52 protein-coding genes, 2 tRNA genes and 2 pseudogenes are annotated in these 53785 nt (G+C 73.5%); 31 read left to right on the top strand and 25 right to left on the bottom strand.

Features of this window, described 5'->3' with window-relative positions; genetic code table 11:
- The 3 genes from CR162_RS16605 to CR162_RS16615 all read right to left on the bottom strand — a co-directional run.
- A partial coding sequence (locus CR162_RS16605; RefSeq protein ID WP_141563192.1) for an elongation factor Tu occupies positions 1-720 on the bottom strand: 720 nt, incomplete at its 3' end.
- Between the two features lie 87 nt (positions 721-807).
- A tRNA-Gly gene (locus tag CR162_RS16610) sits at positions 808-881 on the bottom strand.
- 135 nt (positions 882-1016) lie between these two features.
- Positions 1017-1099: transfer RNA gene (locus CR162_RS16615), tRNA-Tyr, on the bottom strand.
- 558 nt (positions 1100-1657) lie between these two features.
- On the opposite strand from CR162_RS16615, the gene rlmB reads away from it, so the two are divergent.
- Positions 1658-2341, top strand: a complete 684-nt coding sequence (gene rlmB / locus CR162_RS16620; protein ID WP_408887458.1) for a 23S rRNA (guanosine(2251)-2'-O)-methyltransferase RlmB — start codon at positions 1658-1660, stop codon at positions 2339-2341.
- Between the two features lie 133 nt (positions 2342-2474).
- Entirely contained in the window at positions 2475-2732 is a 258-nt protein-coding gene (locus CR162_RS16625) for a hypothetical protein (protein WP_245870442.1), read from the top strand.
- A 55-nt stretch (positions 2733-2787) separates the two neighbouring features.
- Here CR162_RS16625 and CR162_RS16630 read toward each other — a convergent pair whose 3' ends face one another.
- Positions 2788-3819, bottom strand: a complete 1032-nt coding sequence (locus CR162_RS16630) for a Bug family tripartite tricarboxylate transporter substrate binding protein (RefSeq protein WP_099096661.1) — start codon at positions 3817-3819, stop codon at positions 2788-2790.
- Between the two features lie 167 nt (positions 3820-3986).
- Here CR162_RS16630 and CR162_RS22460 point away from each other — a divergent pair, with 167 nt between their 5' ends.
- From CR162_RS22460 to CR162_RS23140, 6 genes are all read left to right on the top strand, one after another.
- Positions 3987-4151, top strand: coding sequence for a hypothetical protein (locus tag CR162_RS22460; RefSeq protein ID WP_176559891.1), 165 nt, complete (start codon positions 3987-3989; stop codon positions 4149-4151).
- Positions 4152-4301: 150 nt separating this feature from the next.
- The gene (gabT, locus tag CR162_RS16635) at positions 4302-5618 is read left to right on the top strand and encodes a 4-aminobutyrate--2-oxoglutarate transaminase (protein WP_099096662.1); all 1317 of its coding nucleotides are present in this window, start codon (positions 4302-4304) and stop codon (positions 5616-5618) included.
- A 32-nt stretch (positions 5619-5650) separates the two neighbouring features.
- Positions 5651-6286 (top strand): hypothetical protein, encoded by a 636-nt coding sequence (locus CR162_RS16640; RefSeq protein ID WP_099096663.1) that lies wholly within the window; start codon positions 5651-5653, stop codon positions 6284-6286.
- 60 nt (positions 6287-6346) lie between these two features.
- Complete coding sequence (fdhD, locus tag CR162_RS16645; protein WP_099096664.1) at positions 6347-7237, top strand: formate dehydrogenase accessory sulfurtransferase FdhD; 891 nt, start codon at positions 6347-6349, stop codon at positions 7235-7237.
- Positions 7227-7883, top strand: a complete 657-nt coding sequence (gene mobA, locus CR162_RS16650; protein ID WP_099096665.1) for a molybdenum cofactor guanylyltransferase MobA — start codon at positions 7227-7229, stop codon at positions 7881-7883. Before fdhD ends, mobA begins: the two co-directional genes overlap by 11 nt.
- Positions 7884-7917: 34 nt before the next feature.
- The gene (locus CR162_RS23140) at positions 7918-8043 is read left to right on the top strand and encodes a hypothetical protein (RefSeq protein ID WP_281255003.1); all 126 of its coding nucleotides are present in this window, start codon (positions 7918-7920) and stop codon (positions 8041-8043) included.
- Between the two features lie 64 nt (positions 8044-8107).
- Here CR162_RS23140 and CR162_RS16655 read toward each other — a convergent pair whose 3' ends face one another.
- Both CR162_RS16655 and CR162_RS16660 read right to left on the bottom strand, forming a co-directional pair.
- A complete protein-coding gene (locus CR162_RS16655) occupies positions 8108-8905 on the bottom strand; it encodes a molybdate ABC transporter substrate-binding protein (RefSeq protein ID WP_245870444.1) in 798 nt (265 codons plus the stop codon).
- 76 nt (positions 8906-8981) lie between these two features.
- On the bottom strand, positions 8982-9818 hold the full coding sequence (locus CR162_RS16660) for an extracellular solute-binding protein (RefSeq protein ID WP_099096667.1): 837 nt from the start codon (positions 9816-9818) through the stop codon (positions 8982-8984).
- Positions 9819-9935: 117 nt separating this feature from the next.
- On the opposite strand from CR162_RS16660, the gene CR162_RS16665 reads away from it, so the two are divergent.
- The gene (locus CR162_RS16665; RefSeq protein ID WP_099096668.1) at positions 9936-10811 is read left to right on the top strand and encodes a helix-turn-helix transcriptional regulator; all 876 of its coding nucleotides are present in this window, start codon (positions 9936-9938) and stop codon (positions 10809-10811) included.
- Between the two features lie 30 nt (positions 10812-10841).
- On the opposite strand, the gene CR162_RS16670 is transcribed toward CR162_RS16665, so the two are convergent.
- Complete coding sequence (locus tag CR162_RS16670) at positions 10842-11951, bottom strand: trypsin-like peptidase domain-containing protein (RefSeq protein ID WP_099096669.1); 1110 nt, start codon at positions 11949-11951, stop codon at positions 10842-10844.
- 194 nt (positions 11952-12145) lie between these two features.
- Here CR162_RS16670 and CR162_RS16675 point away from each other — a divergent pair, with 194 nt between their 5' ends.
- From CR162_RS16675 to CR162_RS16690, 4 genes are all read left to right on the top strand, one after another.
- Positions 12146-14515, top strand: a complete 2370-nt coding sequence (locus CR162_RS16675; RefSeq protein WP_408887459.1) for a heavy metal translocating P-type ATPase — start codon at positions 12146-12148, stop codon at positions 14513-14515.
- The gene (gene cueR / locus CR162_RS16680) at positions 14512-14901 is read left to right on the top strand and encodes a Cu(I)-responsive transcriptional regulator (protein WP_099096671.1); all 390 of its coding nucleotides are present in this window, start codon (positions 14512-14514) and stop codon (positions 14899-14901) included. The genes CR162_RS16675 and cueR overlap by 4 nt, the downstream gene beginning before the upstream one ends.
- Entirely contained in the window at positions 14898-15101 is a 204-nt protein-coding gene (locus CR162_RS16685; protein ID WP_099096672.1) for a heavy-metal-associated domain-containing protein, read from the top strand. Before cueR ends, CR162_RS16685 begins: the two co-directional genes overlap by 4 nt.
- Before the next feature lie 74 nt (positions 15102-15175).
- Positions 15176-15724 (top strand): hypothetical protein, encoded by a 549-nt coding sequence (locus tag CR162_RS16690; RefSeq protein WP_099096673.1) that lies wholly within the window; start codon positions 15176-15178, stop codon positions 15722-15724.
- Between the two features lie 9 nt (positions 15725-15733).
- On the opposite strand, the gene CR162_RS16695 is transcribed toward CR162_RS16690, so the two are convergent.
- A complete protein-coding gene (locus CR162_RS16695; RefSeq protein ID WP_099096674.1) occupies positions 15734-16216 on the bottom strand; it encodes a GNAT family N-acetyltransferase in 483 nt (160 codons plus the stop codon).
- Positions 16217-16379: 163 nt separating this feature from the next.
- Here CR162_RS16695 and CR162_RS16700 point away from each other — a divergent pair, with 163 nt between their 5' ends.
- Together CR162_RS16700 and CR162_RS16705 are read left to right on the top strand one after the other, a co-directional pair.
- The gene (locus tag CR162_RS16700) at positions 16380-17552 is read left to right on the top strand and encodes a CaiB/BaiF CoA transferase family protein (RefSeq protein WP_099096675.1); all 1173 of its coding nucleotides are present in this window, start codon (positions 16380-16382) and stop codon (positions 17550-17552) included.
- 16 nt (positions 17553-17568) lie between these two features.
- Entirely contained in the window at positions 17569-18765 is a 1197-nt protein-coding gene (locus CR162_RS16705; protein WP_099096676.1) for an enolase C-terminal domain-like protein, read from the top strand.
- Between the two features lie 49 nt (positions 18766-18814).
- On the opposite strand, the gene CR162_RS16710 is transcribed toward CR162_RS16705, so the two are convergent.
- Positions 18815-20161 carry a glycosyltransferase family 4 protein gene (locus CR162_RS16710; RefSeq protein WP_099096677.1) on the bottom strand — a complete coding sequence of 449 codons (1347 nt, stop codon included), beginning with the start codon at positions 20159-20161 and terminating at the stop codon, positions 18815-18817.
- Between the two features lie 184 nt (positions 20162-20345).
- Between CR162_RS16710 and CR162_RS16715 the strand changes: the two genes are divergently transcribed.
- The 3 genes and pseudogenes from CR162_RS16715 to bluB all read left to right on the top strand — a co-directional run bounded on the left by CR162_RS16715 (position 20346) and on the right by bluB (position 23138).
- A complete protein-coding gene (locus CR162_RS16715; RefSeq protein WP_099096678.1) occupies positions 20346-22517 on the top strand; it encodes a glycosyltransferase family 4 protein in 2172 nt (723 codons plus the stop codon).
- A 101-nt stretch (positions 22518-22618) separates the two neighbouring features.
- Positions 22619-22678 (top strand): annotated as a pseudogene (locus CR162_RS23250) (hypothetical protein); the annotation flags it as partial.
- Between the two features lie 70 nt (positions 22679-22748).
- Positions 22749-23138: a 5,6-dimethylbenzimidazole synthase gene (gene bluB / locus CR162_RS23255; RefSeq protein WP_367604141.1), complete on the top strand. Its 390-nt coding sequence runs from the start codon at positions 22749-22751 to the stop codon at positions 23136-23138.
- Positions 23139-23186: 48 nt separating this feature from the next.
- On the opposite strand, the gene CR162_RS16725 is transcribed toward bluB, so the two are convergent.
- Genes CR162_RS16725 through CR162_RS16745 form a run of 5 tightly spaced genes read right to left on the bottom strand, consistent with a single transcriptional unit; the run spans position 23187 to position 27866 of the window.
- Positions 23187-24923, bottom strand: a complete 1737-nt coding sequence (locus tag CR162_RS16725; protein ID WP_099096679.1) for a polysaccharide biosynthesis/export family protein — start codon at positions 24921-24923, stop codon at positions 23187-23189.
- A complete protein-coding gene (locus tag CR162_RS16730; RefSeq protein WP_099096680.1) occupies positions 24913-26058 on the bottom strand; it encodes a capsule biosynthesis protein in 1146 nt (381 codons plus the stop codon). The genes CR162_RS16725 and CR162_RS16730 overlap by 11 nt, the downstream gene beginning before the upstream one ends.
- Positions 26059-26065: 7 nt before the next feature.
- Positions 26066-26713 (bottom strand): ABC transporter ATP-binding protein, encoded by a 648-nt coding sequence (locus CR162_RS16735; RefSeq protein ID WP_099096681.1) that lies wholly within the window; start codon positions 26711-26713, stop codon positions 26066-26068.
- A 5-nt stretch (positions 26714-26718) separates the two neighbouring features.
- Positions 26719-27519, bottom strand: coding sequence for an ABC transporter permease (locus tag CR162_RS16740; protein ID WP_099096682.1), 801 nt, complete (start codon positions 27517-27519; stop codon positions 26719-26721).
- Positions 27516-27866: a DVU3141 family protein gene (locus CR162_RS16745; protein ID WP_176559892.1), complete on the bottom strand. Its 351-nt coding sequence runs from the start codon at positions 27864-27866 to the stop codon at positions 27516-27518. The genes CR162_RS16740 and CR162_RS16745 overlap by 4 nt, the downstream gene beginning before the upstream one ends.
- A gap of 182 nt (positions 27867-28048) precedes the next feature.
- Between CR162_RS16745 and CR162_RS16750 the strand changes: the two genes are divergently transcribed.
- Both CR162_RS16750 and CR162_RS16755 read left to right on the top strand, forming a co-directional pair.
- A complete protein-coding gene (locus tag CR162_RS16750; RefSeq protein ID WP_099096684.1) occupies positions 28049-29980 on the top strand; it encodes a capsular polysaccharide export protein, LipB/KpsS family in 1932 nt (643 codons plus the stop codon).
- The gene (locus CR162_RS16755) at positions 29977-30753 is read left to right on the top strand and encodes an SDR family NAD(P)-dependent oxidoreductase (protein WP_099096685.1); all 777 of its coding nucleotides are present in this window, start codon (positions 29977-29979) and stop codon (positions 30751-30753) included. Before CR162_RS16750 ends, CR162_RS16755 begins: the two co-directional genes overlap by 4 nt.
- Here CR162_RS16755 and rsmD read toward each other — a convergent pair whose 3' ends face one another.
- The 3 genes and pseudogenes from rsmD to CR162_RS16770 all read right to left on the bottom strand — a co-directional run bounded on the left by rsmD (position 30754) and on the right by CR162_RS16770 (position 33231).
- Entirely contained in the window at positions 30754-31335 is a 582-nt protein-coding gene (rsmD, locus tag CR162_RS16760; protein WP_099096716.1) for a 16S rRNA (guanine(966)-N(2))-methyltransferase RsmD, read from the bottom strand.
- A gap of 403 nt (positions 31336-31738) precedes the next feature.
- Positions 31739-32482, bottom strand: a pseudogene (locus CR162_RS16765) (pseudouridine synthase); the annotation flags it as partial.
- Between the two features lie 23 nt (positions 32483-32505).
- Complete coding sequence (locus CR162_RS16770; protein ID WP_099096686.1) at positions 32506-33231, bottom strand: gamma-glutamyl-gamma-aminobutyrate hydrolase family protein; 726 nt, start codon at positions 33229-33231, stop codon at positions 32506-32508.
- A gap of 157 nt (positions 33232-33388) precedes the next feature.
- Here CR162_RS16770 and CR162_RS16775 point away from each other — a divergent pair, with 157 nt between their 5' ends.
- The 3 genes from CR162_RS16775 to CR162_RS16785 all read left to right on the top strand — a co-directional run bounded on the left by CR162_RS16775 (position 33389) and on the right by CR162_RS16785 (position 35980).
- Positions 33389-34156: an SDR family NAD(P)-dependent oxidoreductase gene (locus CR162_RS16775; RefSeq protein WP_367604140.1), complete on the top strand. Its 768-nt coding sequence runs from the start codon at positions 33389-33391 to the stop codon at positions 34154-34156.
- Between the two features lie 24 nt (positions 34157-34180).
- Positions 34181-34705 (top strand): nucleoside deaminase, encoded by a 525-nt coding sequence (locus CR162_RS16780; RefSeq protein ID WP_099096687.1) that lies wholly within the window; start codon positions 34181-34183, stop codon positions 34703-34705.
- Positions 34706-34789: 84 nt separating this feature from the next.
- Entirely contained in the window at positions 34790-35980 is a 1191-nt protein-coding gene (locus CR162_RS16785; protein WP_099096688.1) for an MFS transporter, read from the top strand.
- A gap of 66 nt (positions 35981-36046) precedes the next feature.
- Here the strand turns inward: CR162_RS16785 and CR162_RS23325 are convergent, their stop codons facing one another.
- A complete protein-coding gene (locus CR162_RS23325; RefSeq protein ID WP_408887460.1) occupies positions 36047-36340 on the bottom strand; it encodes a succinate dehydrogenase assembly factor 4 in 294 nt (97 codons plus the stop codon).
- 42 nt (positions 36341-36382) lie between these two features.
- On the opposite strand from CR162_RS23325, the gene htpX reads away from it, so the two are divergent.
- Entirely contained in the window at positions 36383-37444 is a 1062-nt protein-coding gene (gene htpX / locus CR162_RS16795; protein ID WP_099096689.1) for a zinc metalloprotease HtpX, read from the top strand.
- A 135-nt stretch (positions 37445-37579) separates the two neighbouring features.
- On the opposite strand, the gene CR162_RS16800 is transcribed toward htpX, so the two are convergent.
- Together CR162_RS16800 and CR162_RS16805 are read right to left on the bottom strand one after the other, a co-directional pair.
- On the bottom strand, positions 37580-38056 hold the full coding sequence (locus tag CR162_RS16800) for a hypothetical protein (protein WP_099096690.1): 477 nt from the start codon (positions 38054-38056) through the stop codon (positions 37580-37582).
- Positions 38057-38222: 166 nt separating this feature from the next.
- Positions 38223-39458 carry an argininosuccinate synthase gene (locus CR162_RS16805; protein ID WP_099096691.1) on the bottom strand — a complete coding sequence of 412 codons (1236 nt, stop codon included), beginning with the start codon at positions 39456-39458 and terminating at the stop codon, positions 38223-38225.
- A 254-nt stretch (positions 39459-39712) separates the two neighbouring features.
- On the opposite strand from CR162_RS16805, the gene CR162_RS16810 reads away from it, so the two are divergent.
- Positions 39713-40708 (top strand): glycosyltransferase family protein, encoded by a 996-nt coding sequence (locus CR162_RS16810; RefSeq protein WP_099096692.1) that lies wholly within the window; start codon positions 39713-39715, stop codon positions 40706-40708.
- Between the two features lie 322 nt (positions 40709-41030).
- Here the strand turns inward: CR162_RS16810 and CR162_RS16815 are convergent, their stop codons facing one another.
- The 3 genes from CR162_RS16815 to CR162_RS16825 all read right to left on the bottom strand — a co-directional run bounded on the left by CR162_RS16815 (position 41031) and on the right by CR162_RS16825 (position 43755).
- Positions 41031-42320 carry a PQQ-dependent sugar dehydrogenase gene (locus CR162_RS16815; RefSeq protein ID WP_099096693.1) on the bottom strand — a complete coding sequence of 430 codons (1290 nt, stop codon included), beginning with the start codon at positions 42318-42320 and terminating at the stop codon, positions 41031-41033.
- The gene (locus CR162_RS16820; RefSeq protein ID WP_099096694.1) at positions 42320-42751 is read right to left on the bottom strand and encodes a DUF2231 domain-containing protein; all 432 of its coding nucleotides are present in this window, start codon (positions 42749-42751) and stop codon (positions 42320-42322) included. The genes CR162_RS16815 and CR162_RS16820 overlap by 1 nt, the downstream gene beginning before the upstream one ends.
- A 287-nt stretch (positions 42752-43038) precedes the next feature.
- Positions 43039-43755: a response regulator transcription factor gene (locus CR162_RS16825; RefSeq protein ID WP_099096695.1), complete on the bottom strand. Its 717-nt coding sequence runs from the start codon at positions 43753-43755 to the stop codon at positions 43039-43041.
- A 340-nt stretch (positions 43756-44095) separates the two neighbouring features.
- Between CR162_RS16825 and CR162_RS16830 the strand changes: the two genes are divergently transcribed.
- From CR162_RS16830 to CR162_RS16845, 4 genes are all read left to right on the top strand, one after another.
- Positions 44096-45355, top strand: a complete 1260-nt coding sequence (locus CR162_RS16830; RefSeq protein WP_245870445.1) for a GTP cyclohydrolase II — start codon at positions 44096-44098, stop codon at positions 45353-45355.
- An 83-nt stretch (positions 45356-45438) separates the two neighbouring features.
- Positions 45439-45951, top strand: a complete 513-nt coding sequence (locus CR162_RS16835; RefSeq protein ID WP_099096696.1) for a L,D-transpeptidase family protein — start codon at positions 45439-45441, stop codon at positions 45949-45951.
- Between the two features lie 9 nt (positions 45952-45960).
- Positions 45961-46803 (top strand): bifunctional DNA-formamidopyrimidine glycosylase/DNA-(apurinic or apyrimidinic site) lyase, encoded by an 843-nt coding sequence (gene mutM, locus CR162_RS16840; RefSeq protein WP_099096697.1) that lies wholly within the window; start codon positions 45961-45963, stop codon positions 46801-46803.
- Between the two features lie 15 nt (positions 46804-46818).
- On the top strand, positions 46819-47595 hold the full coding sequence (locus CR162_RS16845; RefSeq protein ID WP_099096698.1) for an enoyl-CoA hydratase: 777 nt from the start codon (positions 46819-46821) through the stop codon (positions 47593-47595).
- A gap of 258 nt (positions 47596-47853) precedes the next feature.
- Here CR162_RS16845 and CR162_RS16850 read toward each other — a convergent pair whose 3' ends face one another.
- Complete coding sequence (locus CR162_RS16850; RefSeq protein ID WP_245870447.1) at positions 47854-49611, bottom strand: methyl-accepting chemotaxis protein; 1758 nt, start codon at positions 49609-49611, stop codon at positions 47854-47856.
- Between the two features lie 831 nt (positions 49612-50442).
- Here CR162_RS16850 and rpsT point away from each other — a divergent pair.
- Both rpsT and dnaA read left to right on the top strand, forming a co-directional pair.
- Positions 50443-50718 carry a 30S ribosomal protein S20 gene (gene rpsT / locus CR162_RS16855; protein ID WP_099096700.1) on the top strand — a complete coding sequence of 92 codons (276 nt, stop codon included), beginning with the start codon at positions 50443-50445 and terminating at the stop codon, positions 50716-50718.
- Between the two features lie 371 nt (positions 50719-51089).
- The gene (gene dnaA, locus CR162_RS16860; RefSeq protein WP_099096701.1) at positions 51090-52601 is read left to right on the top strand and encodes a chromosomal replication initiator protein DnaA; all 1512 of its coding nucleotides are present in this window, start codon (positions 51090-51092) and stop codon (positions 52599-52601) included.
- 103 nt (positions 52602-52704) lie between these two features.
- On the opposite strand, the gene CR162_RS16865 is transcribed toward dnaA, so the two are convergent.
- Positions 52705-53736 (bottom strand): MBL fold metallo-hydrolase, encoded by a 1032-nt coding sequence (locus tag CR162_RS16865; protein WP_099096702.1) that lies wholly within the window; start codon positions 53734-53736, stop codon positions 52705-52707.
- Positions 53737-53785 lie beyond the last annotated feature (49 nt).

A 53785-nucleotide genomic window follows, 5' to 3' on the forward strand; every position in this document is an offset into this window, starting at 1 on the left:
GACCTTGATCACGCCGCGCTCGATGCGCCCCGTCACCACCGTGCCGCGGCCCGAGATCGAGAACACGTCCTCGATCGGCATCAGGAACGGACGGTCCTTCGGGCGCTCCGGCTGCGGAATGTAGGCGTCCACCGCCTCCATCAGCTTCAGGATCGCCTGCTCGCCCAGCTCCGGCGACTTGTCCTCCAGCGCCATCAGCGCCGAGCCCTTGATCACGGGAATGTCGTCGCCCGGGAACTGGTAGCTCGACAGCAGCTCACGCACCTCCATCTCGACCAGCTCCAGCAGGTCGGGGTCGGCCATGTCGCACTTGTTCAGGAACACCACCAGCGCCGGCACGCCCACCTGACGCGCCAGCAGGATGTGCTCGCGCGTCTGCGGCATCGGGCCGTCGGCCGCCGACACCACCAGGATCGCGCCGTCCATCTGCGCGGCGCCCGTGATCATGTTCTTCACGTAGTCGGCGTGGCCCGGGCAGTCCACATGCGCGTAGTGGCGGTTCGCCGTCTCGTACTCGACATGCGCCGTCGAGATCGTGATGCCGCGCGCACGCTCCTCCGGCGCCTTGTCGATCTGGTCATACGCCGTGAACGACGCACCGCCCGACTTCGCCAGAACCTTGGTGATCGCCGCCGTCAGCGACGTCTTGCCATGGTCCACGTGCCCGATCGTACCAATGTTGCAGTGCGGCTTGTTCCGCTCAAACTTAGCTTTCGCCATCTATCGGTCACCCTGTTGGTCCAGCGCCGACATCGGCGCACCATCCGGCCCATGACCCACCGCCCGCTCCTCCTCCGCATGGGGGAATGGAGCGGGTGACGGGAATCGAACCCGCACAACCAGCTTGGAAGGCTGGGGCTCTACCATTGAGCTACACCCGCACCGCGCAGCGATGCCGCGCCCCTGAACCGGGGCACGGACCACAGCGCCGTGGCGCCTCCAACCGGGAAAACCTGGGCCGAAACCTGGCCTGACCGGGCCCGCAGCCTCCGGGGGAGGCTGCGGGCAGGCCGGTATGGAGGGGGTTGGATTCGAACCAACGTAGGCGTGCGCCAACGGATTTACAGTCCGTCCCCTTTAGCCACTCGGGCACCCCTCCGCGCTGTTCCCGGCCGGCGGGAGCGCTGCGGACTATCTGGTTTCCGGGCGGCCTGTCAACGTGCCTGCGCGCGGTTTCGCGAAGAAAGAGTCGGGAAATCGCGCCATGCCGCTTGCGCCGCCGCCGCCGATCCGCAGGATGCCGCCCATGTCCCGCCCTCCCCGCCGGCCCGAGGGGCCGCGCCCCCCCTTCCGTTCCCCTTCCCGCTCCGACGAATCGGGTAGGCCCCACGGCCGCCCCGCCAGAGGTTATTCACCCGGGGGTCATTCACCCGGGGGTCATTCGCCCGGCGGTCAGTCATCCGAGGGCTCCTCCTCCGAGGGCCGTTCCTTCCGGGGCCCGTCGCCCCGGGGCCGCTCCCAGGGCCATGCGCAGGAGGCCCCGGCCGAGGCTCCGCGCGCCGGCGCGCAGCCGGGTGGCCGCCCGAGCCGCGCCACCCGCTTCGCCGGGCGCGCCGCCGAGACCGAGGCGCCCCTTCCGCAGCGGCGCGAAAGGCAGGCTCCCCTCCCGCGCGAGAAGCCGGAGCCCAACACGCTGTGGCTCTACGGCCTACACACCGTGGCCGCGGCGCTGGCCAACCCGAAGCGCCGGCACCGCCGCCTGCTGCTGACCGCCGAGGCGGAGGCCAGCCTCGCCGCCCGCCTCCCCCGCCCCTGGCCGGTGCAGGCGGAGCGGGTGGAGCGCGCCCGCTTCCAGACCTTCCTGACCGAGGACGCGGTGCATCAGGGCATCGCGCTGCTGAGCGAGCCGCTGCCGCCGGTGCCGCTGGAAGACGCGCTGGAGCGCTCGCGCGGGCCGGTGCTGCTGCTGGACCAGGTGACGGACCCGCGCAATGTCGGCGCCATCCTGCGCTCGGCGGCGGCCTTCGGCGCCGCGGCGGTGGTGATGCAGGACCGCAACGCGCCGCCCGAGACGGGCGCCATGGCGCGCGCCGCCGTGGGCGCGCTGGACAGCGTGCCCGTGGCGCGGGAGGTGAACCTGGCGCGCGCCATCCAGACGCTGCAGCGCGCCGGCTACTGGGTGATGGGCCTGGCGGGCGACGCCAACAACACCCTGGCCGAGGCCAAGCCGAAGGACCGCCCCGTGGCCCTGGTGCTGGGCGCCGAGGACACCGGCCTGCGCCGCCTGCAGCGCGAGACCTGCGACGAGCTGGTGCGGCTGCCGATCACCGGGGCGGTGGAAAGCCTGAACGTCTCGGTGGCCGCCTCGGTGGCGCTCTACGAGCTGGCGCGGGGAGACTGAGGAAAAGGCGGGGCGAAAAGGCACGGGCGAAAAGGCGGGGCGGGCATCCATCCCGCCCCGTGCCTTCATGAAGCCTTAAGCCCCGCCCGCCATCCTGCCCCTGCCGTCACCGGACGGAGCTTCCAACGCCAAGATGGCCGCATCCTGGGACACCACCATGCCCACCCGGCCCGCCACCTGGCACGACTTTTCCGAACAGCAACAGCTCGCCCTCTCGCGGGAGGCGCTGCGGCGCGCCGCCGAGACCCTGGCCGGCCATGCCGAGCTGCTGGCGCGCGAGATGGAGGGCGGCTCCCTGCTGGACCAGGGCGGCCCGGATGCGCTGCGCCTCTTCGCCTCCGTGGTGCGCGCCACCAGCACGGACGCCTTCGGCGCCGTGCTGCGCGCCTGAACCGCGCGCCCGGCGCGGCAGGGCCGGGCGGCGGGAACCGGAGCGCGGGCCCGCCTCAGTCCGGGCGGATGCCGGCCCGCTTCACCACCGCCGCCCAGCGCTCCGCATCCGCCAGCAGCCGGCGGCGGAGCGCGGCGGGCGGCTCGTCGAGCACCTCCACCCCGAGCCCGGCCAGCCGCCCGGCCACCTCCGGCCGGCGCAGGGCCGCCTGCCCCGCCGCGGCGAGGCGCGCGGCGATGGCGGGCTCCAGCCCGGCCGGCGCCACCATCCCGTGCCAGCCCGTGGCGGCGAGGTTGCGGAAGCCCGCCTCCTCCAGCGCCGGAACCTCCGGCAGGGCGCTGGCGCGGCGCGGTGACGACACGGCGAGCCCGCGCAGCCGCCCGTCCCGGACATGGTCGGTGACGGCGCCGATGTTGATCCACACCCCGTCCAGATGCCCGGCCAGCAGGTCGTTGATGGCCAGCGCGCCGCCCCGGTAGGGCACATGGGTCCAGCGGATCTCGGCGGATTGCTGCATCAGCTCGCCCACCAGGTGGGACAGGCTGCCATTGCCGGGCGTGCCCACCGCCAGCACGCCGCCGCGCGCCGCCTCGACGAAACCGGCGAGATCCCGCTGCGGCGCCCCATCCCGCACCACCAGGATCTGCGGCACGGCGACGCCGGACAGGATCGGCTCGAAGGCGCGCAGCGGGTCGTAGCCCAGGCGGGGAAACAGGGCGGCGTTGATCGACAGGCTGTCGGAGCCGGCCAGCAGGGTGTGCCCGTCCGGCCGGGCGCGGGATGCGGCCTCGTAGCCGATGTTGCTGCCGGCGCCGGGCAGGTTCTCCACCTGCACGGCCTGGCCCAGCTCCTCGGCCATGCCGCGCGCCAGCAGGCGCGCCACGAGGTCCTGGCTGCCGCCCGGCGCCACCGGCACGATCAGGCGCAGTGGCCGCTCCGGAAAGCTGGCCCCCTCCTCCGGCCGGGCGGCCCGGGCCGTCCCCAGGAGCGGCGCGGCCAAGGGGAGGGCCAGCGGCAGGGCCAAGGGGAGGGCCAGCGCCCTGGCGAGGCCGAGCACCGCGCGGCGGGAAGCGTTGTTCTGCTGCATCGGATCGTGGTTCCCGGAAAGGCCCGGAGCCTCCCCGCTTTCGGGCAGGGCGGGGGCTGGGTGGCGGGGCAGGAGCGGCGGCCGGAAAAGGGCCGCAACGATCTTCTTGATAGCGTTCGTGGAAAAAATTATCCAACATTCATTGATCGTGTTTTATGGGATTCACCATGGACAGCATGCAAGACCTGCCGCCCGCGCCGCAGAACCTGCCCGCCTGCGCCTTTGCCGCGCCCCTGGCGGCGGAGCCTGACATGCCGGTGCTGCTCAGCCTCGCCGCCGGCCTTCTCGCCACCCTGCTCATGGGTGCTGGGGGCAGCCTGGCAGGCGGCTGAGAAGCCGCTCCATCCCTTTGATCGCATTGCGATAGCCGGAAGCGCAAAGCCTCCGCCCGGAGCCGATTTCCCGGTTCTCCGCCCTTGCGCGCGGGCATGATGCGGGCGCATCGTCCGGCCTCCACATTGGCAGCATCAGGAGTACGGGCCATGGGCGTGACGGCAGCCGACAGCAACGCGGCTCTGCAGGCGAGGCGCGAGGCGGCGGTGCCGCGTGGCCTCGGCATCCAGCTTCCGGTGTTCGCGGCTAAGGCCGAGAACGCCGAGATCACCGACATCGAGGGCAAGCGCTACATCGATTTCGGCTCGGGCATCGCGGTGCTGAACACCGGCCACCTGCACCCCAAGGTGAAGGCCGCCGTGCAGGCGCAGCTCGAGAACTTCAGCCACACCTGCATCCAGGTGATGCCCTATGAGGGCTATATCCGCCTGGCCGAGCGGCTGAACGCGGCGGTGCCGACGCGCGGCCCCCGCAAGACGGTGTTCTTCACCACCGGCGCCGAGGCGATCGAGAACGCGGTGAAGATCGCCCGCCACCACACGGGGCGCAACGGCGTCATCGCCTTCTCCGGCGCCTTCCACGGCCGCACCCTGCTCGGCATGGCGCTGACCGGCAAGGTGGTGCCCTACAAGGCGGGCTTCGGCACCATGCCGGGCGAGATCTTCCACCTGCCCTTCCCCGTGGCCTACCACGGCAAGGAGGTCGAGCAGACGCTGGAGGCGCTGGAGGTGATGTTCCGCGCCGATGTCGATCCCAAGCGCATCGCCGCCATGATCATCGAGCCGGTGCAGGGCGAGGGCGGCTTCTACATCGCCCAGGCCGAGCTGCTCACCGGCATCCGCCGCATCTGCGACGAGCACGGCATCGTCATGATCGTGGACGAGGTGCAGACCGGCTTCGCCCGCACCGGCAAGATGTTCGCCATCGAGCATTCCGGCGTGCAGCCCGACCTCGTCACCATGGCCAAGTCGCTGGCCGGCGGCTTCCCGCTCTCGGCCGTCACCGGCAAGGCCGAGATCATGGACAGCCCGCAGGCCGGCGGCCTCGGCGGCACCTATGGCGGCAACCCGCTGGCCTGCGCCGCCGGCAACGCCGTGCTGGACATCATCGAGGAGGAGGGCCTCTGCGCCCGCGCCGACCAGATCGGCGAGATCATCGTCTCCAGCCTGCGCGAGATGCAGAACAGCAACAGCCTGAAGGGCGTCATCGGCGACATCCGCGGGCTCGGCGCCATGGTGGCGATGGAGCTGGTGGCCGAGGGCAACGCCGACAAGCCGGACCCGGACCTGACCAAGGCGCTGGTGGCGCGCGCGGCGCAGAAGGGGCTGGTGCTGCTGTCCTGCGGCGTGCGCGGCAACGTCATCCGCTTCCTGGTGCCGCTCACCGCGTCGGATGCGCTGGTGAAGGAGGGCATGGGCATCCTGGGCGAGGCGCTGCGCGAATGCGTGGCCGAGCGCGCGGCCTGAGGCCAGGGCCGAGGTAGCGGGGCCAGGGCGGCATGGTGGGCACCACGCTGTGGGGCGCGCTGGCCGCCCTGGCCTTTTTCGTCGTGGCGCGGGTCATGGCGGGAAACGGGGGCACCACCCCCCTCCCCCTTGAGCGGGCGCTGGCAGGGCTCGCGCCGGAGCGTTTGGGCCTGGTCGCCCTGCTCGGCGCCGCCGCCGGGCTGGCGCTGCGGCTGCTGCGCCGGCTCCTGCCGCCCGGGCCGCGCCGCGCCCTGGGCGGCGGGCTGGTGGCGGGGGCGCTGGCCGTCGTGGTCTTCCACCAGTCCAGCCTGTTCGTGCTGCACCAGGCCTTCCGTCTGGTGCCGGAGCGCGGCTTCCTGTTCGCCCCGCTGCCGGGCATCGAGATCCCGGCGCTCTACGCGCTGATGGTCGCGGGCGCGCTGGGCGGCGCCTTTCTTTCCCAGATGCTGCGCTGGGTGCACGCCCTGCCCGACCTCCTTTGCGGCGCGCTGCTCGGCGCCTTCGGGCTCAGCCTGCTCGGCCAGTTGCCCGGCGTGCCCGGCTTCGGGGCGCCCTGGTGGCAATGGGCGCTCATCAATGGCGGCTGGGGCTGGGGCACCGCCTTCCTGCTGCGGCCCCTCGCCCTGCGCGGCGGGGAAGGGCGGCACGGGGCCCGCGCCGCCGGCTAGGCGGCATCATCTTCTCGGCCACCCCTTCTCTTTCCGCGCGCGGGTGGCATTTTCAGGGGCATGACCGATGCGCTGCGCGTCCGCCCCGACCCGTCCGACCCTCGCCTCACCCGCCGGGTGACCGGGCTGGACCAGCATGGCCAGCCCATCGAGGTCAGCGTCACCGTCGAGCGGCCGCTGACGCTCTACCTGAACGGGCAGGAGATCGTCACCATGATGACGATCGGCGACCATCCGGAGGACCTCGCCCTCGGCTACCTGCTGAACCAGGGCATGCTGCGGCCGGATGACGACATCACCGCCATCGACCATGACGAGGATCTCGGCGTCGTCGTCGTCCGCACCGGGCGCGTGACCGACCACGAGGAGAAGCTGCGCAAGAAGACCCTCACCTCGGGCTGCGCCCAGGGCACCGCCTTCGGCGACCTGATGGAGGGCTTTTCCCAGGTCCGGCTGCCGCAGGACGCGGTGCTGCGCACCTCCTGGCTCTACGGGCTGCTGCGCGGCATCAACACCCTGCCCACGCTCTACCTGGAGGCCGGCGCCATCCACGGCTGCGCGCTCTGCAAGGCGGACCAGCCCATCGTCTACATGGAGGATGTCGGCCGCCACAACGCGGTGGACAAGATCGCCGGCTGGATGTTCCGCGAGCGGGAGGCGGGCGCCGACAAGATCTTCTACACCACCGGCCGCCTGACCTCCGAGATGGTGATCAAGACGGTGCGGATGGGCATCCCCATCCTCATCTCGCGCTCCGGCTTCACCGCCTGGGGGGTCGAGCTGGCGCGCGAGGCGGGCCTCACCCTGATCGGCCGCTGCAAGGGCAGCCGCTTCATCGCGCTCGCCGGCGAGGGCCGCATCGTCTTCGACGCCGACCCGAGGCGCGATGGCGAGGAAAGCCCCCGCCACTGGCGCAAGAACAGCCGGGAGGCGGAAAGCCATGCGGGCTGAGGCGCCGCATGCGGAAACGCTGGGCCTGACGCTGGGCCTGGTGCTGGCGGGGGGCCTCGCGCGCCGCATGGGCGGCGGCGACAAGCCGCTGCGCCCGCTGGCCGGCCGGCCGATGCTGGCGCATGTGCTGGAGCGGCTGCGCCCGCAGGCCGCCGGCCTGCTGCTGAACGCCAATGGCGACCCGGCCCGCTTCGCCGCCTGGGCGCTGCCGGTGGTGGCCGATGGCCTGCCGGACCATCCCGGGCCGCTGGCCGGCATCCTGGCGGGGCTGGACTGGGCCGCCGCCCACCGGCCGGACCTGCCCTGGGTGGTGTCCGTGCCCGGCGATTCGCCCTTCATCCCGGCCGATCTCGTGGCGCGGCTGCACGCGGCGCGCCAGGCGGCGGGCACGCCGCTGGCCTGTGCCCGCTCGGGCGGCTGGTCCCACCCGCCGGTCGGCCTCTGGCCGGTGGCGCTGCGCGGGGCGCTGCGCGCCGCGCTGGAGGCCGGGGAGCGCAAGATCGACCGGTGGACGGCGCAATTCGGCTGCGCCGCCGCCGAATGGCCTGCGGGGCCGCCGGACCCTTTCTTCAACGCCAACTCGCCCGCGGAGCTAGCCGAGGCCGAGGCCCTCTTGCGGGCGGCGCCCTGCCCGCCCATAGCTTGAGGCACGCCATTCCGCGCAGAGGGAGCGCCCATCCATGAAGGCTTTCATCACCGCCGTCGCGGCCGCCCTGCTGCTCGCCACCGCCGCCTCCCTGGTGCTGGACGCCACCGCGCAGCGCGAGGCGGACGCCGCCTACCAGACCCAGGGCGTGCGCCTGTAGGGTCTTCCCCGCGCCGGCGCGCCGGCAGGCCGCTCCCCTGGGCGGAGGAGCGGGGCTCCGCCCCTCACCCGCCCGGCAGGAGCGGCGCCCCGAAGCCGTGCCGCGCCAGGATGGCCTGCCCCTCGGGCGAGAGGATGAACAGCGCCAGCCGCGCCGCCTCCGGCCGGTCGCTCAGCACCGCCAGCCCGTAATCCGCCCCCACCGCCAGCGCCTCCGGCAGCGCGACGACGCGCGCGCCCGGCAGGGCCGCGGCGGCCGGCCCGGCATTGCTGCAATAGGTGAGGAAGATCTGCGCCCGCCCCTCCGCCAGATGCCAGGCATAGGCGGACTGCCCCGCCGGCGGCGGCGCGCTGCCCGGCCCGCCGGTGAGGGCCAGCGCCTTGGCTTCCAGCGCCGCGCGGGCGCCGGGCCGCAGCGCCTCGGCCCGCGCGAAGGCGGCGAAGGCGTAATCCCCCGAAGGGTCGGCGCCCGGGGTGGAGGTGCCGAGCCGCACCGCCGGGTCGAGCATCCGCTCCAGCAGCGTCTCCGTGGTGGCGGGCTCGCCGGGGGCGGCCAGGGCGCAAAGCCGGTTGCGGGCGAACAGCACCACGCTGCGCCCGCCCGCTCCCGCGAGATCGCGCGGATGCGCCATGTTGGCCGAGGCGAACACGTCCGCCGCCTCGCCCGCCGCGATCCGCTCCCGCAGCAGGCCGGAAGGGCCGTAGCGCCCGGCCACGGGCAGGCCGGTGGCGGCGGTGAAGGCGGCGCCCACCTCCTCCAGCGCGGCGCGGAGGCTGCCCGCGGCGGCCAGCCGCACGGGCGGCCCGGCCGCATGGGCAGCGCCCGTTGGCAGGGCGAGCGGCAGGGCGAGCGCCAGCAGCACAGTCCGGAGCCCGCGCCGGAGGCATCCTCCGGGCATCTTCGCCCGTTCAGGCGATCCGCCCCGGGCGGGAGCCGCCCTAGCCGCGCGGATCATTGGCATTGGGGAAGAAGAGCTGCTCGCCGCCGATCTTGTAGCCGGCGATGGCCTCCTGCCCTTCCCGCGAGACCAGCCAGTCGATGAAGGCCTGGCCCTCCGCCTGCTTCACATGCGGGTGCCGGGCCGGGTTCACCAGCATCACGCCATACTGGTTGAACAGGCGCTGGTCGCCCTCGGTCAGCACCGCCAGCTCGCGGCGGTTGCGGAAGCTGATCCAGGTGCCGCGGTCGGCCAGCAGGTAGGCATCGGCCGCGGCGGCGGTGTTCAGCGCCGGGCCCATGCCCTGGCCGATCTCCTTGTACCAGCCGGCGCCGCTGGCGGCGGGGTCGATGCCCGCCTGCCGCCACAGCCGCAGCTCGGCCGCATGGGTGCCCGAGCGGTCGCCCCGGCTGATGAAGGCCGCCTTGCGCCCGGCGATGGCCTGCAGCGCGGCGGTGATGTCGGCCCCCGCCGCCTTGACGCCCGCCGGGTCCGCCTTCGGGCCGACCAGCACGAAGTCGTTGTACATCACCGGGTGGCGGCGCGTGGCGAAGCCCTCGGCCACGAACTTCTCCTCCGCCGCGCGGTCGTGCACGAACACCACGTCCGCGTCGCCGCGCCGGCCCACATCCAGCGCCTGCCCGGTGCCGAGCGCCACGACGCGCACGTTGATGCCGGTCTTCTGGGTGAACAGCGGCAGGATGTGGCCGAACAGGCCGGACTGCTCCGTGGAGGTGGTGGAGGAGACGGTGATGCCGCGGTCCTGCGCGGCCGACGGCCACGCCGCCAGCAGCCCCGCGAGAAGCGGCAGCAGGGAAAGGAAGGCACGACGGCGCATGGCTCTGGCTCCGGTCCGGCGTTATTCTTGTCTGGCCACAAACTGCCACGGCGGACGCCGCCCGGAACCTGCTCCCGGCCCCGGCGCGGCGCGCCATTTGCCGGAGCCTGCCGCGTCATGCCGGAATTCCTGACCCTGAAGGAGGCCGCTCAGCTTCTGCGCCTGTCCGAGCGCGCGCTCTACGACCTGGCGCGGCAGCAGCGGCTGCCGGCGGTGATCCTGGCCGGCAAGTGGATCTTCCCGCGCGACCTGCTGCTGCGCTGGATGGCCCGCGCCGCCGGGCCGGAGGCGGCGCGCCTCGCCCCCCCGCCCATCCTGGCCGGCAGCCACGACCCGCTGCTGGACTGGGCGGTGCGGCAATCCGGCTGCGGCCTGGCCATCGCCGCCGGCGGCAGCCTGATGGGGCTGGAGGCGCTGGCCGCCGGCCGCGCCCTGGCCGCCGCCACCCACCTGCCCGACCCCGATGGCGGCGCCTTCAACGAGGCCGCGGTGCGCGACATGCTGCCCGACGCGCAGGCCGTGGGCCTGGTCTGGGCCTGGCGCCAGCAGGGGCTGATCCTGCCGCCGGGCAACCCGCAGGCGGTGCGCGGCATCGCCGACCTGACGCGGCCGGGGCTGCGCGTGGCCGGCCGCCAGCCCCGCGCCGGCAGCCACCTGCTGCTGCTGCACCTGCTGGCCGAGGCGCAGATCCGGCTGGACGCCATCCGCTTCCTGCCGCAGCCCGCCATGGCGGAGGACGAGGTGGCCGCCGCCGTGGCCGAGGGCCGCGCCGAGGCCGGCTTCGGCATCCGCGCCGAGGCGGTGGCGCGCGGGCTGCACTTCCTGCCGCTGATCCGCGAGCGCTTCGACCTGGTGGCGCGGGCGCAGGACTGGTTCGGGCCGGAGCTCCAGGCGCTGCTGGCCTTCACCCGCACGCCGGACTTCGCGGCGCGGGCGGAGCGGCTGAGCGGGTACGACACCGCCGAGTGCGGCCAGGTGGCGTTCCGCGCGTGAGGGGCGGCCTTTCCCGCCCTTCCCCTGCCGCTACCGCTCGCAGCGCACGAACACGGTGCCGCGGTTGGCGATCTCCCCCACATCGGCCGCGCCCTGCTCGGCGCCGGTGCTGGGCGCGGCCTGCGGCGCGATGCGCGCGCGGCGCAGGAAGTCCTGCGCGGCCGTGCCCTTCACCGCGAAGTTGACGTTCTGCGGGATGTCGCCGGTGCGCTTGGCGATGTTCTGCGCGTGCAGCTTGCTCACCACCACGCCCACCACATGGCCGTGCAGGTCGAGCAGCGGACCGCCGGAATTGCCCGGCTGCACCTCGGCGCTGATCTGGTAGTGGTTCGGGTTGTTGCCGAGGCCGTTCAGCCCGTTCACCTCGCCCCGCGTCAGCTTCGGGTCGGAGGACAGCAGCCCGGCCAGGGGGAAGCCATAGGCGATCACCCCCTCGCCGCGCCGCACCTCGGGGCTGGCGCGGAAGGGCAGCACCTCGCCCGGGTCGCCCGGCACGGCCAGCAGGGCGAGGTCGAGCCCGGCATCCACCCGCGCGGGCGGCACGGCGGGCAGCACCCGCCCGTCGGCGGTGCGGACGAAGATGCGGTCGCACCCTTCCACCACATGCTGGTTGGTCAGCACCCGGTCGGTCGCCACCACGAAGCCGGTGCCGGAGGAGGCGCGGGCGTTCGGGTTGGGCTTGCCGGCGGCGGGCTGGCTCGGCGCGGCGCGCAGCGCGGCCGCCTCCACCACCACGCGCGGCTCGGCGCAGATATCGCGGTCCCGCAGCACCGCCACCCGCCCATCGGCGGCGGTCAGGCGGATGTCGAAGCGGCAGCCCGCCTCCTTGCGGGTGCGGAGCGTGAAGGACTTGTCCGTCGGCATCGGCCCCGGAAGGGTGTTGGTTCCCCAGCCGGCCCGGCCGCTGCGCACGGCCTGCAGGCTGGTCACGTCCTGGCCGGTGCGGTTGACGATCTGGATACGGTTGCCCTCCTCCGTCCCTCCGGGGCTGGCGGGAGCGGCCTGGCTTGGCGCGGCCTGGCTTGGCGCGGCCTGGCTTGGAGGGACCTGGCTTGGAGGGACCTGGGCATGGACCATCCGGACAGGCGCGGCGGCGGCGGGAAGGGCGAGGAGGGCGCAGAGCAGGGCGGTGCGGTGCATGGCGCGGTGGATGTTCCCCCTCGGGGGCCGCCGGTCAATGGGCGCCTTCCGCTTTCCGGCGGCCGCCGCTGCGCCACCCTTGACCTTCCCACTGTAGCAAGCCCCATCTCTGTGCCATGCCCGACAGCGCCCCTGCCTCCAACCCCGCTCCCCGCCCGGCTCCCGGCCCGGCTCCCGGCCCGGCTCCCGGTTCCGTGCTTGGCCGCCTTTCCCTGCCCGTCACCGGCATGACCTGCGCGAGTTGCGCGGGGCGCGTGGAGCGCGCGCTCCGGAGGGTGCCGGGCGTCGTGGAGGCGCGCGTCAACCTGGCCAGCGAGCGGGCGGAGGCCACGGGCACCGCCTCGCTGGAGGCGCTGCGCGAGGCCATCGCCCGCGCCGGCTATGGCGTGGCCGAGGCGGAGCGCGACCTGGCCATCGGCGGCATGACCTGCGCGAGCTGCGCGGGCCGGGTGGAGCGCGCCCTCCGGCGCGTGCCCGGCGTGCTGGACGTGTCGGTGAACCTGGCCTCGGAAACCGCGCATCTACGCCTGCTGGCGGGGACGGACACCGCGCCCCTGGCCGCCGCCGTGGCGCGCGCCGGCTACAGCCTGCGCGCCGAGGCCGGGCCGGACGAGGCGGAGGCGCAGCGCCGCCGGCTCCGGCGGGAGCGGATCGAGCTGGCGCTCGCCTTCGCCCTGGCCGCGCCCTTCCTGATCGGCATGGTGGGCATGGCCTTCGGCCGGCACTGGATGCCGCCGGGCTGGGCGCAGCTACTGCTGGCGGCGCCGCTGCAATTCGGGCTGGGCTTCCGCTTCTACCGCGCCGGCTGGTCGGCGCTGCGGGCGCGCGCCGGCAACATGGACCTGCTGGTGGCCATCGGCACCAGCGCCGCCTTCGGCCTGTCCCTGGTCCTGCTGCTGCGGGGCGAGCCGCATCTCTACTTCGAGGCCTCGGCGGTGGTGATCGCCTTCGTGCTGCTGGGCCGGCATCTCGAGCAGCGCGCCCGCCGCGCCACCGGCGCCGCCATCGCCGCGCTGCTGGCGCTGCGCCCGCGCACCGCGCGCCGCCTGGACGCGGCGGGCGCCGAGCAGGAGGTGCCGATCGCGGCGCTCCGCCCGGGCGACCGCGTGGTGGTCCGCCCCGGCGAGCGCCTGCCCGTGGACGGGGTGGTGGAGGAAGGCGCCTCCGGCGTGGACGAGAGCGCGCTGACCGGCGAAAGCCGGGCCGTGGAGAAGCACCCGGGCGATGCGGCCTCCACCGGCACGGTGGCGCTGGACGGTCGGCTGGTGCTGCGCGCCACGGCGGTGGGGGCCGAGACGCGGCTGGCCCAGGTGGCGCGGCTGGTGCAGGCGGCCCAGGCCAGCCGCGCGCCGGTGCAGAAGCTGGTGGACCGGGTCAGCGCCGTGTTCGTGCCGGTGGTGCTGGGGGTGGCGGCGCTCACCTTCCTGGGCTGGTGGCTCGCCGGCGGCGGCGTGGCGGCGGCCACCCTGCACGCGGTGGCGGTGCTGGTCATCGCCTGCCCCTGCGCGCTGGGCCTGGCGACGCCCGCCGCCATCATGGCCGGCACCGGCGCCGCCGCCCGCGCCGGCATCCTGATCCGCGACGCGGAGGCGCTGGAGCGGGCCGGCGCCATCACCCTCGTCGCCTTCGACAAGACCGGCACCTTGACCGAGGGCCGCCCCCGGCTGGAGGGGCTGCACCCCGCCCCGGGCGTGGAGCGCGCCACGGCCCTGGCCGCCGCCGCGCGCCTCCAGGCCGGCAGCGAGCATCCGCTGGCGCGCGCCGTGCTGGAAGCGGCGGAGGGCGGGGCGGAGGGCGGCGAGGCGCGCCCGGCCGAGGCCTTCCGCGCCCTGCCCGGCCGCGGCGTGGAGGGCGTGGTGGAGGGCGCGCGCCTGCTGCTCGGCAGCGGCCGCCTGCTCGCCGAGAGCGGCGCCGCCCCCGGCCCGCTGGCGGCGGCGGCGGATGAGGCTGCCGCGCGGGGCTGCACCCTGTCCTGGCTGATCCGTGCCGAGCCGCCCGCGGCACTGGCCCTGCTGGCCTTCGCCGACACGCCGCGCGAGGGTGCCGCCGGGGCCGTCGCCGCCCTGGCGGAGCGGGGCATCGCCACCGCCATGCTGAGCGGCGACGGCCCCGCCGCCGCCCATGCCGTGGCGGAGCGCCTCGGCATCGCCGAGGTGGCGGCCGAGGTGCTGCCCGAGCAGAAGGCCGCGCGCGTCGCCGCCTGGCAGCGCGAGGGCCGCCGCGTGGCCATGGTGGGCGACGGGGTGAACGACGCCGCGGCGCTCGCCACCGCCGATCTCGGCATCGCCATGGGCAGCGGCACGGACGCCGCCATCGCCGCCGCGCATGTGACGCTGCTGCGCCCCGACCCCACGCTGGTGCCCGCCACCCTGGCCATCACCCGCGCGACGCTGGCGAAGATCCGGCAGAACCTGGGCTGGGCCTTCGGCTTCAACACGCTGGGCATCCCGTTGGCCGCCTTCGGGCTGCTTTCCCCGGCGCTGGCGGGCGCGGCCATGGCCTTCTCCTCCGTGGCGGTGCTGTCCAACGCGCTGCTGCTCAGCCGCTGGAGGGCGCGCGCATGAACATCGGCGAGGCGGCGCGGCGCTCCGGCCTCAGCGCCAAGATGATCCGCCACTACGAGGCGGAAGGGCTGCTGTCGGCGCGCCGCCTGCCCAATGGCTACCGCGACTACGCGGAGGCCGACATCGCGGTGCTGCGCTTCATCCGCCACGCGCGGGCGCTGGCCTTTCCGCTGGAGGATGTGCGCCGCCTGCTGGCGCTCTGGCGGGACCGCCACCGCGCCAGCGCCGATGTGCGGCGCATCGCCCTCGACCATGTGGCGGCGCTGGAGGCCAAGGCGGAGGCGATGCAGGCCATGGCCCGCTCGCTGCGCCACCTGGCCGCCCATTGCCACGGCGATTCCCGCCCCGACTGTCCCATCCTGGACGAACTGGAGAAGATGCCATGACCGAAACTGTGACGCTGACCGTGCGGGGCATGAGCTGCGGCCATTGCGTGCGCGCGGTGACCGAGGCGATCCGCGCCGAGGACCCCGCGGCCGAGGTGGCGGTGGACCTCGCCGCCGGCACGGTGCGCGCCGCAACCGCCCTGCCCCGCGCGCGCGTGGCCGCGCTGGTGGCCGAGGAAGGCTACGCCGTGCAGGACTGAAGGGGCGCGCCTTCAGCCTTTCTTCACCCGCCCCGTGCCAGAAATCCCGCGGCATCTGCGGCGGGCGAACTGGCATGCGCGAACTCTGGAAGAACCCCACCCTGCCGGGCATGCCTGGCGCGGGCCCCGGCATCGTTCCCGGCGGGCGGCGCAGCCCCTCGCCGCTGGCCGACTACCAGCAGGCCCGCTTCACCGGCTATGGCGGCCGCGACGTGCACCAGGACGTGCCGCCGCCGCCGCCCGCCGCGCTCAACCCCATCCTCAACCGGCTGCGGGACGACCTGGCGCAGCTCGTCGAGTCGCACCGCGACTTCTTCGCCCGCAACGCCGAGATGGACAGCCGCGCCCTCACCCGCACCCGGCAGGGCTGGGCCGTCGCCTGGCGCCGCTGGGCGCTGGACGACCTCGGCGACCAAGTGGCGGAAACGCGCGGCGTCTTCGTCATCTACCGGGGCGACAGCTTCCACCACCGCCTCTTCCTCGACAGGAACGGCCAGCAGCTCCTGGCCGTGCAGCCGCGCGAGCCGCTCTCGCCGCTGCGCTACCGCAAGCTCGGCGGCACGGCCGAGCTGTGCGACCTCTACGGCCCCTTCGCCCGCCTCGCGGACACGCCTCTCGGCTGAGCCGCCGCGCTACAGCGCCCGGAACAGCACCAGCGCGTCCACATAGCCATGGGCGGGGTGGTGGAAGGCCAGCGGCAGCCGCGCCAGCACCGCGAAGCCCATCGCCTGCCACAGCCGCACCGCGCGCTCATTGGTGCTGACGACGAAGTTGAACTGCATCGCCCGGTAGCCGCGCGCCCGGGCGTGCTCCAGGGAATGGGCGCACATCGCCCGCGCCACGCCCCGCCCGCTCGCCGGGGCCGCGGTCATGTAGCCGCAATTGCACACATGCGCGCCGCCCCCCGCCTGGTTGGAGCGGATGTAGTAGGTGCCGAGGATCTCTCCCCCCATCTCCGCCACGAAGGTCTCGCGGTCCGCGCCCAGCCAGTAGGCCAGCGCGCTTTCCTCGTCCATGTCGCGCGGCAGGGCGTAGGTCTCGCCGGCGCGGATGGTGGGACCGATGATGGACCAGATGGCGGCCCGGTCCTCGGAGCGCGCGGGGCGGATCAGCATGCGAGGAAGCTCTCCCGGTGGAGCGGCCGGTTTACGCGGCGCGGCGGCGGGGTGCCAAGGTGCCGGGGGGGAGGTGCCGGGCGGGGGGCTTCCCGCCCCGGCCCCGCGCGCTACTCTGGCCGGGCGCCGCGCCCTGGCGCCACCGCCGGAGGAAACCAGGCCCATGCTGCCGCTCGCCCGCTTCACCGTGCTCGACCTCACCCGCGTCCGCTCCGGCCCCACCTGCGTGCGGCAGCTGGCCGACTGGGGCGCCAACGTCATCAAGATCGAGGCGCCGGAGGCGGTGGACACCGGCAAGGGCCTGGGCGGCGACACGCATGGCCCCGACTACCAGAACGTCCACCGCAACAAGCGTTCCATCACCCTGAACCTGAAGGCGCCGGACGGGCTGGCCGCCTTCCGCCGCATGGTGGCCCAGGCTGACGTGGTGGTGGAGAACTACCGCCCCGACGTGAAGGACCGCCTCGGCATCGGCTACGAGGCGCTGTCCGCCCTCAACCCGCGCATCGTGCTCGGCTCCATCTCCGGCTTCGGGCAGGACGGGCCCTATGCGCGGCGGCCGGGCTTCGACCAGATCGCCCAGGGCATGGGCGGGCTGATGAGCGTGACCGGCCTGCCCGGCCAGGGGCCGGTGCGTGCCGGCATTCCCGTGGCCGACCTCACCGCCGGGCTCTACTGCGCCATCGGCATCCTCGTCGCCCTGCTGGAGCGGGAGCAGACGGGGCGCGGCCGCTGGGTGCACACCTCGCTGCTCGAGGCCATGGTGGCGATGATGGACTTCCAGGCCACGCGCTGGACCATGAAGGGCGAGGTGCCGAAGCAGGCCGGCAACGACCACCCCACCACCATTCCCACCGGCCTGTTCCGCACCTCGGACGGCGTCATCAACATCGCCGGCGGCGGCGGCGAGATGTGGCGGCGCATCGTTTCCGTGCTCGGCATCGAGGCTGAGGCGGCCGATCCGGAGCTGGCCACCGACGCGCTGCGCTCGAAGAACCGCGCCAGGACCAACGCCGTGCTCCAGGCGAAGCTGGAAACCGCCACCGCCGCCCACTGGGTCGAGGCCTTCAACGCCGCCGGCGTGCCCTGCGGCCCGGTCTATTCCATGGACCAGGTGTTCGACGACGCGCAGGTGAGGCATCTGGGCCTCGCCTGGCCGGTGCGGCACCCCGCGCTCGGCGAGATCAACCTCGTCCGCCCGCCGATGCAGCTCGCCGGCGTCGAGCCGCCGCGCCAGCCGACGCCGGAGCGCGGCCAGCACACCACCTCCGTGCTGCGCGAATTCGGCTTCGCCCCCGAGGAGATCGACACGCTGCGCGCCCGCAAAGCCATCTGACGAGGCCACCCGAACCATGCGCATCACCGCCATCCGCGACGGCGTCGCCCCCATCGCGAGCGACATCGCCAACGCCTATATCGACTTCTCGAAGATGACGGCCAGCATCGTCGCCGTCACGGTGGAGGATGGCGCGGGCCGCTCCGCCACCGGCTTCGGCTTCAACTCCAACGGGCGCTACGCCCAGCCCGGCCTGCTGCGGGAGCGCTTCATCCCGCGCCTGCTGGAAACGCCGGAGGCCCTGCTCTCCACGCCTGAGGGCACGCTGAACCCGGCCGGCGCCTGGGCGGCGATGATGCGCAACGAGAAGCCCGGCGGCCATGGCGAGCGCTCCGTCGCGGTCGGCGTGCTGGACATGGCGCTGTGGGACGCGGCGGCGAAGCTGGAGGGCGTGCCGCTGTGGAAGCTGCTGGCCACCCGCTACCGCCAGGGCCCGGAAGGCAGCCAGGCCGATGAAAGCGCCTGGATCTACGCGGCCGGCGGCTACTACTACCCGGGCAAGGGCGTCGATCAGCTCGTCGAGGAGATGCGCCGCTATCTCGGCATGGGCTATTCGGTGGTGAAGATGAAGATCGGCGGCGCGCCCGGCACGCCGCTGCGCGACGCGCTGAAGGAGGACATCGCCCGCATCGAGGCGGTGCTGAAGCTGCTGGATGGCGACGGCTCGCGCCTGTGCGTGGACGTCAACGGCCGTTTCGGCCTGCACGCGGCGCTGAGCTACGGGGCGGCGCTCGCCCCCTATAGCCTGCGCTGGTACGAGGAGCCGCTGGACCCACTGGACTACAGCACCCATGCCGCGCTGGCCGAGCACTATCCCGGTCCCATCGCCACGGGCGAGAACCTGTTCTCCATGCAGGACGCGCGCAACCTGATCCGCCATGGCGGGCTGCGCCCCGACCGGGACATCCTGCAGTTCGATCCCGCGCTCTCCTATGGCCTCGTGGAATACCTCCGCACGCTGGAGATGCTCGGCCAGCATGGCTGGTCGCCCCGCCGCTGCGTGCCGCATGGCGGGCAACAGTTCGCGCTCAACATCGCCATCGGGCTCGGCCTCGGGGGCAATGAAAGCTATCCGGAGGTGTTCGCGCCCTTTGGCGGCTTCGCCGACGACACGCCGGTGCGGGACAGCCGCATCCGGCCGCACGAGACGCCGGGCATCGGCTTCGAGCGGAAATCGGCGTTGTATGCGGTGCTGAGGACGCTGCTCGGCTGAGGAAGGGAGGCCAGGGGAAGGAATTCCCCTGGGCCCCGTTTTTTTCCTGTCAGTTCGCGGCCGCCGCCTCGCCGAGGCTCACGCCCAGGCGGGCATAGACCTCCGCCAGCCTCTTCTCATAGGCGGCGTTGCTGAACAGCGCGGCGCGCCGCGGGCCAGCGGCGGCGAGCCAGGCGCGCAGCTCCGCATCGCCGTCCAGCGCGCGGATCGCCTCCACCATGGCCCGCACGTCATAGGGATCGACGGTGATGGCGGCATCCCCCACCACCTCGGGCAGGGAGGAGGTGTTGGAGGTCATCACCGGCGTGCCCAGCATCATCGCCTCCAGCGCCGGCAGGCCGAAGCCCTCATAGAGCGAGGGGAACAGCGCCGCCTTCGCGCCGCGCACCAGCGAGACCAGCAGCCGGAAGGGCACGTAGTCCAGCAGGACGATCTTGCGCCGGGTGCGCAGGATGGAACCCTCCTGCACCTGGTAGCGGATATGGTCGTCGAACAGGAGCTGCAGCTCCTGCTCGCTCTTCCAGGCCTGCTTGCCGACGATGACCAGCGGCAGCTCGGAGGCGGAGGACAGGTAAGCCTCGATCATGCGGCCCACGTTCTTCTTCGGCTCGATGGCGCCGAAGAACAGGAAGTAGCCCTTCCAGGGCAGGCCGAAGCTGCCCATCACCTCGTCCTGCGCCTCGCCCAGCGGCTTCTCGGCAAACTTCCGCGGCAGCTCGACGGCCTGGTAGGTGTTCGTCACCTTCTCCGGGTCGGCGCCGAGCAGGTTGATGATGTCCTGCCGCGAGGTCTCGCTCACCGTCACGATGTGGTCGGCCTGGCGCACCAGCAGGCGGGTCAGCCGGTGGTACTGGCGCTTGTTGTCGAGCGTGGTGTAGGGCAGGCGCAGCGGCACCAGGTCGTGCAGGCAATAGATGTTTTTGGCCCCCGCCAGCCGCATCGGGATCGGGTAGGTCCAGTGCATCACCTCGGGCGGGCGCGGCATGCGCACGGTCAGCCGCCGCTTGAAGTGCTTGAAGTAGTTGGTGGCCAGGGTGAAGCCGTTCTCGACGTTCCACAGATGGTCGAAATGCGGCAGCCGGCTCTCGAAGGCGCTGGCCACCACCTTGCCGGTGATCGGCACATGGGTGGCGTATTCGCCGAGCGGGCCCATCGCCACCCGCCGCACGGCGCGCAGCCAGCGCAGCCGCCTGGCCGTGTCGCCCAGGCGGTTGTCGAAGAAGGCGACCTCGCGGATCAGCTCGTTGCGGCTGGGGCTGGCCTCGGTGCCGTAGAGCACCCCCACCTCCGCCCCCATCGCCCCCAGCCGGAAGCTGAGGTTGCGGGCATAGGTGGCGACGCCCGTGCCCTGTTCGAGCGCGAGGTTGTAGCCGTCGAGATAGATTCGCGAGCGCATGGGGGAACCCTAGGCCGAGATCCGCCCCAGGGGTAGCCAGCTCGGTAGCCAGCTCGGTAGCCAGGTCGGTGGCCAGGTCGGTGGCCAGGTCGGTGGCCAGTTGGCGCGTCCGGCGCCGCGCCGCTCTTGACCACGCGGCCCCGGCAGGGGGATGGGAGGGGAGGCACCGCAGGCGGGAGGGCACATGCTGGACGACGCGGAAGCATTGCGGCGGGAAGCGGACGGGCTGCGCGACCGGCGGGAATGGCGCGCGGCGGCGGCGGCCTACGCGGCCTTCCTGCGCCTGCGCCCCGAGGATGCCGGCATGCAGGTGCAGCAGGGGCACTGCCTGAAGGAGGCCGGCGACATCGCCGGCGCGCTGGCGCTCTACCACGCCGCCGCCGGGGCCCGGCCGGGGGATGCCGACATCCCGCTGCAGATCGGCCATGCGGAGAAGCTGCGCGGCGCCCGCGGCGCGGCGCTGGAGGCCTATGGCCGGGCCGTGCTGCTGGACCCGCGCTCCGAGAGCGCCTGGCGGGAATGGCGCGCCTTGGCCGGCGAGCGCCCCGGGCGCCCCCCGGGCCGCCCGCTGCCCGCCGCCGCCGGCGTGGTGCTGGACCTCACCGACCTCGCCAACTGGATCGGCGGCGGCCGACGGGCGCCCAGCGGCATCCAGCGCGTGCAGCTCGACATCGCCCGCGCGGCGCTGGAGGAGCCCAGCCCGCCGCGGCTCTGCGCCATGCCGGCCTCCCCCGGCGGCCATGGTCCCGGCTGGCGCGAGCTGCCGGCGCCCCTCTTCCTGCGGCTCGACCGGCTGATGAGCGAGGGCGCCGACCCGGAGGAGGCCGACTGGAAGGACGCCGCCACGCTGCTGGAGGCGCTGCTCGCCGCTCCGCCGCCGCTGCGCTTCGCGCCCGGCGCCGTGCTGGTGACGCTGGGCGGGACATGGGGCATGCCGGACCACCTCGCCAGCCTGCGCGTTGCCCGCGAGCGGGACGGGCTGCGCCATGTGCCGCTGCTGCATGACTGCATCCCCCTGCTGCTGCCCGAGCATTGCGCGGAAGGGGTGACGCGCGCCTATGCCCGCTGGTTCGCCAACCTGGCGCTGCACGCCGATGGGGTGCTGGCCGTGTCCCGCTCCACGGCGGACGACATGCGCCGCCTGCACGGGGCCCTGCTGCCCGGCCTGCCGGTGCCGCCCGCCGCCGTGCTGCGGCTGGATGCCGCCCCCCGTGCCCTGACGCGCCCGGCGCCCGCCCCGCCGCCCGAGCACCCCCTGCTGCGCGACGGCACGCCCTTTGTGCTGTTCGTCTCCACCATCGAGGCGCGCAAGAACCACCTGATGGCGTTCGGCGCCTGGCTGGCGCTGCTGCGCCGGCTGGGGCCGGAGGCGGTGCCGGTGCTGGTCTGCGTCGGCCGGCCGGGATGGCTGGCGGAGGCGGCGCTGGCGCTGCGCGACTCGCTGCCGGAGCTGAGATCGCGCATCCGCATCCTGCACGACGTGCCGGACCCGCTGCTGGCGGCGCTGTACCGGAACTGCCTGTTCACCCTCTACAACAGCCACCACGAGGGCTGGGGCCTGCCGGTGACGGAAAGCCTGGCCGCCGGCAAGGTGCCGCTGGTGCCCGCGCATTCGGCGCTGCGCGAGGCGGGGGAAGGCGGCGCGCTGTTCTTCGCTCCCGGCAGCGAGCCCGACCTGCTGGAGAAGCTCGCCCGCCTGATCACCGACCCTGCCTTCCGGGCGGAGGCGGAGGCGCGCATCGCCGCCGCCCCGCCGCTGCGGAGCTGGAACGCGGTGGCGGCGCAGCTCATGGCCGAGGCGCGCGCCCTGGCGCTGGCCGCCCCGGCCGACCTGCTGGCGCGCCTGCCGGTGCCCTCCGGCCGGCGGCACCGGCTGCGGCGGATCGAGACGGGCCGTCCCTCGCCGGAGATGGCGATCGCCGAGGCGGTGCGGCGGGGCGAGGGCTGGCACGCGCTGGAGGCGGAGGAGGCCTGGACCCGGCCGGGCGAGGCGCTGCTGGCGATCCCGCTCGGCCCCGATCAGGCCGGGCCGCTGCGGCTGGAGCTGGCGCTGCGGGCGCCGGCCGGGGCGCCGCGCGCGGTGGAGGTGCTGGCGCAGCGCGAGGGGGCGGAGCCGGCCGCGCCGGCCGCGCTGCAACTCCGGGCGGGCGAGTCGCTGAGCCTGGCGCTGGAGGTGCCGGCAGGCGGGCCGCTGCTGCGGGTGGAGCTGCTGAGCCAGGTGCCGCCGGAGGATGGGGAGACGGCGCATCTGGGCATCGGCGTCGCGGGCTTCGGCGTGGCCCGCGCCGGGCGGCTGGAGGACCGGCTGGGCCTGCTGGAGGAGCGCCGCTTCCTCGCCGCGCGGCCGGTGATGTGAGGCAGCTCCCCTTCGACGCCGACTTCCAGGCGCGGCTGGAGCTGCTGTTCCGCTGGCGGCGCGATGTCCGCCACTTCCGCCCCGAGCCGGTGCCGGAGGCGGTGCTGGAGCGGCTGGTGGCGCTGGCCGGGCTGGCCCCCTCGGTGGGCCTGAGCCAGCCCTGGCGCTTCGTGCTGGTGGAGGAGCCGGCGCGCCGCGCCGCCTTGCGCGAGAACTTCCGCCGCTGCGGCGCTGGCGGCGCAGCCGGCGGAGCGCGCCGCCCATTATGCCCGGCTGAAGCTGTCGGGGCTGGACCAGGCGCCCTGCCAGCTCGCCCTCTTCACCCTTCCCGAGCCGGAGCAGGGCCATGGCCTCGGCCGCCGCACCATGCCGCAGGCGCTGGACTATTCGGCGGTGATGGCGGCGCACACGCTGTGGCTGGCCGCCCGCGCCATGGGGCTGGGGCTCGGCTGGGTGTCGATCCTGGAGCCGGAGGGGGTGGCGGCGGCGCTGGCGGTACCGGCCGAATGGCGCTTCATCGGCCTGTTCTGCCTGGGCTACCCGCGGGCGGAATCCGACGTGCCGGAATTGCAGGCCGAGGGGTGGGAGACGCGCCGCCCCGTGCCGTTGCTGCGGCGCTGACGGCGGCGGGCGGGCCGGGAGGGGACGCCCCTCCCGGCCCCGGCCCGGTCAGTCGAAGACGCGCACCGAGAGCGCCGACTGGTAGATCAGCTGCAGCAGGTCGCGGGCGATCTGGAAGCTCTTGGCCCCCAGCTGCGGCAGGATGATCAGCTCGTCGCCCGGGCGCGGCCCCTCGCGCGGGTCGAGGATGATCTGGCCGCTGGCGCGGCGGATCATCACCCCGCCATCGTCGCCGCGCTGGGTGTAGCCGCCGGCCGCCTTCACATAGTCCGGGATGGTCATGTTCGGGCGCCACAGGATGGCCTGCGGCGTCGTCACCTCGCCGGCCACCAGCACCGTGTCGGAGCGCTCGGGGATGACGATGGTGTCGCCATCCTCCAGCCGGACATTGGTGCAGCGCCCGGCATTGTCCACCACCACCAGCCGTCCCTCCGGCTGCAGCCGGCGGCCGCGCTGGATGTAGTTGGAGACGAGCTGCGCCTCGCTGGCGCGGATCTCGGCGACGCCCGTGGTGGCGGAGGTGGCGGTGAAGAGCTGCCGCTCCAGCCGGTCCAGCGCCTCGTTGATCGAGCGGCGCTGCTGCGCCGCGATGCGCTTGCGCAGCAGGTAGACCGAGCCGGTGTCCGCCAGATGCGGCTCCACCGCGATATGGTCCAGCAGTTGGCAGAGGTTCATGTCGCGGTCGGCCACCAGCACCGAGGGGCCGATGCGGCTGCCCTCGACGAAGACGCGCACCGTGGGCGCCGGCGCGTCGGTGATGAAGGTCACCACGTCCTGGTCCAGCAGCGACTGGCGGCGCAGCGCCGGGATGTCCAGGTAGCGCGACCAGGGCTGGCCGTTGCGCGTGCCGCGGATGACGGCGTTGGTGGCCGCCGGCAGCGGCCCCGCGAGCTCCATCAGCTCGCTGCCCGCCATGGCGCGGTCCTTCACCTCGAAGAGGTAGTTGTTGCGGATGGCGCCATCGACCGAGACGGTTGGGCCCTGGCTGCCGACCACGATGGTGTCGCCGTCCTGCAGCGTCAGGCCGGGCAGCTTGCCCTGCAGCAGGAAGGGGTAGAGGTCGATGCGGGTGACGGCCCGGCTGCCGCGGTTGACCACGATGTCGCGGTAGGAGCCGCGCACCGGATCGACGCCGCCGGCGCGCAGCAGGTAGTCCAGCACCGTGTCGGAGGCCGAGCCGCGGTGGCGCCCCGGCAGCTTGACGAAGCCGGTGACATAGACGCCGATCTGGCTGGCCGAGAGCAGCACGGCATAGACCTGCACCTGCTGGGTGTAGATCCGCCGCACCTCGGCCTCCACGGTGCGCTGCAGGTCGCCGGCGCGGGTGCCGGCCAGGCGCAGCGGCCCGATGTTGGGCAGGAACAGGTTGCCCTCCGGGTCGATGGCGCCCATCACCTCCGCATCCACCGGGCCCCAGACGCGCACGCTGACGCGGTCCCCGGGCCCGAGGCGGTAGTTGGGGTTGCTGGTCTCGGAGGGCGTCGGCGCCGAGCGGGCGAACAGCGCCGCGCCGAACACGGTGCGGCTCGGCCCGGCGGGGCGGAAGGGCTCGGCCAGCGGCCCCTCGGCGGTGGCGCCGGCCTCCGCCTCGGTGGTGCTGCCGGCGCGGTTGATGATGCTGGTCTCGGGCAGCAGCTCCGGCACGGTCTGCGGCAGGTCGTTGCCGCCGCCCTGCGCCATGCGCGCCGGCACCGGCGGGCTGAGCAGGGAACTCGGTTGCGCCACCGCCTGGCCGGCGGTCAGGACCGCCAGGAGGGCGGCGATCAGCGCGCGGTTAGAGAGCATGTTCACGAATCCCCGCAGCCAGCATCCAGCCAATTCCGTACAGCACCGAGAGCACGGCGAACATGCTGATCAAGATGATCCCCGCCTTCGGATAGAGCGGATACTCCGCGACGCTGGGCTGCACCACCCGGGCCAGGAAGAGCTGCTGGCGCTGCGCGTCGAGCCGCGCCGTTTCCAGCGAGATGGTGGCGGAGGCGAGCTGCTTGTCGGCGAACTCGCGCTCCAGCAGCAGCCGCTCATAGGTGGCGAGCTGGCCCGGCAGCGCCTGGCCGCCGAGCGTCAGCCGCTCGCGCTGGCGGCCGATCTCGGTCTGCAGCGAGGCGATGCGGTTGCGCAGCGTCGCGATCTGCGGGTTGTCCGGCCGCATGAAGGCGGATTTCTCCTGCAGCTCGGCCCGCGCCGTGGTCAGCTGCGCTTCCAGCGCGCCCAGGCTCTCCAGGCCGATCTGGGCGCTGCGCGACGGATCGACCGCCTGCTCGCGCTGGCGGAAGGCGGTGACGGCGGCCTGCGAGTCCAGCACCCGCTGCTCGGCGCGCGCCAGCTCCTCATGCGCCAGGCGCAGCGTTTCCTCGCGCGCCCGGCCCGAGAGGTGGTTGATGAAGTCCTCCGACAGGCGGAGCTGCTCCTCGGCGATGCGCTGCGCGTCCTCGGGCCGGAAGGCGCGCACCTGCAGGGTGGTGATGCCCGAGGTGGCGTCGTGCGAGATGGTGTTCATCCGCCGGTGGTAGAACTGCAGGAACTCGATGGGCGGGCTGGAGAACCACAGGCGGAGCAGCAGGTCCGCCTCCGGCCGGCGGTAGAGGCCGATCAGGTCCACGCTCCGGTCGAGCGCCCGCAGCGCGTCGTGGGACTGCAGGAAGTCGCGCACGGCCAGCGATTCCTCGCTCGACTGCTTGAAGCCCGCCGCGCCGATCATGTCGCTCAGCGTCGAGGCGACGCGCGTTTCCTGCCGGCCGCGCACCACGAAACGGGTTTCCGAGACATATTGCCCGGCGGCGATGCCGTAGAGGTAGATCCCCGCGAGCAGGGTGGGCAGCACGACGAGGAGCAGGTAGAAGCGCCGCCGCCACAGCATGCGCTTCAGCGGCGAGGCGGGACGGGACGCGGCGGGCCGGCTGGCGGCCGCGCCGGTCATGCCGGGGTCAGAGACCCTGGTAGGCGGCGATAGCTTCATCAACGTCCTCGTAGAATTCCAGCGTGCCGTTCCGCAGGATCGCGGCTGTCTTGCAGTATTTCTTCACGTGCCCGGCATTGTGCGACACCAGCAGCATCGCCGCGTTGGCCCGCCGGACCTCCAGCACCTCGCGGCACTTGTTGGCGAAGCGGGCGTCGCCGGTGGAGAGCGCCTCGTCCACCAGGTAGCAGTCGAAATCCACCGCGAAGGAGAGCGCCATCAGCAGGCGCGACATCATGCCGGAGGAATAGGTCTTCACCGGCTCGTGGAAATACGGGCCGAGTTCCGAGAAGTCGGCGACGAACTCCTCCGTCCGCTTCAGCGGCATGCCGTAGAGGCGGGCGATGAAGCGGGCATTGGCGATGCCCGTCAGGCTGCTCTGGATGCCGTAGCTGCCGCCGATCGGCCAGGAGATCGACATCTCGCGCCGGATCCGCCCGCGGGTCGGCGCCTCGACGCCGGCGAAGATGCGCAGCAGGGTGGACTTGCCCGCGCCGTTGCGGCCGAGGATGCCCACATGGTCGCCGCGCCGGATGCGGGCATGCACGCCGCGCAGGACGTAGCGGTGCCCCTGCCGCCCCTCGAAGCGCTTCCAGACGTTGTCGAGCTCGATCATGGCGCTCAGTCCGACATCGACAGGCGCGGCCGCGCCCCGCGCAGCCCGGCCATGCCGACGAGGTTGAGGCCGATGACCCAGATCATCACGTAGCCAAGGTCGAAATGCGGCACGACGCGGTCGCCGAACATGGCCCAGCGGTTCATCTCGTGGACATGCACGAGCGGGTTCCACAGCAGCATCTCCCGCGCTTCGGGCGGCATGTACTCCACCATGTAGAAGGTCGCGGAGATCGGCATCAGGATGTAGGTGAAGGGGTGCACCAGCCGCTCGGTGAACTCGAGGAACACCTGGACCGAGCCCAGCACCATGGCCAGCCCGTGGCCCAGCAGGGCGCTCAGCAGCAGGCCCAGGATCAGCAGCGCCGGGTCGCTCGGGACCTCGCCCACGGTCAGCATGCCGCCAAGGATGAACAGCAGGACGATGGCGGCGCACACCATCATCTCCATCAGGTTCCGCGCGATCATCAGGTCCAGCAGCGAGATGCTGCGGTGGAACAGCAGCGACATGTTGGAGGTGACGGCCGAGGCGCCACGGCTGGTGATGGAGCGGAACATCATGAACGGCACGTAGCCCATCCCGTAGAACAGGAAGGTGGGCAGGTCGTTGGGCAGGTGGCTGCCGCTCAGCCAGTGCACCGTCGAGATCATCACGGCCAGCATCATCGGCTCGCCGATCAGCCAGACATAGCCGAGGCGGCTGGTGCCGAAGCGCGTCAGCAGCTCCCGCATGAACAGCGCGCTGATGACCCGGACCTGCGCTTCCAGGGCGCTGCCCGGCGCGCGGCGGGGCACATCCGCGATCACGGCCGGGCCACCGCCCCGCCTCGCAGCAGCGGGCGCGCCGCGGCCCAGCCGCCCGGCTCCTCGCAATACAGCGCCGGGCGCGTCGTGCCCCCGCTGCCCACGGCCAGCTCCCGGCAGGGGCGCCCGCTGGCGGCGTGGTAGCTGCGCACCACCTGCACCCGGACCGGCGCCGCCCCCGGGGCGGGCGCGAGCACGCTCTGCTCGCCCTCCCGCGCGCGGGAGGCGAAGATCGCCAGCGGCTCCATGGGCCTTTGCGGCACGGCCGCCGAGGCGGCGGCGGCCTGGCTGCCCCCCGCGCCGGACAGGGCGCCGCAGCCCGGCAAGGCCAACGCCACCAGCAGCGGCACGGCCAGACATGTCAATCGGCGAAGGCGGGCAGGGCTGGTAACAGACCGCCCCATCACGCAGGCTTGCGGACGTTCTTGCATGAGCAAAACCTAACGCAACGTAAAGCGGCTGGCAAAACTCGCCTGCTTGCATGTGGTTAATATATTCATTACGCGCATTGCGCTTGTCTTTCTTCCCTTTTATGCGCCGGACACTTCCGCTGACCCAGCTTTCCAGGAGCATTGCCTTTCCCCGTGCCACGGCGGCGGATGCCGCGCATCTGGCGGCGTTCTGGCCGGAATACCGCCTGGCGCCGGCGGCGCGGGCGAGCCTGCTCGCCGTGGCGGAAGGCGACCCGCCCCCCCGCCTGCCACCCTCCGCCGGGCTGATCCGCTATGCCCCCGGCCTGCTGCGCGCCCCCCGCTTCGGGCAGCGCGGCCGGCCCGTGGCGCTGATGCCCTGCGGCCCGCTGCCCGCCATGCTGCGGGAGGCCCCCCTCGCCCCCCCGCCCCCGGCCGACGCCGCGGCGCTGTACCGCGCGGGCCAGGCGGCCGCCCAGGCGGCGCGCGCCCGGGTGGGCGGCGAGCCCTGCCTGCCCGATCCCGGCGCCGCCCGGCTGCGCCTGCCGCCCCGCGCGGCGGTGCTGGTGCTCGACCCCTGCGACCCGTCCCGGCTGGCCGCCGCGCGCGCCGCCCTGGCCTCGGCGCTGGCGGTCGCGGCGGGGCGCCCCCTGCTGCTGGCGCGCGACCCCGCCGCCCGCCCCGGCCAGCCGCCGCTGCTGCGCCCGCCGCCCGGGGCGCGGCTGCTGAACGTCCGCCTCTCGCCCTGGACCCTGCTGGACCTGGCCGAGGACCTGCACGGCGCCTCGGCCGAGATGGCGCTGCTGGCCGCCGCGGCCGGGGTGCGGGTGGCCGGGCGGCAGCTGGACCCGGCGCCGCGCTGGGCCGCGCTGATCGCCGCCACGCGCTGCGCCGACCCCTTCCTGGAACGCCCCTGGCCCTTCGAGCGGGCCCTGGAGCAGCTCGCCCACTGGCAGGCGGCGCAGCGGGAGAACCGGCAGGTGGCGGTGTGCCTCGGCATGGCGCCCTGGAAGCGCGCGCGCATCGCCGCCCTGTTCGCCCATGCGGGCGGCACCCCCGGCTTCACCGGCCGGCCGGAACGCGCCATCGCCCTGGCGCGGCAACAGGGCGGCGCCATCGCCGCCTGGGCCGGCCGCGTGCCGGAAGGCTTCCGTGCCCGCTGCGAGGCCGAGGGCGTGCGGCTGCTGACGGTGGAGGACGGCTTCATCCGCTCGCGCGGGCTGGGCGCCCGCTTCCTGCCCGGTGCCGCCTATGCGGTGGACGATCGCGGCGTCTATTACGACCCCGCCCGGCCGAGCGCGCTGGAGCGGCTGCTCGCCACCGCCGAGTTCCCGCCCGCGCTGCTGTCGCGCGCGGCGGCCCTGCGCGCGGCGATCGTGGCGCGCGGCGTCAGCAAGTACAACCTGGCCGGCGCGGCGCCCCCGGGCGCGGCCCCTCTGGTCGCGGCGCCGCCGGGCCGCCCCCGCCTGCTGGTGCCCGGGCAGGTGGAGGACGACGCCTCGGTGCGGCTGGGCGGCGGGCCGATCCGGCGCAACCTGGCGCTGCTCCGCGCCGTGCGCGCCGCGCATCCGGAGGCCTGGCTGGTCTACAAGCCGCACCCCGACCTGGAGGCCGGCTTCCGCAAGGGCCGCCTGCCGGCCGCCGCGCTGGCCGGGCTGGCCGACCAGGTGGTGACCGGCACCCCCCTGCCCGCGCTGCTGCCGCTGGTGGACGCGGTGCACACCCTCACCTCGCTGTCCGGCTTCGAGGCGCTGCTGCGCGGCGTCAGGGTGGTCACCTATGGCCAGCCCTTCTATGCCGGCTGGGGCCTCACCGAGGACCGCGCCCCGCCGCCCCGCCGCGGCCGGCCGCTCAGCCTGGACGCGCTGGTGGCCGGCACGCTGATCCTGTTTCCCCGGCAGGTGGACCCGGTGACGGAGCTGCCCTGCCCGCCCGAGCTGATCCTGGAGCGGCTGGACGACCCCACGGCCTGGAAGGTCTCGCCCCTCACCCTGCACCGGGGCGCGGAGGGCTGGCTGCGCGGCTGGGTCTCGCGTCTGCGGGGGCTGCGGTGAGCGGGTTCCGCAGCGTCGTCATCAGCGGCGCCTCGCGCGGGCTGGGGGCGGCGCTGGCCCTGCGGCTGGCGGCGCCCGGCGTGCGGATCGGGCTGATCGGGCGGGACGCGGCGGCGCTGGCGGAAGTGGCGGCGGCGGCGGCGGCACGGGGCGCGGAGCCGTTCGCGGCGGCGCAGGACGTGCGGGACGCCGAGGCCATGGCCCGCCTCCTGGCCGGCTGGGACGCGGCCGCGCCGGTCGACCTCGTGGTGGCCAATGCCGGCATCGCCGCCGGCACCCGCCCCGGTGGCGCCCCCGAGGGGCTGGCCGCCGCGCGGGAACAGGTGGCGGTGAACCTGCTGGGCGCGATGAACCTGGTGGAGCCGCTCTGGCCGGCGATGCGGGCGCGCGGGCGCGGCCATATCGGGCTGGTGGCCTCGCTCGCCGCCTTCCGGGGCCTGCCGGACAGCCCGGGCTACTGCGCCAGCAAGGCCGGGCTCTGGGCCTATGGCGAGGCGCTGCGCGCCGGGCTGCGCCCCGCCGGGCTGCGGGTGACGCTGGTGGCGCCCGGCTTCTTCGACAGCGCCATGGGCGCCCGCTGGCAGGGCCCGCGCCCCTTCTCGGTCAGCGCCGAGGCGGCGGCGGAAAAGGTGGAGCGCGCATTGCGGCGCGGCGCGGCGCGGCTGGCCTTTCCCTGGCCGCTGGCCTGGGCGCTGCGGCTCTCGCCCCTGCTGCCGGCCGCCTGGGTGGACGGGATGGTCCGCCGCATGGCCTTCCGCATCCGGGAAGACTGATCAGGCTTCCGGTCGATCCGGCGCGCGGAGGCAATGCAGCCGGGCCGCGCCATGCTCGCGGCTGTCCAGCGCCGTGAAGCCGGCCAGCGGCCCCTCCAGCGGCAGCGCCTCATCCCGTCCCGTCTCGGCCACCACCAGCGCGGCGGGGGCGATCCAGCCGGCGACCCGCAGGGCCACGAGGGCACGCGGCACCAGCTCCTGCCCATAGGGCGGGTCCAGGAAGACCAGGCCGCAGGGTGCCACGGCGCGCGGCGGGCGCGTGGCGTCGCCGGGCAGGATGCGGGCGCGCTCGCCCTCGCGGCAGGCGGTGATGTTGGCGCGCAGCACGCCGAGCGCCACGCGGTCCCGCTCGATGAAGGCGGCCGAGGCGGCGCCGCGCGAAAGCGCCTCCAGCCCCAGCGCGCCGGTGCCGGCGAAGGCGTCCAGCACCGCCGCATCCTCCACCGCCGCGCGGCCGGCCCAGGGGGCGTGCCAGAGCATGTCGAACAGCGCCTGCCGCACGCGGTCGGCGGTGGGGCGGGTGGTGGCGCCGGGAGCGGCCTCCAGGCGGCGCCCCCGGTGGCGGCCGGCGATGATCCGCATCGGCCTAGCGCGGCTTGCCCCGGCCGCGCGGGCGGCCGTCTTCCTCGCCGCCGCGCGGGCGGCCGGGCTCCTCTCCGGCACGGGAGCGGCCGGGCTCCTGCCCGGGACGGGCGCGGCTGGGCTCCGGGCCGGGGCGGGCGCGGCTGGCATATTCGGCGCGCCGGCGGCCGCCACCCGGGCCCTGCGGCTGGTCCGCCGCGTCCGGCCCCTGCACCACGGCGCCCCAGGGGCTGCGGAACTGCTCGGTGGCGTTGCGCGCGCGCGGCGGCTTGGCCGGGCGGCTGCGCTGCACCGCCTCGGGCTTCGGCGCCGCCGGACGCTCCTCCTCCGCCCCCGCCCTGGCGGCGGCGGCGGCCCGGGCGCGCTCCACCCCGCGCAGCACGCGCGGCGGCGCATCGAGGCCGAGCTGCTCGCGCAGCACCTTGGCGTTCACCTCCTCCACCGCGCCGCGCGGCAGCGGGCCGAGGGTGAAGGGGCCATAGGCGGTGCGGATCAGCCGCGTCACCGTCAGGCCGAGATGCTGCAGCACGCGCCGCACCTCGCGGTTCTTGCCTTCCTGCAGCGAGACGGTGAGCCAGGCATTGGTGCCCTGGCGGGAATCGAGCCCCGCCTCGATCGGGCCATAGGCCACGCCCTCCACCGTGACGCCGCGCGCCAGATCGGCCAGGGCGCGCTCATCCACCCGGCCATGCACGCGGGCGCGGTAGCGGCGCACCCAGGCGTTCTGCGGCAGCTCCAGCCGGCGCGACAGGGCGCCGTCATTGGTCAGCAGCAGCAGCCCCTCGGAGTTCAGGTCGAGCCGGCCGACGGACACCAGGCGCGGCAGCCCGGCCGGCAGCTCCTCGAACACGGTGCGGCGCCCCTCGGGGTCCTTGTGCGTGGTCACGAGGCCCGGCGGCTTGTGGTAGCGGAACAGGCGGGTGCGCTCCGGCGCGCCCACCGGCTTGCCGGCCACCGTCACGCGGTCCTCGGGCCCGACAAAGGTGGCGGGGCTGTCCACCACCGTGCCGTTCAGCGCCACCTGCCCCTCGGCCACCAGCTTCTCGGCGTCGCGCCGGCTGGCGATGCCGGCGCGGGCCAGCCACTTGGCGATGCGCTCGCCCTTCGGGCCCCCGGCCTGGCCATCGGCGGGGCTGTCGGCGGGCATGTCGTTCCCCTCCATGTCGCCGCTCATCGGCCGGCCCGCCGGCAGGCCGCCACGAAGGCGTCGAGGATGCTCTGGTCGGCCGCGTCCACCGCGTATTCCGGGTGCCATTGCACGCCGAGGGCGAAGCGGTGCCGGGTGGATTCGATGCCCTCGATCACCCCGTCCGGCGCCACGGCGTTCACCACCGTGTCCGGCCCCGTCCGCTCCACCGCCTGGTGGTGGGCCGAGTTCACCGCCATGCGTGCGCCGCCCACCGCGCGGGCCAGCAGCGTGCCGGGGGCGATGGCGACCTCGTGCCCGGGCTCGGTGCGCGGGTTGGGCTGCTCATGCGCCAGCGCGTCCGGCACGCTGTCCGGGATGTGCTGGATCAGCGTGCCGCCCAGCGCCACGGCCAGGAGCTGCTGCCCGCCGCAGATGCCGAGGATGGGCATGTCCCGCTCCAGCGCGCCGCGCACCATGGCCAGCTCGAAGGCGGTGCGCCCCTGCTTCAGCGCCACGGTGGGATGGGCCGGGCCGCCGCCATAGAGCGAGGGATCGACGTCGAAGGCGCCGCCGGTGACGAGCAGGCCGTCGATGGTGTCGAGATACTGTTCAGCCAGCTCCGGCGCGTGCGGCAGGGCGATGGGCAGGCCGCCCGCGCGGGCCACGCTCTCGAAGTAGTTCTGGCGGAGGGCGTACCAGGGAAGCTTGGAGTAGCCGCCGGGCTGCTCCGCATCCAGGGTCACGCCGATCAGGGGAAGGGTGCGCATGAAGCGGTTGCTACCCCTGCCAGCCGGGCTTCACAACGAGGAAGTCGGGAAGGCGGGGCGAATGAATTCCCCCATGCCCCCTTCTTTTTTCTGCCGGCGGGCGGGTTTACCCGTCCCGGCCTTTGCGCTGATCTCGGCGAACGGGACACAGGAGGGAATGATGCAGCTTCAGGGCAGGCGCGTGGTGGTGATGGGCGGCAGCCGCGGCATCGGCCGCAGCATCGCGCTGGGCTTCGCGCGGGAGGGCGCCTCGGTCGCGCTCTGCGCCCGCGGGGCGGCGGCGCTGGAGGCGGCGCGGGCCGAGGTGGCGGCGCTCGGCGTCACTGCCTTCGCCGCGCCCTGCGACCTTTCGAGGGCCGAGGACATCGCCGCCTTCATCCCCGCCGCGGCCAGGGCGCTGGGCGGCATCGACGTGCTGGTGAACAACGCCTCCGGCTTCGGCGCGGCCGATGACGAGGCGGGCTGGGCCGCCTCCTTCGCGGTGGACATGATGGCGATCGTGCGCGCCAGCCAGGCGGCCGAGCCCTGGCTCGCCGAGGCGGGGCCGAAGCTGGAGGGGGGTGCCGCCATCGTCAACGTCTCCTCCATCTCGGCGCTGCGGGCGAGCAGCCGCACCCCGCCCTATGGCGCCATCAAGGCGGCGGTGATGCACTACACGGGCAGCCAGGCGAAGATGCTGGCGCGCAAGGGCATCCGCGTGAACGCCGTGGCGCCCGGCTCCATCGAGTTCCCGGGCGGCATGTGGGAGGAGCGGCGGCAGAGCGACCCGGCGCTCTACAACGCCACGCTGGGGCAGATCCCCTTCGGCCGGCTGGGCCATCCGGAGGAGGTGGCGGATGTGGTGCTGTTCCTGGCCTCCCGCCGCGCCCGCTGGGTGACGGGGCAGAGCATCGTGGTGGATGGCGGCCAGCTCATCGGGCCGTGACCCGCACCCCGTGACTCGCGCCCCATGACCCCCATCGAGATCGCGCTCGAGGAGGCGCGCGCCGCCGCCCTGCGGGGCGAGGTGCCGGTGGGGGCGGTGGTGACGGATGCGGCCGGCCGCGTGCTCGGCCGCGCCGGCAACCGGGTGGAGCAGGACCGCGACGCCTCCGCCCATGCGGAAATCCTGGCGCTGCGCCAGGCGGCGGCGGCGCGCGGCTCTCCCCGCCTGCCCGGCTGCACCCTGACCGTGACGCTGGAGCCCTGCCCGATGTGCGCCCAGGCGGCCAGCTTCTTCCGGGTCAAGCGGGTGGCGTTCGGCGCCTACGACCCCAAGGGCGGCGGCGTGGAGCACGGCGCCCGCATCTATGCCGCGCCGTCCTGCCACCATGTGCCGGAGGTGGTGGGCGGGCTGCGCGAGCGGGAATGCGGCGACGTGCTGCGCGCCTTCTTCGCCGGGCTTCGCGGGGCCGGGGCGGCTGGCGCCGGGCCGCGCGAGGCGGAGGTGAACGGCGCAAAGGCGGAGGGCGAAGGCCTGGGCGGCGGGAACTGAGCGGGGCGCCGCTCGCGGCGGGGAAAGAGGAGGCGCGCGGGGCGGGCTTGGCGGCGGGCGAGGCGGGGCGCAGCATCCCGCACCATGGAATCGACCGAGCCCCACCCCGCCACGATCCGCCGGATGGTGGCGGTGTTCGGCCTGAGCGGCTTCGCCGGCGCCCTGGCCGGCCGGGCGCTCGACCCGCTGATGGGCGAGCTGGCGCAGGATTTCGCCACCCCGCACGAGACGGTGGCGCTGCTGGCCAGCGCCTTCACCCTGCCCTACGCGCTGGTGCAGCCGGTGCTCGGCCCGGTGGGCGACGCCTTCGGCAAGCGGCGCGTGGTGCTGCTCTGCGTCGGGCTGCTGGCGGTGATGCTGGCCGCCTGCGCCCTGGCGCCGGGGCTGGACAGCCTGTTCGCCGCGCGCATCGCCGCCGGGCTGGCGGCGGGCGGCATCTTTCCCCTCACCCTCGCCCTGTTCGGCGACACGGTGCCGATGGCGCAGCGCCAGCTCGCCATCAGCCGGGTGCTGGCCTGCGCCATACTGGGCCAGCTGGCGGGGGGCGCGGTCTCGGGGGCGCTGGCGCCCTTCATCGGCTGGCGCGGGGTGATGGGGGTCTGCGCCGGGGCCGCCGCCCTCTCCTGCGCCGTGATGGCGTGGGATGCGCGCCGCCGGCCGGCGCCGGCGCTGCCCGCCGCCCCGCCCTCCATCCCCATGGTGCTGCGGCGCTATGGCGAGATCCTGCGCAACCCGGCGGCGCGGCCGCTTTTCCTCGGCGTGCTGCTGGAGGGAGCCTTCGTCTTCGGCATGTTCCCCTTTCTCGCCGTGCTGCTGGGGCAGGACGGGCGCGGGCTGCTGCGCGCCGGGCTGGCGGTGACGGCCTTCGGCCTGGGCGGCTTCGGCTACACGCTGCTGGCGCCGCTGCTGCTGCGCCGGCTGGGGCAGGCGCGGATGATGCGGCTGGCCGGCGCCAGCGTGGCGCTGGGCATGGCCGCCATCGCGGCGGGCTGGGCCGTGGGGGCGCCGGGCAGCGGCGTCGGCGGCGCGCTGCTGGTGGGCCTGGGCTTCTTCATGCTGCACAACAGCATCCAGACCCGCGTCACCGAGGTGGCGCCGCTGGCGCGCGGCTCGGCCGTGGCGCTGCACGCCTTCTGCTATTTCCTGGGGCAGGCGGTGGGGCCGGCCCTGTTCGGGCTGGCGCAGGCCGTGGCCGGCCCGGCGCCGGCGCTGCTGTTCTGCGGCGCCGGGGTGCTCGGCATCAGCTTCTGGCTGAGCGCGCGGCGCCAGGGCTGAAGCCGCGCGGGGCCGCCGCAACGGGTGCGGAGGCAGGGGAACGGCCATCCCCCCGCCCCGCCATCCTCAGAAGTCGCTGACGCGGCCCTTCCGCTCCCAGTCCCCGAAGCGGGTGGGCTCCGGCCCGGCGGGACCGCCGATCTCCTTGGGCATCGGGGTGGCTCCGGGCTTGCCAACGGCGGCTTCCGCCGCGGGAGGAGGGATGGCGGCATCCGCCGCGGAAGGAGGGATGGCGGCATCCGCCGCGGGAGGAGAGATGGCGGCATCCGCCGCGGGAGGATGGACAGCGGCATCCGCCGCGGGCGCTTCGGGCTGGGCGGGGCGGGCCGGCTGGGCGGCCTCTTGCTCACGGCTCGTCATGCTCCCCATCTGGGGTGGAAACCCGGGCAACGGAAAGAGGGCATGAACGGATATCTGCGCACAACCCTTCTGCTCGCGGCGATGACGGCGCTGTTCGTGGCGGTGGGCGGCGTCATCGGCGGGCGGGGCGGCATGATGGTGGCCTTCGGCGTCGCCTGCGCCACCAATCTCTTCGCCTGGTGGAACAGCGACCGGATGGTGCTGCGGATGCACAACGCCCAGCCCATCGGCCCGCAGGACGCGCCCGAGCTGTACCGCATGACGGCGCAGCTCGCGCAGAACGCCGGCCTGCCCATGCCGGCGCTCTACATCATCCACGAGGACCAGCCGAACGCCTTCGCCACCGGCCGCAACCCCGGGAACGCGGCGGTGGCGGTCAACACCGGCCTGCTCAACCGCATGCCCCCCGACGAGGTGGCCGGCGTCATCGCTCATGAGCTGGCGCATATCCGCAACCGCGACACGCTGATCATGACCATCACCGCCTGCCTCGCCGGCGCCATCGGCATGCTGGCGCAGTTCGGCTTCCTGTTCGGCGGCGCGCGGGGCCCGGAAGGCCGGCCCAACCCCATTGTCAGCCTGCTGATCATGCTGCTGGCGCCGCTCGGCGCCATGATCGTGCAGATGGCCATCAGCCGCTCCCGCGAATACGAGGCGGACCGGGCGGGCGCCGAGATCAGCGGCAACCCGCTGGGGCTGGCCAACGCGCTGCGCCGGCTGGAACAGGGGCGGCTGGTCCATGTCAACCAGGCGGCGGAGGCCAATCCGGCCACGGCGCACATGTTCATCGTCAACCCGCTGGCCGGGCTGCGGCTGGACGGGCTGTTCTCCACCCATCCCCGGACGGAGAACCGCGTCGCGGCGCTGATGGAGCTGGCCGGGCGCATGGGGCCGCCGGCGCGCGGGCGGGCTTCCTTCGGCCCGGGCACCACCATGCCGGGTTCCGCCGGCGCATCCGCGCCAGAGCCTACAGGCGCCGCCGCGCCGGGGCCTGCAGGCGCCGCCGCGCCGGGGCCCTGGGGCGCGCCCGCGCGGGGCGCTTCCAGGCCAGGCCCCTGGGGAACACCGCCGCAGCGGCGGAAGCCACGCGGCCCCTGGGGCTGAGGGAGCCGGAGCGGGAGGAGGGGTTCCGCCCGCCTCCCATGCCGCCGGCGGCCCGCCGCCACCCGCCCCGCGCGAACGGCGAAAGGGCCGGCCCCCGCTTCGGGAGCCGGCCCTTTCCTGTGCCGCCAGGCGTGATCAGCGGACGATGCGGGTGGTGCCATCCGGCAGGTGCTCCAGCACCACGCCGCCGCCATTGTAGGCGCCGTTGCCGACCCCCTGCTGCTGCGGCAGCTGCACGCCCGCCAGGGGCTGCGCCGGAGTGGCGGCCTGGCCGCCCGACATGCCCTGGCCCGACATGCCGCCCATCGGGCGCTGCATGCCCGAGCTGCTCATGCCAGAGCTGCTCATGCCCGAGCCGCTCATGCCCGAGCCGCTCATGGTGCCACCCGACATGGCGCCGCTCGCAGCACCGGTGCCGCCCATCGCCGCGCCGCCGCCCTGCATGCTGCTACCGCCTTGCATGGCGCTGCCCGAGCCCATGCTGCCGGACATGCCACCGCTGCCCATGCTGCTGCCGGGGGGCACGGCGCTGCCCATCTGGGCCTGGGCCACCGGCGCGGAAACGGCCAGCGCCAGGGACGCCGCCGCGATGGTGAGAGAGATACGGGCCATTCCTGCCTTCTCCTTCATGCTCATGCGCGGCCGCCCTTGCGGGCGGCCCGATGCCGAAGGAACGCGAGGGCCGGTGGCGGGTTGCCTCCCCCCGCGCGGGCAGGCGCGGCGGAAGGCAGGGGGCGGCCCGGGGGAAATGCTCCCCCCCGTTCCCGCCCCCCGCGCCTCAGAGTGTGCCGCCCTTGCGGCCCGCCATGGCGCCGAGGCGCAGGCGCAGCGCGTTCAGCTTGATGAAGCCCTGGGCGTCGAACTGGTCATAGGCGCCCTGGTCCTCCTCGAAGGTGACGTACTTCATCGAGTAGAGGCTGTTGGGCGACTGGCGGCCGGTGACGATGGTGTTGCCCTTGTAGAGCTTCAGCCGCACGGTGCCGCTGACGCTCCGCTGGCTCTCATCGACCATCGCCTGGATCATGCGGCGCTCGGGCGCGAACCAGAAGCCGTTGTAGATCAGCTCGGCATAGCGCGGCATCAGGCTGTCCTTGAGGTGGGCCACCTCGCGGTCGAGCGTGATGCTCTCGATGGCGCGGTGCGCCACGTAGAGGATGGTGCCGCCCGGCGTCTCGTAGCAGCCGCGCGACTTCATGCCGACGAAGCGGTTCTCCACCAGGTCGAGGCGGCCGATGCCGTTGGCGCGGCCCAGCTCGTTCAGCCTGGTCAGCAGCGTGGCGGGCGACATCCGCTCGCCATTGATCGCCACCGCGTCGCCGCGCTCGAACTCGATGGTGATCTCGGTCGCGACATCGGGCGCGTCCTCGGGGCGGATGGTGCGCTGCCAGACGATCTCCGGCGGCTCGTCCCACGGCTCCTCCAGCACCTTGCCCTCGGAGGAGGAGTGCAGCAGGTTCGCGTCCACCGAGAAGGGCGCCTCGCCGCGCTTGTCCTTGGCGATGGGGATCTGGTTCGCCTCGGCGAACTCCAGCAGCTTGGTGCGGCTGGTCAGGTCCCATTCGCGCCAGGGGGCGATGACCTTCACGTCCGGCTTCAGCGAGTAGTAGCCGATCTCGAAGCGGACCTGGTCGTTGCCCTTGCCGGTGGCGCCATGGCTCACCGCGTCGGCTCCCACCTGCTCGGCGATCTCGATCTGCCGCTTGGCGATCAGCGGGCGCGCGATCGAGGTGCCCAGCAGGTACTGGCCCTCATAGAGCGCGTTGGCGCGGAACATCGGAAAGACGAAGTCGCGCGTGAACTCCTCGCGCAGGTCGTCGATGAAGATGTTCTCTTCCTTGATGCCCAGCAGGCGCGCCTTGTCGCGGGCCGGGCCCAGCTCCTCGCCCTGGCCGAGATCGGCGGTGAAGGTCACCACCTCGCACTGGTAAGTGGTCTGCAGCCACTTGAGGATGACGGAGGTGTCGAGTCCGCCCGAATAGGCGAGCACCACCTTCTTCACGTCCTTCACCGCCATAGCTTCGGGTTCCTTGTCCCTGGGAGCGCGCTGGGGCGGGGTTTGCCGCAGCGGCGGGGCGCGGGCAAGGCGGTCATGACCAGGAGAGGCGCACGGAGCGGGGGAATCCGCGCCCGGCCGGCGGCGGCGCGGGCCAGGTGGCGCAGGCCCGCAGCCTCGCCAGACGGAAAGCCGGCGGCTAGTGTGCCCGGCCCCTGAACCGCAGGCGCACCTTCCCAGAACATGGAGACCCACATGCAAGGACAGAGTGCCCCATGACCGCTTTCAGCCCGCACCTGGACCTTGACGATGCGATCCGGCGCAACCGGGAATGCGTGCCCCTGGGATGGGTCCGCAGCGTCAACAATGGCCCCGCCAATCTCGGCGATGCCTCCAGTGCGGTTGTGGTCGCCACGATGTCCGGCCTCCAGCCCCTGCCCGCGAACTTCAACGACCTCGGCGTGCGCATGACGGCGGTGGGCACGATCGGGCAGGATCTGCGCTTCGGTACCCTGCACATCTGGGGGACGGGGTTCGATGCAGGCCGCCGGGCCTTCGGGCGCCGCGACGCCGCCTTTGCTGCCGCGCCGGCCACGAACTACGTGGTGCATGCCGTGCGTGGTCCGCACACCCGCCGCACCCTGCTGGATTGCGGCATACTGGCCCCGCCGATCTACGGGGACGCCGCGTGGTTCCTGCCGCGCATCTTCCCGGCCCCTGCCTTGAAGCAGTACGAGCTCGGCGTGATCGCCCACATCTCCGAACTTTCTGACGAGAGCCTGGGGGCAGGGCCGCGCTTTCCCCGCTACGCGACGGGCCTGGGGGACGGGGTTCGCATCATCTCCACACGGCACGAGGCGAGCCTGAGGGGTTTCCGCGCCAAGCTGGACCAGATCCTGTCCTGCCGGCGGATCGTCAGCCTTTCCTTCCATGGCAAGCTGATAGCCGACTGCTATGGCATCCCGAACCTGTACTTTCCGCGCGACACCGGCGGCCCCCTCGAGCTCGGCCTGGACGATCCGCGCGTCAATCACCGCTTCGCGGACTTCTATGCCGGATGCGGCCTGCGGAAGCTTCCCGCCTTCGGGCAGCCCGCCCAAACGGCCACGGCCTGGGACCGCGTCATGGACGCCGTGGACCGCATGTGGCAGCCGGCGGGGAACCCGATGGAAAGGGTCTTCTTCGACGCCTTTCCGCTCACGCCGAAGGTATCCATGGACGATGCGGCGTGGGCGCTGCCGGAGGGATTGCTCGACAGCTTGCAGTGGTAGGCCGGGCAACGCGCAGGATCAGGCCATGGAAGGATCGGGCCATGGCAGGCCCGCCCTGCTCCGCTTCCGGCCGGAAATGGCGCGCCGCGGAGGCCGGGGCGGAACAGTGCGGCACCTTTGGCGGCCCCGGGGCTTTCGCCGGTCCTGCCATCCGGCCGCCAGGGCCGCCAACACGCGGCGGCCGGTGCTTCACGCCGCTCCCGTGCCGCCGCCCCCGGGAGCCGCTCCAGCCGCCCGGAAGGTTCCGGCGGAACAAGGCGGGTTCCGTGCGGCGCCTTCCTTCCTCGCGCGGCGGAGTGGCCCTCGCGCGGCAAGGCGGCCCTCACCGGCTCGGCGTCATCCGCCACACCGTGTTCGACAGGTCATCCGCGATGATCAGGGCGCCGCGCGGGTCCACCGTGACGCCCACGGGCCGGCCGCGGGCCTTGCCCTCGCCATCCAGGAAGCCGGTCACCACGTCCACGGGCGGGCCGGCGGGGCGGTTGTCGCGGAAGGGCACGAAGACGACCTTGTAGCCCACCGGGTCGCGGCGGTTCCAGCTGCCGTGCTCGCCCACGAAGGCGCCCTCCGCGAAGCGCTCGCCCATGGCGGAGGTGGAGAAGCCGACGCCCAGCGCGGCGACGTGCGAGCCCAGCGCATAGTCGGGGCGGATGGCGGCGGCGACCTTCGCCGGGTCCTGCGGCTGGGCGCGGGGGTCCACGTTCTGGCCCCAGTAGCTGTAGGGCCAGCCGTAGAAGCCGCCCTCCCGCACCGAGGTCAGGTAGTCGGGCACCAGGTCGGGGCCGATCTCGTCGCGCTCGTTCACCACCGCCCAGAGCTGGCCGGTGCCGGGCTGGATGGCCAGCGCGGTGGGGTTGCGCAGGCCGGTGGCAAAGGGGCGGTGGGCGCCGGTCTCGGCGTCGATCTGCCAAACCAGGGCGCGATCCTGCTCGGCCATCATGCCGCGCTCGGCGATGTTGCTGTTGGAGCCGATGCCGACGTAGAGGAACGCGCCGTCCGGGCTGGCGGCCAGGGCCTTGGTCCAGTGGTGGTTGATCTCGGACGGGAGCGCGGCGACCAGCTCGGGCGGCCCGGAGGCCTCGGTCTGGCCGTCGCGGTAGGGGAAGCGCACCAGCGCGTCCTGGTTGGCGACGTAGAGGCGGCCATTGACCAGGGCGAGGCCGTAGGGGGCGTTGAGGTTCTCAGCGAAGACGCGGCGCATCTCGTAGGTGCCGTCGCCATCGGCGTCGCGCAGCAGGGTCAGGCGGTTGCCGCCGGGGACCGGGCTCTTGCCCAGGTTCTTGATGAGGCCGGCGATGAAGTCCTTGGGGCGGACGGTGGGCGCCTGCTTGCCGCCCGAGCCCTCGGCCACCAGGATGTCGCCATTGGGCAGCAGCAGGGTCTGGCGCGGGATGCGCAGCTCCGTGGCGATGGCCTGGATGGCGTAGCCCTCCGGCACGGTCGGGCGCGCGTCGTTCCAGCCGGTGGGGCGGGGGATCGTCATGTCGGGCAGCAGGCCGCGCCGGGGCTCGGGCAGCGTGGGGTCGGGGCCCGTCTGCTGCTGCTGCGCGCCGGCGGGCGCGGCCTGGAAGGCAAGGGCGAGCGCCAGGGCGGCGGCGTGGAGCGGGCGCATCAGGCGGCCTCCCTCGGATGGAAGCCGGAATAGCCGATCCAGGTGGCCAGGAGCGCCAGCAGCGTCGCGGCCGCCGAAAGGGGCAGCGCCTCCGGCATGATGGCGAAGCCGTCCTTGGCGTGGACGAGGGCATTGAGGAGGCCCAGCACCCACATGGCGAGCAGCGCCGCGAAGTAGAGGCCGGCGCGCTTCCTGCCGCCCCCTGCGCCCCGGACCAGCGCCACCAGCGCCCAGAGCAGGGCGAAGGCGCCGACCAGCAGGCCGCCGGCGATCAGCCAGGAGGCGAAGTTGGCCCATTGGACGTGGAAGCTCGCGCGGTAGGCCAGGTCGCTGAGCAGCGCGCCGAGAAAGAGCGGCAGCGGGAAGGCCAGCAGAATGGCGTGCAGCGGGTGGAGCGGCCTCGGGGATCGGGGGGGCGGGGGGGCGGCCACGGCGGATCCTCCTGTTTCCTGGTCCGGTTCCGGGGCCTGGGGCAAGGTGGGGCGGTGCGCCCGGTGGCCTGCCCGCCCGGGACACGGTTCTGGAACAACAGGGCAGCGCGTGGCGGGTTTCGGCGCCGGATCCGCGCCCTGGGCGCCGGAGCGGGGCTCGGTGCCCGAAGGGAGGGGCATGGATGCCCTCCCCCGCCACCGGCCGGGCGGCTCAGCGCCAAGGCGGGGCGCACGAACGAAAAAAGGCCGGGCTGTGCCGCCCGGCCTTGTTCTGGGAACCAGAGCCCTCAGGCGGCGACGCGGCCGGCCTGCGGGTCGAGGCGGTAGCCGCCGCCCTCGGTCAGCAGCAGCGCGGCGTTCGCCGGATCGGGCTCGATCTTCTGGCGCAGGCGGTAGATATGCGTCTCCAGCGTGTGCGTGGTGACGGCGGCGTTGTAGCCCCACACCTCGTTCAGCAGGATCTGCCGCGCCACGGGGCGGCCGCCCGCCCGGTAGAGGAACTTCAGGATCGCGGCCTCCTTTTCGGTGAGGCGGATCTTGCGGCTCTTCACCGGCTCCAGCAGCATCTTCGCCGAGGGGCGGAAGGTGTAGGGGCCGATGACGAAGACCGCGTCCTCGGAATTGTCGAAGACGCGCAGCTGGGCACGCAGCCGCGCCAGCAGCTCGCCGATGCGGAAGGGCTTGGCGATGTAGTCGTTGGCGCCGGAATCGAGCCCGCGCACCACGTCCTGCTCCCCATCCGCGCCGGTCAGCATGATGATGGGAATCTTCACCCCTTCCTGCCGCAGGCGCGCGCACAGCTCGCGGCCGTCGCCATCCGGCAGGCCGATATCGAGCAGCACCGCGTCGCACCGCGAGTCGGGAGCGTTCAGCTGGGAGGCCGCCTCGGCGGCCGTTGCGGCCTCCAGGGGCGCGAATTCCCCATCCAGCGCCAGTTGCTCGGACAACGTCGCGCGCAGCGCGTCATCGTCGTCCACGATCAGGATCGGCCGCGGGCCGGTCATGCGCTCTCCCGACTTAGCCTATTGCAAAACATGGCTTCTACCTCCCGGAATCGGCCGGGCAGCCGGAGGCCACCAAGCCCCATCCTGACTGTAATGCCCCTGCAGGGCAAGAGCCGCTGCCGCGACACGATCACTGAGATTCGTTTTTGACCACTTTTTGGGGTGGGGTGGCAAGGTGCAAGCCAGCGCCACCTTGGGAATGGCGGCGCAGGCGCCACATTGATGCGCAAGGCGGGCGGTGGTCCGGCGCCCGGGCCCACCTGGCCGGCCTGCGCAAGTGGCTTGCGCGCGGCGGGGCGGAATGGCAGCCGGACGGAAAGCACCAGACGGAAGGCATGGGATGAGCAGCACTGGAACTGTCGCGCCGGATCTGCGGCACGAGGCGGAAATCGGCGTCGCCGTGCCGGATGCGCTGGCACTGTCCCTGCGGGCGGTGCACCGCGCGGCGAGCGAGCTGCGCCGCGGCACGCCGGTGTTGATCATGGGGCCGGGTGGGAGCGGGCCGGGCGGAAACAGGCCGGGCGGAAACAGCCCGGACAGGGCCGGCGCCGGGCCGGAGGACGCGGCGGGCGGGCCGCTGCTGGTGGCGGCGGCCGAGACGGTGGGGGCGCGCGGCCTGGCCGAGATCGCCGCCGCGGCGCTCCAGCCGCCATTGCTGCTGCTGGCCCCGGTGCGCGCCGCCGCCGTGCTGCACCGCCCCGTTGCCGCCGCCGCCGTGCAGCGGGAGGAGGGGGTGGTGGCGCTGCGCCCGCCCGCCGCGCTGCTGGCGCCCGAGGCGCTGCGGCGGCTGGCCGACCCGGTGGCCGAGCGCCTGCTGCCCGAGCTGCCCGAGCTGCTGCCCGCCCCGCCGCTCGCGCCCGCGGCCCTGGCGCTCGCCAAGCTGAGCCGGCTGCTGCCCGCCCTGGTGGCGGCGCCCGTGCAGGCGGAGGCGGCCGCACGGCTCGGCCTGCTCGCCGTGCCCGCCGCCGACGTGCTGGCCTATCCCGCCTCCGCCGCCGCCAGCCTCACCCGGGTTGCCGAGGCGCGTGTGCCGCTCGGGGATGCGCGGGATGCCCGCATCGTCGCCTTCCGCGCCGCCGATGGGGGGATCGAGCACCTCGCCATCCTGGTGGGCGAGCCGGAGAAGCTGGCCGCGGCGGGCGGGGCGCCGCTGGTGCGCGCCCATTCGGAGTGCTTCACCGGCGACCTGCTGGGCAGCCTGCGCTGCGATTGCGGCCCGCAGCTGCGCGGCGCCATCCACCGCATGGCGCAGGAGGGCAGCGGCGTGCTGCTCTACCTGGCCCAGGAGGGGCGCGGCATCGGGCTGGTGAACAAGCTGCGCGCCTACACGCTCCAGGACGGGGGACTGGACACGCTCGACGCCAACCGCGCCCTGGGCTACGGCGCCGACGAGCGCGGCTTCCTGGTGGCCGCCACCATGCTGGAGCAGCTCGGCATCCGCCGCGTCCGCCTGCTGACCAACAACCCCGACAAGATGGCCGGCCTCGCCGCCTGCGGCATCACGGTGGAAGGGCGGGAGGCGCACCAGTTCGCGGCCAATGGCGTGAACAACGGCTACCTGGCGACCAAGGCGGCGCGGTTCGGCCACCTGCTGGGCTGAGCCGCCTCTCCGGGGCCGGCGAGCGGCGGGTAAGGGCCACCCCGGCCCTTGCCAAACCCGCCGGCCGCCGCATCCTGCGCTGCATGGCCAGCCCCGACCCCAACACCGCCACCGTCTTTCCCGATGGCCGCCTGACCCTGCGTGGCACCACCTGGCGCTGCGCCCTCGGCAAGGGGGGCGTGCGCGCGCACAAGGAGGAGGGGGATGGCGCCACCCCCGCCGGCCTCCTGCCGCTGCGCCGCGTGCTCTACCGCGCCGACCGCGGCCCGGCGCCCCGCTGCGCCGTGCCGGTGGAGCCGATCGCCCCCGAGGATGGCTGGTGCGACGATTCCTCCCACCCCGCCTACAACACCCGCATCCGCCTGCCGCACGACGCGCGGCACGAGGCGCTGTGGCGGCAGGACCACCTCTACGACATCGTGGGCGTGCTGGGCTGGAACGACGCGCCGGTGGTGCGCGGGCGGGGCAGCGCGATCTTCCTGCACCTGGCACGGCCGGACCACGCCCCGACCGAAGGCTGCATCGCGCTGCCGGAGCCCGAACTGCGCGCACTGCTGGCCACGGGGCTGACCGGCTTCCACGTCCTGGCCCCCTGAGAGCCGCCCATGCCCGAGCTTCCCGAGGTCGAGACCGTGATGCGCGGCCTCGCCGCCGTGCTGCAGGGGCGCACCCTAGTCCGTGCCGCGACGCACCGGGCCGGCATGCGCTGGCCCTTTCCCGAAGGGCTGGCGCGGCGCCTGACCGGCGCCCGCGTGGAGGGCTTCCGCCGCCGCGGCAAGTACATGCTGATGCGCCTCTCGGGCGGCGACTCGGCGCTGATCCATCTCGGCATGTCCGGCCGGATGGTGGCCCGCCCCGCCCGCGCCAACGCCCCGCCCCCGGCGCATGAGCACCTGCTGCTGGAAACCGATGACGGGCAGGTGGTGGGCTTCGTGGACCCCCGCCGCTTCGGCAGCGTGGACCTCGTTCCCACCGCCGCCGAGGATGCGCACAGGCTGCTGGCCGGCATGGGGCCGGAGCCGCTGGAGGCGGGCTTCACCGCCCCCCTCCTGTCCGCCGCCCTGGCGGGGAAGCGGACGCCGGTCAAGGCCGCGCTGCTGGACCAGCGGGTGGTGGCGGGCCTCGGCAACATCTACGTGGCCGAGGCGCTGTTCCGCGCCGGCATCTCGCCCCGGCGCCTGGCGCACACCATCCCCGGCGCCCGCGCCGCGCGGCTGGTGCCCGCCATCAAGGCCGTGCTGGAGGAGGCGATCGCCGCCGGCGGCTCCTCCTTGCGGGACTACGTGCAGGCCGATGGCGAGCTGGGCCATTTCCAGGACCGCTTCCAGGTCTATGACCGCGAGGGCGCGCCCTGCCCGCTCTGCCCCGGCCCGCCGGGCTGCGGCGGCGTCTCGCGAATCGTCCAATCGGGCCGCAGCACCCTCTTCTGCGCCCGCACCCAACGCTGAGAAAGGAACGCGCCCATGGCCGAACACAGCATGATCCTGACCGAGACGCAGGGCCCCGCCGGCATCATCCGGCTGAACCGCCCGGCGGCGCTGAACGCGCTGTGCAACACCCTGACGCGGGAGATGGCGGAGGCGCTGCGCGCCTTCGACGCCGACCCTGCCATCGCCGCCATCATCGTCACCGGCAGCGAGAAGGCCTTCGCGGCGGGCGCCGACATCAAGGAGATGCAGCATCTCCGCCACCCCGACACCTACATGGCCGACTTCATCGCCGAAAGCTGGGAGGCGGTGCTGACGGTGAGGAAGCCCGTGATCGCCGCCGTGGCCGGATTCGCGCTCGGCGGCGGCTGCGAGCTGGCGATGATGTGCGACATGATCCTGGCCGCCGACACAGCGAAGTTCGGCCAGCCGGAGATCAATCTCGGCATCATCCCCGGCGCCGGCGGCAGCCAGCGGCTGACGCGGGCCATCGGCAAGTCCAAGGCCATGGAGATGGTGCTGACGGGGCGGATGATGTCGGCCGAGGAGGCGGAGCGGGCCGGGCTCGTGGCGCGCGTGGTGCCGGCGGCGGAGCTGCTGGCGGAGGCGGTGAAGGTGGCGGAGAAGATCGGCGCCCTTTCCGCCCCCGCCGTGGCGATGGCCAAGGAGGCCGTGAACGCCGCCTTCGAGCTGCCGCTGCGCGAGGGGGTGCGGCTGGAGCGCCGCCTCTTTCTCGGCCTGTTCGGCACGGAAGGGCAGCAGGAGGGCATGGCCGCCTTCGTGGAGAAGCGGAAGCCGGCTTTCCGCGGCTGAGGGCCGTGGCTGAAGGGCGCGGCCGGGCGCCCGTCCGGGGTGGGCCGGAACCGCTCCTGGCATGGATGGCCTTGGCCGGCGGGTGCCGGATCTTGCGCCGCATCGCCGTTCTCGGGCGTGCACCGGTGCCGAGGACCGGACCGATGGCCGTGGCGCCTGCCGCAGCGGCGAGGACCTGCCTCGGCACCGCGCCGACACCGAGGCGAACGACCTGGCAGCGCGCTCCCCGTCACGCTGCCCGGCAAGCCGCAGCCTCGCTCAGCTGGACCGCAGAACCGCCATGAACTCGTTGACCTCGGTGGATAATTTCCGGGTCTGCCGCGTCATGCCCGCCGCCGCTTCCAGCACCGCCTTCGATGCGGTTCCGGTCTCGGAGGCCGTTCGGCCCACGGTGGTGATCGTTGTGGTCACGTCCTGGGACGCACGGGCGGTCTGCTGCGCGCTGCGGGCGATCTCGGTCGTTGCGGAACCCTGCTCCTTCACGGCCATGGCGATGGTGGTGGCGATCTCGCCGACCTCTCCCACTCTCGCCACGATGCCGCGGATCGCCTCCACCGCCTCGTTGGTCGTTTCCTGGATGGCGATGATCTGCGCGCTGATCTCCTCCGTGGCCTTGGCTGTCTGGGCGGCGAGCGTCTTCACTTCCGAGGCCACCACGGCGAAACCCTTCCCGGCGTCGCCCGCCCGCGCCGCCTCGATGGTGGCGTTCAGCGCCAGCAGGTTGGTCTGCCCGGCGATGTTGGAGATCAGCCCGACGACCTTGCCGATCCTGCTGGCGCTTTCAGCCAGGGCGCGCACGGTGTGATCGGTACGCTGCGCATCGCTGACGGCCTGGCCGGTGATCTGCGCGGACTGGGCCACCTGGCGGCTGATCTCGTGGATCGAGGCGGACAACTGCTCGGCCGCGACAGCCACGGTGTGCACCGAGCCGCTCGCTTCCGCCGCGGATACGCCCACCACCTCGGCCTGCTGCCGGGCCTGGCCGGCCGAGGCGGTCATGGCCTGGGCGGTACCCTCCATCCTGGTGGCCTCGGTGGCGAGATGGCCGACGATGCCGCCGACCGTTCTCTCGAAGGACGCCGCCAGGGCTTCCATGGTGGCGTGCTTTTCCAGGGCCGCCCGCTTCGCCATGTCGGCCATCTGGCTGTCGAGGCGCACCTTCTCGACAGCGTTGGCCTTGAGGACCTCCACCGCGCGCGCGATGTCGCCGGTCTCGTCCCGGCGGCCTGTCGAGGGCACCTGCGCGCCGAGATCGCCGGCTGCGAGAGCGCGCATGGAAAGGGTCAGTCGCCGCAGCGGCCGTATCGAGGCGATGCACCACCAGGCGATGGCCGTGATCAGCGCCAAGGCGGCGGCGCACAGGACCACCGTGAAACTCTGAAACCCTTCCGCGTTGCTGCGGGCGCTTGCCGCGACGCTGCCGTTCTTCTGTTCCTGCAGGTCGATGAACCGGTTGATCTGGGCGAGCCACTCGACAAAGGCGGGACGCGCGCTCTCCATCAGCAGGGCCTGGGCCTGCACCACGTCGCCAGCCTGCCGCAGCCGAACCACCTCGCGCAGGAGCGGGAGGGTTCGCCGCTCGACATCCTTGATGCTCGACAGGATGTGCCTCTCGTCGGGCGTGATGCCGGAACCGGCGGCGAACATCGCATCCAGCCGCTCGGCCGAGGCGGCGTAGTTGTTCGTGAGCCTCTCGATATCGGCCAGCACGGTGCGGAGTTCGTCAGGGCTCGAGACCAGGATGACGTCGCGCAAGCTGATGGCGCGGTCATGAACGCTGCCGCGGAAGTTGATGGCGTAGCGCTGCTTCACGCTGTTGATGTCGTTGATGACCGCGAGGTCCGCGCTGATGGCGCGGACCTTGCCGATGCTGATGCCCGCCAAGGCGATCATCAGGACCAGAACAACACCGAATCCCAGAAACAGGCGCGCGCTTATGGTCAAGTTTCTGATAAACGGCATTTTCTGTTCCTGATGCTTCTCGGGAATCGAACAAACAACAGCGAGCTTCCGCAAACATGACGTATGATTCGTAAAAATTTCCTTGCCGCCTGCTGAGAATCTCGGCACGGGGCCGGGCACCTGCCGGCATGAGGGGGCACCGCCCTCGGTGGCTCAGGCATACCTTCGAACAGCCGTTGATGAGCAAGGCCGGGAGGCAAAGGCCACCCGCCTCAGCAGGTCCGTGGGCGCCGGCAGCGCCGTTGTGCCGCGACGGGAGAGAAAGTCTGGCCGGGCGAAACGCCGGGTGAAGGTCCGCGACGCCGGCGGGTTCCCTGTTCCGCCGCACCGCGCCATTGTCTCCACCGCCCGCAGCCCTGCGTGAGGGCTTCTTTCCCGCCACAGCAGGGCGGCGCGCCGCGGCGCCTTCAGGGCCATGGCGCGGCGGGCGAGCTTCGCGGACACGCCGACCCGGCCCGCACCGGGACGCCGGTGCCGACAACCCTGGCCGGGAGCGCGGCCGAGTCGCACGTTTCCGGGGCGCTGCCAGCCGGCGGCGGAGAACAGGACGGGCCGGCCCGCCGGGGCGCCGCCACCCTGGTCCTGCCCAACCCTGTCTCACCGCTCCGCCGCGGGGAACCGCGGCCCGTGCCGGCGCCATGGCCGCCTGTTCCATGCCTGCCGCAGGGGCGGATGCCGCTGCCGGGCGCCTGCCGGTTCCGGAGGGAGGCGCACGGCGAACAGGCCATGGAAGCCGGCCCGGCGGCCCTGCCGCGCGGCGTGGACGCCTTCGCATTGACTCCGGGGGGCAGGCGCGGCTAGAACCCGCGCCTTCCCGCAGCAAACCCGGGCTTGCCAGGTCTGCCTGCGTTCCTGATACACAGACGACTGGTTCGAAACACCGCCATGGCGAACACGGCTTCCGCGCGCAAGCGCATCCGACAGACGGCCACTCGCAACGAGCGCAATCGCGCCCGCCGCTCGCGCGTCGGCACCTTCCTCACCAAGGTCGAGAAGGCGATCGCCGGTGGCGACAAGGCCGCGGCCCAGGCGGCGTTCAAGGACGCCCAGCCCGAGATGCAGCGCGCCGTCACCAAGGGCGTGCTCCACCTCAACACCGTTGCCCGCAAGCTTTCCCGCCTGACCTCGCGGATCAAGGCCCTGGGCGCCACCCAGGCCTGATCCCACCCCGCACACTGCGGGGTGACCGGCCAGGGTCCCTGTTCCGAGCAAGAACCCGTTGCGCCGAGGGCGCGGCGGGGGATAGCCTCCCGGAACAGCCCGCCGGACCAGAAGTATCAGTTTACATCACGGCGTTACCGGTCGTCCTTCATCTGTCGGGTTCACTGGCTGAATCCGACAGCACGAAGGCGGGGCGGTAATCCGCGTTCCGAGATCCGACGGGCCGCTGGATTGTTTCCGACCCCGGCGCCGCCTTTCCCGGCGGCAAGGCCGGACAGGAGGCGCGTGTCTCCGCCTCGGTTTCTCGTCGCCCCGCAAGGGGATGCATCAGGCCGGCCAAAGGCCAAGGGATAAGGTGGCAGGTGCTTCGCATGGAGAATGAGCTCGGCACTCCCTCCTCCGTCGCGCCGGAACAGGCGCCCGGGCCGGTGGCTGGTCCGGTCACGGAGGCCTGGGCCCGGATTCGCGGGCGCCTGCGCGAGGAAGTGGGCGAGGTCGAGTATCGCAGCTGGCTGCGCCAGATGACCCTTTCCGCCATCGAGGGCGAGGAGGCGGTCATCCTGCTGCCCACGCGCTTCCTGCGCGACTGGGTGCGCAACCACTATGGCGACCGCCTGCGCAGCCTCTGGGGTGCCGAGAATCTCGGCGTGCGCCGCATCGACATCCGCGTGGCGCCCGAGGGCCGCCCGCCGGAGCCCGCCGGGACGACGCCGCAGGCGGACGGCCTGGCCGGCGCGGCGCCCGTGGCGCGCCCGCTGCAGGCCACGCTGCCGCTGGCCGAGCCGCTCTCCTCCCCGCCGCGCGGCCCCGAGTCGCGCGCCGAATCCCGCAGCGAGGCACGGAGCGAGGCACGGAGCGACTGGGCGGCGCCGCTCGACCCGCGCTTCACCTTCGACAGCTTCGTCGTCGGCAAGCCCAACGAGTTCGCCCATGCCTGCGCCCGCCGCGTGGCGGAGAAGCCGGCGAGCCCGGGCTTCAACCCGCTCTTCCTGTATGGCGGCGTGGGTCTCGGCAAGACGCACCTGATGCACGCCATCGCCTGGGCGATCAGCTTCAACGGCCAGCGCAACGTCGCCTACATGTCGGCCGAGAAGTTCATGTACCGCTTCATCGCCGCGCTGCGCTCGCAGAGCACGATGGAGTTCAAGGAGAGCCTCCGCTCCGTCGACGTGCTGATGATCGACGACCTGCAGTTCCTGATCGGCAAGGACAACACGCAGGAGGAGTTCTTCCACACCTTCAACGCGCTGGTGGATGCGGGGAAGCAGATCGTCGTCTCGGCCGACAAGTCGCCCTCCGACCTTTCGGGGCTGGAGGACCGGCTGCGGACACGCCTCGGCTGCGGCATGGTGGCCGATATCCACGCCACCACCTATGAGCTGCGCATCTCCATCCTCCAGGCCAAGGCGCAGGGCGCCGAGGTGGAGGTGCCGCCGCGCGTGCTGGAATTCCTGGCCCACAAGATCACCAGCAACGTGCGCGAGCTGGAGGGGGCGCTGAACCGCCTCATCGCCCACGCCAACCTGTTCGGCCGGCCGATCACGCTGGAATCGGCGCAGGAGGTGCTGCACGACATCCTGCGCGCCCATGACCGCCGCGTGACGATCGAGGAGATCCAGCGCAAGGTCGCCGAGCACTACAACATCCGCCTGACCGACATGTCCTCCGCCCGCCGCGCGCGCAACGTGGCGCGGCCGCGGCAGGTGGCGATGTACCTGGCCAAGCAGCTCACCTCCCGCTCCCTGCCCGAGATCGGCCGCCGCTTCGGCAACCGCGACCACACCACGGTGATGCACGCCGTTTCCCGGGTCGCGGAGCTGATGCAGTCCGACAGCACCTTCGCCGAGGATGTCGAGTTGCTGCGGCGGATGCTGGAGAACTAATCCGTCAGCGGCCGCTCATGGCTGAGACGGCGGCCGCCCCCGGCCCGGCCGCCCGCCAGCGGCGGGCGGTCCTTGCGGAAAGAAGATGGGGGTGCGGGGGAATTCATTCCCCCGCGTTTTTCGTCCTGCGGTAACGCGGCACGTCCCCCGCCTCCCTGACGGCCCTCCCCTCCCCCACCAGCCGGTTCAGATGCGCCAGCGTCTCGCCGAGCGCGAAGCCCATCGGCCGGTGCTCCCTCACGCGCGGGAACAGCACGCCCGCCGCCTCGAAGGCGGTGAGCGGGGTGGCGCAGGCGGCCTCCAGCGTGCCGAGCCGCTCGGCATGGTGGGCGGCGAGCGCGTCGATCCGCTCATGCAGCCCGAAGAAGGGCTCGCCATGCGAGGGCAGCACCAGCGTTTCCGCCGGCAGGGCGCGCAACCGCGCGTTCGACTCCAGGAAGTCGCGCAGGGGGTCCGCCTCCGGCTCGGTGGCGCCGACGCCGACATAGGGGCTGATGCGCGGCAGCACCTGGTCGGCCGCTATCAGCACGCCCAGGCTCTCGCAATGGAGCGCGGCCATCTCCGGCGCGTGGCCGCCGCCCGTCATCACCCGCCATTCCCGCCCGCCGACGGCGATCCGGTCATCCTGCGCGATGCGGCGGTACTGGCGGGGCAGCGGCATCACGGCGCGGGCATAGAGCGGGCCGCGCGCGGCGAGGAAGGCCAGGTAGTCCTCCCCGCCGCCCATCATCCGGGCGAAGTCGAGCTGCTGCGCCGTCATGCCCTCATCCGTGTCGAGGCAGAGGAAGCGCGACATCAGGTATTCGGCACGCGGCATCAGCAGGGAAGCGCCGGTGCGCTCGCACAGCCAGCCGGCGAAGCCCACATGGTCGGGGTGGAAATGGGTGGCCAGCAGGCGGGTGATGGGCCGGCCCTCCAGCCCCTCCTCCAGGATGCGGCTCCAGAGCCCGACCGATTCGTCCGTGCGCGCCCCGGCATCCACGGCCAGCCAGCCCGCGCCGTCCTCCAGCAGCCAGAGATTGACGTGGTGCGGCGGAAAGGGCAGCGGCATCCGCGCCCAGCGTAGCCCGGGCCGGATCTCCGCCACCGCCCCGGGCTCGGGCGGCGGGGGCAGGGGGGCGGCGTTTTCGGTCATGCGGCGTTCCTCCGGAGGATGTTTGCTGCCATCCTCCGCCCGCATGGCG

The organism is Teichococcus rhizosphaerae (assembly GCF_002631185.1).
GTDB lineage: Bacteria > Pseudomonadota > Alphaproteobacteria > Acetobacterales > Acetobacteraceae > Pseudoroseomonas > Pseudoroseomonas rhizosphaerae.

What these genes read in the sequence shown, in the direction of transcription:
- CR162_RS16625 (WP_245870442.1), top strand. Translation starts at nt 2,475, where the DNA reads ATGGCCGCATCCTGGGACACCACCATGCCCACCCGGCCCGCCACCTGG.
- CR162_RS16630 (WP_099096661.1), bottom strand. Translation starts at nt 3,819, where the DNA reads ATGCAGCAGAACAACGCTTCCCGCCGCGCGGTGCTCGGCCTCGCCAGG.
- CR162_RS22460 (WP_176559891.1), top strand. Translation starts at nt 3,987, where the DNA reads ATGGACAGCATGCAAGACCTGCCGCCCGCGCCGCAGAACCTGCCCGCC.
- gabT (WP_099096662.1), top strand. Translation starts at nt 4,302, where the DNA reads ATGGGCGTGACGGCAGCCGACAGCAACGCGGCTCTGCAGGCGAGGCGC.
- CR162_RS16640 (WP_099096663.1), top strand. Translation starts at nt 5,651, where the DNA reads ATGGTGGGCACCACGCTGTGGGGCGCGCTGGCCGCCCTGGCCTTTTTC.
- fdhD (WP_099096664.1), top strand. Translation starts at nt 6,347, where the DNA reads ATGACCGATGCGCTGCGCGTCCGCCCCGACCCGTCCGACCCTCGCCTC.
- mobA (WP_099096665.1), top strand. Translation starts at nt 7,227, where the DNA reads ATGCGGGCTGAGGCGCCGCATGCGGAAACGCTGGGCCTGACGCTGGGC.
- CR162_RS23140 (WP_281255003.1), top strand. Translation starts at nt 7,918, where the DNA reads ATGAAGGCTTTCATCACCGCCGTCGCGGCCGCCCTGCTGCTCGCCACC.
- CR162_RS16660 (WP_099096667.1), bottom strand. Translation starts at nt 9,818, where the DNA reads ATGCGCCGTCGTGCCTTCCTTTCCCTGCTGCCGCTTCTCGCGGGGCTG.
- CR162_RS16665 (WP_099096668.1), top strand. Translation starts at nt 9,936, where the DNA reads ATGCCGGAATTCCTGACCCTGAAGGAGGCCGCTCAGCTTCTGCGCCTG.
- CR162_RS16670 (WP_099096669.1), bottom strand. Translation starts at nt 11,951, where the DNA reads ATGCACCGCACCGCCCTGCTCTGCGCCCTCCTCGCCCTTCCCGCCGCC.
- cueR (WP_099096671.1), top strand. Translation starts at nt 14,512, where the DNA reads ATGAACATCGGCGAGGCGGCGCGGCGCTCCGGCCTCAGCGCCAAGATG.
- CR162_RS16685 (WP_099096672.1), top strand. Translation starts at nt 14,898, where the DNA reads ATGACCGAAACTGTGACGCTGACCGTGCGGGGCATGAGCTGCGGCCAT.
- CR162_RS16690 (WP_099096673.1), top strand. Translation starts at nt 15,176, where the DNA reads ATGCGCGAACTCTGGAAGAACCCCACCCTGCCGGGCATGCCTGGCGCG.
- CR162_RS16695 (WP_099096674.1), bottom strand. Translation starts at nt 16,216, where the DNA reads ATGCTGATCCGCCCCGCGCGCTCCGAGGACCGGGCCGCCATCTGGTCC.
- CR162_RS16700 (WP_099096675.1), top strand. Translation starts at nt 16,380, where the DNA reads ATGCTGCCGCTCGCCCGCTTCACCGTGCTCGACCTCACCCGCGTCCGC.
- CR162_RS16705 (WP_099096676.1), top strand. Translation starts at nt 17,569, where the DNA reads ATGCGCATCACCGCCATCCGCGACGGCGTCGCCCCCATCGCGAGCGAC.
- CR162_RS16710 (WP_099096677.1), bottom strand. Translation starts at nt 20,161, where the DNA reads ATGCGCTCGCGAATCTATCTCGACGGCTACAACCTCGCGCTCGAACAG.
- CR162_RS16715 (WP_099096678.1), top strand. Translation starts at nt 20,346, where the DNA reads ATGCTGGACGACGCGGAAGCATTGCGGCGGGAAGCGGACGGGCTGCGC.
- CR162_RS16725 (WP_099096679.1), bottom strand. Translation starts at nt 24,923, where the DNA reads ATGCTCTCTAACCGCGCGCTGATCGCCGCCCTCCTGGCGGTCCTGACC.
- CR162_RS16730 (WP_099096680.1), bottom strand. Translation starts at nt 26,058, where the DNA reads ATGACCGGCGCGGCCGCCAGCCGGCCCGCCGCGTCCCGTCCCGCCTCG.
- CR162_RS16735 (WP_099096681.1), bottom strand. Translation starts at nt 26,713, where the DNA reads ATGATCGAGCTCGACAACGTCTGGAAGCGCTTCGAGGGGCGGCAGGGG.
- CR162_RS16750 (WP_099096684.1), top strand. Translation starts at nt 28,049, where the DNA reads ATGCGCCGGACACTTCCGCTGACCCAGCTTTCCAGGAGCATTGCCTTT.
- rsmD (WP_099096716.1), bottom strand. Translation starts at nt 31,335, where the DNA reads ATGCGGATCATCGCCGGCCGCCACCGGGGGCGCCGCCTGGAGGCCGCT.
- CR162_RS16770 (WP_099096686.1), bottom strand. Translation starts at nt 33,231, where the DNA reads ATGCGCACCCTTCCCCTGATCGGCGTGACCCTGGATGCGGAGCAGCCC.
- CR162_RS16775 (WP_367604140.1), top strand. Translation starts at nt 33,389, where the DNA reads ATGATGCAGCTTCAGGGCAGGCGCGTGGTGGTGATGGGCGGCAGCCGC.
- CR162_RS16780 (WP_099096687.1), top strand. Translation starts at nt 34,181, where the DNA reads ATGACCCCCATCGAGATCGCGCTCGAGGAGGCGCGCGCCGCCGCCCTG.
- CR162_RS16785 (WP_099096688.1), top strand. Translation starts at nt 34,790, where the DNA reads ATGGAATCGACCGAGCCCCACCCCGCCACGATCCGCCGGATGGTGGCG.
- CR162_RS23325 (WP_408887460.1), bottom strand. Translation starts at nt 36,340, where the DNA reads ATGACGAGCCGTGAGCAAGAGGCCGCCCAGCCGGCCCGCCCCGCCCAG.
- htpX (WP_099096689.1), top strand. Translation starts at nt 36,383, where the DNA reads ATGAACGGATATCTGCGCACAACCCTTCTGCTCGCGGCGATGACGGCG.
- CR162_RS16800 (WP_099096690.1), bottom strand. Translation starts at nt 38,056, where the DNA reads ATGGCCCGTATCTCTCTCACCATCGCGGCGGCGTCCCTGGCGCTGGCC.
- CR162_RS16805 (WP_099096691.1), bottom strand. Translation starts at nt 39,458, where the DNA reads ATGGCGGTGAAGGACGTGAAGAAGGTGGTGCTCGCCTATTCGGGCGGA.
- CR162_RS16810 (WP_099096692.1), top strand. Translation starts at nt 39,713, where the DNA reads ATGACCGCTTTCAGCCCGCACCTGGACCTTGACGATGCGATCCGGCGC.
- CR162_RS16815 (WP_099096693.1), bottom strand. Translation starts at nt 42,320, where the DNA reads ATGCGCCCGCTCCACGCCGCCGCCCTGGCGCTCGCCCTTGCCTTCCAG.
- CR162_RS16825 (WP_099096695.1), bottom strand. Translation starts at nt 43,755, where the DNA reads ATGACCGGCCCGCGGCCGATCCTGATCGTGGACGACGATGACGCGCTG.
- CR162_RS16830 (WP_245870445.1), top strand. Translation starts at nt 44,096, where the DNA reads ATGAGCAGCACTGGAACTGTCGCGCCGGATCTGCGGCACGAGGCGGAA.
- CR162_RS16835 (WP_099096696.1), top strand. Translation starts at nt 45,439, where the DNA reads ATGGCCAGCCCCGACCCCAACACCGCCACCGTCTTTCCCGATGGCCGC.
- mutM (WP_099096697.1), top strand. Translation starts at nt 45,961, where the DNA reads ATGCCCGAGCTTCCCGAGGTCGAGACCGTGATGCGCGGCCTCGCCGCC.
- CR162_RS16845 (WP_099096698.1), top strand. Translation starts at nt 46,819, where the DNA reads ATGGCCGAACACAGCATGATCCTGACCGAGACGCAGGGCCCCGCCGGC.
- rpsT (WP_099096700.1), top strand. Translation starts at nt 50,443, where the DNA reads ATGGCGAACACGGCTTCCGCGCGCAAGCGCATCCGACAGACGGCCACT.
- dnaA (WP_099096701.1), top strand. Translation starts at nt 51,090, where the DNA reads ATGGAGAATGAGCTCGGCACTCCCTCCTCCGTCGCGCCGGAACAGGCG.
- CR162_RS16865 (WP_099096702.1), bottom strand. Translation starts at nt 53,736, where the DNA reads ATGACCGAAAACGCCGCCCCCCTGCCCCCGCCGCCCGAGCCCGGGGCG.